The sequence below is a fragment of the Aureibaculum marinum genome, assembly GCF_003813905.1.
Classification (GTDB): domain Bacteria; phylum Bacteroidota; class Bacteroidia; order Flavobacteriales; family Flavobacteriaceae; genus Aureibaculum; species Aureibaculum marinum.
Map to the genome: position 1 here is coordinate 173015 of NZ_RPFJ01000011.1, position 57671 is coordinate 230685.

The 57671-nt window shown below is 30.1% G+C and carries 57 protein-coding genes and 1 tRNA gene (2 of these 58 running past the window's edge); 21 read left to right on the forward strand and 37 right to left on the reverse strand.

Features of this window, described 5'->3' with window-relative positions; translation table 11 throughout:
- Positions 1 to 408 carry the 5' end (the start) of a GTPase HflX gene (hflX, locus tag EGM88_RS09270; protein ID WP_123897799.1) on the reverse strand. The gene continues 795 nt to the left of window position 1, outside the view, so only the first 408 of its 1203 coding nucleotides appear in the window; it begins with the start codon at positions 406 to 408; its stop codon lies off the left edge, out of view.
- Between the two features lie 181 nt (positions 409 to 589).
- On the opposite strand from hflX, the gene EGM88_RS09275 reads away from it, so the two are divergent.
- On the forward strand, positions 590 to 1543 hold the full coding sequence (locus tag EGM88_RS09275; protein ID WP_123897801.1) for an endonuclease/exonuclease/phosphatase family protein: 954 nt from the start codon (positions 590 to 592) through the stop codon (positions 1541 to 1543).
- A 50-nt stretch (positions 1544 to 1593) separates the two neighbouring features.
- On the opposite strand, the gene EGM88_RS09280 is transcribed toward EGM88_RS09275, so the two are convergent.
- The 3 genes from EGM88_RS09280 to EGM88_RS09290 form a co-directional block, all read right to left on the reverse strand.
- Positions 1594 to 1929, reverse strand: a complete 336-nt coding sequence (locus tag EGM88_RS09280; protein ID WP_123897803.1) for a hypothetical protein — start codon at positions 1927 to 1929, stop codon at positions 1594 to 1596.
- Positions 1930 to 2155: 226 nt separating this feature from the next.
- Positions 2156 to 2794 (reverse strand): peroxiredoxin, encoded by a 639-nt coding sequence (locus tag EGM88_RS09285; RefSeq protein ID WP_123897805.1) that lies wholly within the window; start codon positions 2792 to 2794, stop codon positions 2156 to 2158.
- Between the two features lie 91 nt (positions 2795 to 2885).
- Complete coding sequence (locus EGM88_RS09290) at positions 2886 to 3380, reverse strand: GyrI-like domain-containing protein (protein WP_123897806.1); 495 nt, start codon at positions 3378 to 3380, stop codon at positions 2886 to 2888.
- A 174-nt stretch (positions 3381 to 3554) separates the two neighbouring features.
- On the opposite strand from EGM88_RS09290, the gene EGM88_RS09295 reads away from it, so the two are divergent.
- From EGM88_RS09295 to EGM88_RS09310, 4 genes are all read left to right on the forward strand, one after another.
- On the forward strand, positions 3555 to 3890 hold the full coding sequence (locus tag EGM88_RS09295; protein WP_123897809.1) for a hypothetical protein: 336 nt from the start codon (positions 3555 to 3557) through the stop codon (positions 3888 to 3890).
- Between the two features lie 10 nt (positions 3891 to 3900).
- Positions 3901 to 4389, forward strand: a complete 489-nt coding sequence (locus EGM88_RS09300; protein WP_123897811.1) for a hypothetical protein — start codon at positions 3901 to 3903, stop codon at positions 4387 to 4389.
- A gap of 296 nt (positions 4390 to 4685) precedes the next feature.
- Positions 4686 to 5732: an XRE family transcriptional regulator gene (locus EGM88_RS09305; protein WP_123897813.1), complete on the forward strand. Its 1047-nt coding sequence runs from the start codon at positions 4686 to 4688 to the stop codon at positions 5730 to 5732.
- A gap of 14 nt (positions 5733 to 5746) precedes the next feature.
- Complete coding sequence (locus EGM88_RS09310) at positions 5747 to 6262, forward strand: PIN domain-containing protein (protein WP_123897815.1); 516 nt, start codon at positions 5747 to 5749, stop codon at positions 6260 to 6262.
- 94 nt (positions 6263 to 6356) lie between these two features.
- Here the strand turns inward: EGM88_RS09310 and EGM88_RS09315 are convergent, their stop codons facing one another.
- A complete protein-coding gene (locus EGM88_RS09315) occupies positions 6357 to 6746 on the reverse strand; it encodes a transposase (protein WP_123897817.1) in 390 nt (129 codons plus the stop codon).
- A 764-nt stretch (positions 6747 to 7510) separates the two neighbouring features.
- Between EGM88_RS09315 and EGM88_RS09320 the strand changes: the two genes are divergently transcribed.
- On the forward strand, positions 7511 to 7984 hold the full coding sequence (locus tag EGM88_RS09320; protein ID WP_123897819.1) for an SRPBCC family protein: 474 nt from the start codon (positions 7511 to 7513) through the stop codon (positions 7982 to 7984).
- Between the two features lie 106 nt (positions 7985 to 8090).
- On the opposite strand, the gene EGM88_RS09325 is transcribed toward EGM88_RS09320, so the two are convergent.
- Together EGM88_RS09325 and EGM88_RS09330 are read right to left on the reverse strand one after the other, a co-directional pair.
- Positions 8091 to 10097 (reverse strand): DUF5689 domain-containing protein, encoded by a 2007-nt coding sequence (locus EGM88_RS09325; protein ID WP_123897821.1) that lies wholly within the window; start codon positions 10095 to 10097, stop codon positions 8091 to 8093.
- 23 nt (positions 10098 to 10120) lie between these two features.
- Positions 10121 to 12865, reverse strand: coding sequence for a carboxypeptidase-like regulatory domain-containing protein (locus EGM88_RS09330; RefSeq protein ID WP_123897823.1), 2745 nt, complete (start codon positions 12863 to 12865; stop codon positions 10121 to 10123).
- Between the two features lie 159 nt (positions 12866 to 13024).
- Here EGM88_RS09330 and EGM88_RS09335 point away from each other — a divergent pair, with 159 nt between their 5' ends.
- Both EGM88_RS09335 and EGM88_RS09340 read left to right on the forward strand, forming a co-directional pair.
- Positions 13025 to 13948, forward strand: a complete 924-nt coding sequence (locus EGM88_RS09335; RefSeq protein WP_123897825.1) for a DUF6845 domain-containing protein — start codon at positions 13025 to 13027, stop codon at positions 13946 to 13948.
- 112 nt (positions 13949 to 14060) lie between these two features.
- Positions 14061 to 14870, forward strand: a complete 810-nt coding sequence (locus EGM88_RS09340; RefSeq protein ID WP_123897827.1) for a ribonuclease E inhibitor RraB — start codon at positions 14061 to 14063, stop codon at positions 14868 to 14870.
- 119 nt (positions 14871 to 14989) lie between these two features.
- Here the strand turns inward: EGM88_RS09340 and radA are convergent, their stop codons facing one another.
- The 5 genes from radA to kbl form a co-directional block, all read right to left on the reverse strand.
- Positions 14990 to 16345, reverse strand: coding sequence for a DNA repair protein RadA (radA, locus tag EGM88_RS09345; RefSeq protein ID WP_123897829.1), 1356 nt, complete (start codon positions 16343 to 16345; stop codon positions 14990 to 14992).
- A gap of 2 nt (positions 16346 to 16347) precedes the next feature.
- The gene (locus tag EGM88_RS15925) at positions 16348 to 16935 is read right to left on the reverse strand and encodes a hypothetical protein (RefSeq protein ID WP_203229450.1); all 588 of its coding nucleotides are present in this window, start codon (positions 16933 to 16935) and stop codon (positions 16348 to 16350) included.
- The gene (locus EGM88_RS09355) at positions 16932 to 17711 is read right to left on the reverse strand and encodes a UDP-2,3-diacylglucosamine diphosphatase (protein ID WP_162497562.1); all 780 of its coding nucleotides are present in this window, start codon (positions 17709 to 17711) and stop codon (positions 16932 to 16934) included. The genes EGM88_RS15925 and EGM88_RS09355 overlap by 4 nt, the downstream gene beginning before the upstream one ends.
- Positions 17712 to 17770: 59 nt before the next feature.
- Complete coding sequence (locus EGM88_RS09360) at positions 17771 to 18223, reverse strand: 6-pyruvoyl trahydropterin synthase family protein (RefSeq protein WP_123897831.1); 453 nt, start codon at positions 18221 to 18223, stop codon at positions 17771 to 17773.
- Positions 18224 to 18293: 70 nt separating this feature from the next.
- Positions 18294 to 19490, reverse strand: coding sequence for a glycine C-acetyltransferase (gene kbl / locus EGM88_RS09365; protein WP_123897833.1), 1197 nt, complete (start codon positions 19488 to 19490; stop codon positions 18294 to 18296).
- A gap of 131 nt (positions 19491 to 19621) precedes the next feature.
- Between kbl and EGM88_RS09370 the strand changes: the two genes are divergently transcribed.
- From EGM88_RS09370 to EGM88_RS09390, 5 genes are all read left to right on the forward strand, one after another.
- Positions 19622 to 19909, forward strand: a complete 288-nt coding sequence (locus EGM88_RS09370; RefSeq protein WP_123897835.1) for a hypothetical protein — start codon at positions 19622 to 19624, stop codon at positions 19907 to 19909.
- A 99-nt stretch (positions 19910 to 20008) separates the two neighbouring features.
- Positions 20009 to 21601 (forward strand): SulP family inorganic anion transporter, encoded by a 1593-nt coding sequence (locus EGM88_RS09375; RefSeq protein WP_123897836.1) that lies wholly within the window; start codon positions 20009 to 20011, stop codon positions 21599 to 21601.
- 11 nt (positions 21602 to 21612) lie between these two features.
- Positions 21613 to 22404 (forward strand): universal stress protein, encoded by a 792-nt coding sequence (locus tag EGM88_RS09380; protein WP_123897837.1) that lies wholly within the window; start codon positions 21613 to 21615, stop codon positions 22402 to 22404.
- A 202-nt stretch (positions 22405 to 22606) separates the two neighbouring features.
- Positions 22607 to 23233 carry a carbonic anhydrase gene (locus EGM88_RS09385; RefSeq protein WP_123897839.1) on the forward strand — a complete coding sequence of 209 codons (627 nt, stop codon included), beginning with the start codon at positions 22607 to 22609 and terminating at the stop codon, positions 23231 to 23233.
- Between the two features lie 107 nt (positions 23234 to 23340).
- A complete protein-coding gene (locus EGM88_RS09390; RefSeq protein WP_123897841.1) occupies positions 23341 to 23694 on the forward strand; it encodes a hypothetical protein in 354 nt (117 codons plus the stop codon).
- A 22-nt stretch (positions 23695 to 23716) separates the two neighbouring features.
- Here EGM88_RS09390 and dprA read toward each other — a convergent pair whose 3' ends face one another.
- Positions 23717 to 24820 carry a DNA-processing protein DprA gene (dprA, locus tag EGM88_RS09395; protein ID WP_123897843.1) on the reverse strand — a complete coding sequence of 368 codons (1104 nt, stop codon included), beginning with the start codon at positions 24818 to 24820 and terminating at the stop codon, positions 23717 to 23719.
- Between the two features lie 156 nt (positions 24821 to 24976).
- Between dprA and EGM88_RS09400 the strand changes: the two genes are divergently transcribed.
- Positions 24977 to 25912 (forward strand): HU domain-containing protein, encoded by a 936-nt coding sequence (locus EGM88_RS09400; RefSeq protein WP_123897845.1) that lies wholly within the window; start codon positions 24977 to 24979, stop codon positions 25910 to 25912.
- A 240-nt stretch (positions 25913 to 26152) separates the two neighbouring features.
- Entirely contained in the window at positions 26153 to 26662 is a 510-nt protein-coding gene (locus EGM88_RS09405) for an acyl-CoA thioesterase (RefSeq protein WP_123897847.1), read from the forward strand.
- Here EGM88_RS09405 and EGM88_RS09410 read toward each other — a convergent pair.
- The 5 genes from EGM88_RS09410 to EGM88_RS09430 form a co-directional block, all read right to left on the reverse strand.
- Entirely contained in the window at positions 26659 to 27870 is a 1212-nt protein-coding gene (locus EGM88_RS09410; protein WP_123897849.1) for a murein hydrolase activator EnvC family protein, read from the reverse strand. The genes EGM88_RS09405 and EGM88_RS09410 overlap by 4 nt on opposite strands.
- Before the next feature lie 71 nt (positions 27871 to 27941).
- The gene (locus EGM88_RS09415) at positions 27942 to 28715 is read right to left on the reverse strand and encodes a DUF4292 domain-containing protein (RefSeq protein WP_162497563.1); all 774 of its coding nucleotides are present in this window, start codon (positions 28713 to 28715) and stop codon (positions 27942 to 27944) included.
- 1 nt (position 28716) lies between these two features.
- The gene (locus EGM88_RS09420; RefSeq protein WP_123897852.1) at positions 28717 to 29712 is read right to left on the reverse strand and encodes a tetratricopeptide repeat protein; all 996 of its coding nucleotides are present in this window, start codon (positions 29710 to 29712) and stop codon (positions 28717 to 28719) included.
- A gap of 5 nt (positions 29713 to 29717) precedes the next feature.
- Positions 29718 to 30725, reverse strand: a complete 1008-nt coding sequence (locus EGM88_RS09425; protein ID WP_123897854.1) for a sugar phosphate nucleotidyltransferase — start codon at positions 30723 to 30725, stop codon at positions 29718 to 29720.
- A 108-nt stretch (positions 30726 to 30833) separates the two neighbouring features.
- Positions 30834 to 32864, reverse strand: a complete 2031-nt coding sequence (locus tag EGM88_RS09430; protein ID WP_123897856.1) for a ComEC/Rec2 family competence protein — start codon at positions 32862 to 32864, stop codon at positions 30834 to 30836.
- Between the two features lie 428 nt (positions 32865 to 33292).
- Between EGM88_RS09430 and EGM88_RS09435 the strand changes: the two genes are divergently transcribed.
- Complete coding sequence (locus tag EGM88_RS09435) at positions 33293 to 34627, forward strand: MATE family efflux transporter (RefSeq protein ID WP_123897858.1); 1335 nt, start codon at positions 33293 to 33295, stop codon at positions 34625 to 34627.
- Between the two features lie 7 nt (positions 34628 to 34634).
- On the opposite strand, the gene lpxB is transcribed toward EGM88_RS09435, so the two are convergent.
- The 8 genes from lpxB to EGM88_RS09475 form a co-directional block, all read right to left on the reverse strand.
- On the reverse strand, positions 34635 to 35747 hold the full coding sequence (gene lpxB / locus EGM88_RS09440) for a lipid-A-disaccharide synthase (RefSeq protein ID WP_123897860.1): 1113 nt from the start codon (positions 35745 to 35747) through the stop codon (positions 34635 to 34637).
- 36 nt (positions 35748 to 35783) lie between these two features.
- Complete coding sequence (locus EGM88_RS09445) at positions 35784 to 36674, reverse strand: pseudouridine synthase (protein ID WP_123897862.1); 891 nt, start codon at positions 36672 to 36674, stop codon at positions 35784 to 35786.
- Positions 36675 to 36743: 69 nt separating this feature from the next.
- Positions 36744 to 37682 carry a geranylgeranylglycerol-phosphate geranylgeranyltransferase gene (locus EGM88_RS09450; RefSeq protein WP_123897864.1) on the reverse strand — a complete coding sequence of 313 codons (939 nt, stop codon included), beginning with the start codon at positions 37680 to 37682 and terminating at the stop codon, positions 36744 to 36746.
- Between the two features lie 9 nt (positions 37683 to 37691).
- On the reverse strand, positions 37692 to 38618 hold the full coding sequence (locus EGM88_RS09455) for a mevalonate kinase family protein (RefSeq protein ID WP_123897877.1): 927 nt from the start codon (positions 38616 to 38618) through the stop codon (positions 37692 to 37694).
- 165 nt (positions 38619 to 38783) lie between these two features.
- Positions 38784 to 39356 carry a toxin-antitoxin system YwqK family antitoxin gene (locus EGM88_RS09460; RefSeq protein ID WP_123897879.1) on the reverse strand — a complete coding sequence of 191 codons (573 nt, stop codon included), beginning with the start codon at positions 39354 to 39356 and terminating at the stop codon, positions 38784 to 38786.
- A 149-nt stretch (positions 39357 to 39505) separates the two neighbouring features.
- Positions 39506 to 40651 (reverse strand): diphosphomevalonate/mevalonate 3,5-bisphosphate decarboxylase family protein, encoded by a 1146-nt coding sequence (locus EGM88_RS09465; RefSeq protein ID WP_123897881.1) that lies wholly within the window; start codon positions 40649 to 40651, stop codon positions 39506 to 39508.
- A gap of 39 nt (positions 40652 to 40690) precedes the next feature.
- A complete protein-coding gene (locus EGM88_RS09470) occupies positions 40691 to 41602 on the reverse strand; it encodes a DMT family transporter (protein WP_123897883.1) in 912 nt (303 codons plus the stop codon).
- A 143-nt stretch (positions 41603 to 41745) separates the two neighbouring features.
- On the reverse strand, positions 41746 to 41949 hold the full coding sequence (locus tag EGM88_RS09475; RefSeq protein ID WP_123897885.1) for a LytR/AlgR family response regulator transcription factor: 204 nt from the start codon (positions 41947 to 41949) through the stop codon (positions 41746 to 41748).
- A 135-nt stretch (positions 41950 to 42084) separates the two neighbouring features.
- On the opposite strand from EGM88_RS09475, the gene EGM88_RS09480 reads away from it, so the two are divergent.
- On the forward strand, positions 42085 to 42321 hold the full coding sequence (locus tag EGM88_RS09480; protein ID WP_123897887.1) for a hypothetical protein: 237 nt from the start codon (positions 42085 to 42087) through the stop codon (positions 42319 to 42321).
- Positions 42322 to 42515: 194 nt separating this feature from the next.
- Positions 42516 to 44138, forward strand: coding sequence for a M1 family metallopeptidase (locus tag EGM88_RS09485; RefSeq protein ID WP_123897889.1), 1623 nt, complete (start codon positions 42516 to 42518; stop codon positions 44136 to 44138).
- Positions 44139 to 44156: 18 nt separating this feature from the next.
- On the opposite strand, the gene EGM88_RS09490 is transcribed toward EGM88_RS09485, so the two are convergent.
- The 5 genes from EGM88_RS09490 to panC form a co-directional block, all read right to left on the reverse strand.
- The gene (locus EGM88_RS09490; RefSeq protein ID WP_123897891.1) at positions 44157 to 45371 is read right to left on the reverse strand and encodes a BaiN/RdsA family NAD(P)/FAD-dependent oxidoreductase; all 1215 of its coding nucleotides are present in this window, start codon (positions 45369 to 45371) and stop codon (positions 44157 to 44159) included.
- Entirely contained in the window at positions 45368 to 46309 is a 942-nt protein-coding gene (locus EGM88_RS09495) for a GYDIA family GHMP kinase (protein ID WP_123897893.1), read from the reverse strand. The genes EGM88_RS09490 and EGM88_RS09495 overlap by 4 nt, the downstream gene beginning before the upstream one ends.
- Positions 46309 to 47286 carry a lysylphosphatidylglycerol synthase transmembrane domain-containing protein gene (locus tag EGM88_RS09500; protein ID WP_123897895.1) on the reverse strand — a complete coding sequence of 326 codons (978 nt, stop codon included), beginning with the start codon at positions 47284 to 47286 and terminating at the stop codon, positions 46309 to 46311. Before EGM88_RS09500 ends, EGM88_RS09495 begins: the two co-directional genes overlap by 1 nt.
- Positions 47283 to 47636 (reverse strand): aspartate 1-decarboxylase, encoded by a 354-nt coding sequence (panD, locus tag EGM88_RS09505; RefSeq protein WP_123897897.1) that lies wholly within the window; start codon positions 47634 to 47636, stop codon positions 47283 to 47285. The genes EGM88_RS09500 and panD overlap by 4 nt, the downstream gene beginning before the upstream one ends.
- 78 nt (positions 47637 to 47714) lie before the next feature.
- Complete coding sequence (gene panC / locus EGM88_RS09510; RefSeq protein WP_123897899.1) at positions 47715 to 48557, reverse strand: pantoate--beta-alanine ligase; 843 nt, start codon at positions 48555 to 48557, stop codon at positions 47715 to 47717.
- A 198-nt stretch (positions 48558 to 48755) separates the two neighbouring features.
- Between panC and EGM88_RS09515 the strand changes: the two genes are divergently transcribed.
- From EGM88_RS09515 to glmS, 3 genes are read left to right on the forward strand one after another with little or no spacing between them, the layout of a single operon-like run.
- On the forward strand, positions 48756 to 49562 hold the full coding sequence (locus EGM88_RS09515) for a glycogen/starch synthase (protein ID WP_123897901.1): 807 nt from the start codon (positions 48756 to 48758) through the stop codon (positions 49560 to 49562).
- A gap of 26 nt (positions 49563 to 49588) precedes the next feature.
- Positions 49589 to 51169, forward strand: a complete 1581-nt coding sequence (locus EGM88_RS09520) for a DUF4270 domain-containing protein (RefSeq protein ID WP_123897903.1) — start codon at positions 49589 to 49591, stop codon at positions 51167 to 51169.
- A gap of 21 nt (positions 51170 to 51190) precedes the next feature.
- Entirely contained in the window at positions 51191 to 53035 is a 1845-nt protein-coding gene (glmS, locus tag EGM88_RS09525) for a glutamine--fructose-6-phosphate transaminase (isomerizing) (RefSeq protein WP_123897905.1), read from the forward strand.
- A gap of 58 nt (positions 53036 to 53093) precedes the next feature.
- On the opposite strand, the gene pth is transcribed toward glmS, so the two are convergent.
- The 6 genes from pth to EGM88_RS09555 form a co-directional block, all read right to left on the reverse strand.
- Complete coding sequence (gene pth, locus EGM88_RS09530) at positions 53094 to 53720, reverse strand: aminoacyl-tRNA hydrolase (protein ID WP_238988416.1); 627 nt, start codon at positions 53718 to 53720, stop codon at positions 53094 to 53096.
- A gap of 79 nt (positions 53721 to 53799) precedes the next feature.
- Positions 53800 to 54441 carry a 50S ribosomal protein L25/general stress protein Ctc gene (locus EGM88_RS09535; protein ID WP_123897909.1) on the reverse strand — a complete coding sequence of 214 codons (642 nt, stop codon included), beginning with the start codon at positions 54439 to 54441 and terminating at the stop codon, positions 53800 to 53802.
- Between the two features lie 34 nt (positions 54442 to 54475).
- A complete protein-coding gene (locus tag EGM88_RS09540; RefSeq protein ID WP_123897911.1) occupies positions 54476 to 55417 on the reverse strand; it encodes a ribose-phosphate pyrophosphokinase in 942 nt (313 codons plus the stop codon).
- A gap of 75 nt (positions 55418 to 55492) precedes the next feature.
- Positions 55493 to 55574 (reverse strand) — tRNA-Leu (locus EGM88_RS09545).
- Between the two features lie 235 nt (positions 55575 to 55809).
- Positions 55810 to 56121 (reverse strand): hypothetical protein, encoded by a 312-nt coding sequence (locus EGM88_RS09550; protein WP_123897913.1) that lies wholly within the window; start codon positions 56119 to 56121, stop codon positions 55810 to 55812.
- A 165-nt stretch (positions 56122 to 56286) separates the two neighbouring features.
- A protein-coding gene (locus EGM88_RS09555; protein WP_123897915.1) for a glycoside hydrolase family 9 protein crosses the window boundary here: on the reverse strand, positions 56287 to 57671 show its 3' portion. 1111 nt of this gene lie beyond the right edge of the window; the window shows 1385 of its 2496 coding nt (coding positions 1112–2496); the start codon falls outside the window, past its right edge; it ends in the stop codon at positions 56287 to 56289.

Sequence of the window (57671 nt, forward strand, 5' to 3'; positions counted from 1 at the left end):
TAAATATTCATATTGAGCCAATTCTACTTGTGTTCTGGCATAACTAGTTTGAGCACGTTGTGCGAAAATATCGAGAATTAATCCTGTTCTATCAAGAATTTTACATTTCAATATTTTTTCAATATTTCGCTGCTGAGCGGCAGATAGTTCATCATCAAATATGACTGCCCCAACGTCATTAGTTTCAACATAATTTTTGACTTCATCCATTTTACCCGAGCCAATAAAAGTTTTCGGATTTGGAATATCAATTTTTTGCGTAAAACGTTTTACAACTTCGCCACCAGCAGTGAATGTCAAAAAAGCCAATTCATCTAAATATTCTTCAGACTTTTCTGCATTCTGCTCCTTATTTATAATACCTATAAGTACCGCTTTTTCAAGCTCTAAACTCTTTTCTTCTATCATATTACAAATGTATAAAGAATACTGAACTTAATGATGAACCAATTTTAACTTTTTTCGACAATAATGGGGTATAATTATAATTTTTTCAAATGATAAAAAATTATTTATTTTCGCAAAAATTGAAACGTTAAAACAAGTTCAATTTTAATTTTTGTACTTTCGATATTTTTAATTTTATACTTTGATTAATAGTTTACCTGATTATAATTTATACACCATTGCCTTTTACAATTTAGAAAACTTATTTGATATTTATAATACAGATAATGTTTTAGATAGAGATTATACTCCTACAGGCAAAAATAAGTGGAATAAGAAAAGATACCATAGAAAATTAAGATTATTAAGTAGAGCTATTTCTTTAATAGGTCATAATGAAACAGGTTTTTCACCAGCTGTAATTGGTATAGCAGAGGTTGAAAATAAACGGGTAATTAATGATTTATTAGGTAAAAATGATTTGAAAGAAAAAGGGTATGAAATTGTTCATTTTGATTCTCCAGATGAGCGAGGTGTAGATGTTGCTTTTTTATATAGAAAATCCGTTTTTGAGTTACTACATGCAGAATCTATTACACTTTTGGTAGATAATTTTGATGGAGTTAGGGATCAAACTCGTGATATTTTATTGGTAAAAGGAAAACTGCAGGGAAAACTAATGTATTTTTTTGTAAACCATTGGCCATCAAGAAGAGAAGATGGTGATACTCAATATAAAAGAATTCAAGCGGCAAATCTAATTCATAATACTATTGAAAAAATTAAACTTGAAACACCAAATCCGAATATCGTTATCATGGGCGACTTTAATGATGACCCAACAAATACAAGTATTAAACAGCACCTAGTAACAGAAGAGTTTTATAACCCTTACGAGTCTATGTTTGATAAAGGTTTAGGAAGTTTAACTTATAGAAGAAAATGGCACTTATTTGATCAAATTATTTTAACTAAAAACCTTTTAAATGCGGATGATTTCACATTTAAAGATGCATATGTTTTTAATCCAGAGTTTTTAAAAGAATGGAAAGGAAAGCATAAAGGGCGACCATTTAGAACCTATATAGGTCCTTGGTTTCAAGGAGGTTATAGTGATCATTTCCCTGTGTATATTACTTTAAAAAATAAGCCTTAATCCATTTTTATAGAATAAGGCTTGACTACTAACTCAGAATAAATATTCTTCTATTTTTGTGCTATAATTTTTAAAGGCATTTTAAATATTTTGCCTTGAATGGAAGTGTGGCTTTTTACTTTTTTATAATTAAGTCTACTTTTAACAAAATTTTCAACTTGTTCTTCTTCACTATCCACTTGAATAATTACAATTTCATTATTACTGTTTAGTGTTAGAAAAACAGTTGCATTTAGTTCTTCTTTAGAATTAATAAAGTCTGGAGACTTAAGCATTTCTCTGATTTGAATGGTTAAATCAGGGTTAAGGTCATTTTTTACATTTGTTGGAAAAACCATAAGGGTTCCCAAAAATAGCATTACAATAAATACACTTAGTTTTTTCATAATAAATAGTTTTTGTTTAACACGTATTAAAAGTACTATTTGACACAAAAAAATAAGTTTACTTATAGTTACGAAAAGTTTGTTTTTATATCATAAACAGCAGTTCTTAACAACGAATTAATATAAACTTTTCAAAATGATAATAGTTGAATAATTTATCTTCTAGAAGTATGTATTTCTTATTAAAAAACCTCTTAGAAATAAGAGGTTTTTTAATTAGTATAACCTATAAATTAGGTTGTGGTGTCATTCTTAAATATGGTTTTATTTCCTTTACACCTTTTGTGAATATTTTTTTAGCATCTTCTGTTGCAATTGCAGGACTTACAACTACATCTTCACCTTGTTCCCAGTTTGCTGGTGTGGCTACTTTATGATATTCTGTAAGCTGTAAAGAATCAATAACACGTAACAATTCTTTAAAGTTTCTACCTGTTGATGCTGGATAAGTTAATATTAATTTGATTGTTTTGTCAGGTGCTATAATAAATACAGAACGTACTGTAAGATTATTATCAGCTTTTGGATGAATCATATCATACAAATCTGATACTTTTCTATCTTCATCTGCAATTATAGGAAAATTAACTTCTGTTTGTTGTGTTTCATTAATGTCTTTAATCCATTCTTTATGAGAATCAACACCGTCTACACTCAATGCAATCATTTTTACATTTCGTTTATCAAATTCGGGTTTATACTTAGCTGTTGTACCTAATTCTGTAGTACAAACAGGGGTAAAATCTGCAGGGTGCGAAAATAAAATTCCCCAGCTATCTCCTAAGTATTCGTGCAAATTAAGTTCTCCTATTGAACTTTGAGCGGTAAAATTTGGAGCAGTATCTCCTAATCGTAATGTTGCCATAGTTATAATTTTTTTTATGTTATTTTAATTCCTACAAAGTTAGTAGATTAAATATGAATATGGATTTTTTGAATCTAAAAAATTGTTAAAGTTACTTTGACACTTTTAATTTTATAGGTATCCAAACTTCTTCTTTGGCATTAGGGTCATTTGGTTTGTTGTGTTCAGGTATATATTCAAAATGTGGGCGATTATCTAATTCATAATCAGAATTTGGCAACCATTCTCCGTAGATATACTCAGCTGTTTTTGGAAATTGTTGAGGTCTACCTTTATGAATAAAAATAGCGTAGTATCCACCAGGTAATGTAAAAGGTTGTAAACCTTTGGGTGTAGTATCAAAATCAGAAACTTCAGTTGCTGCCCACTTTTTAAAATAGGTATTGGGTGTAAATTGTCTTATGTCAAAATTATTTTCATAAACTTGAATAGAGTAAAAACCCTTGTTTATTCTGTTATTAATTTCCTTTACGCGGGGCTTAAATGTGCTCCATAATTCAAAAGTTTTATTTTCTGCTAAAGAGGTATGTATCGATAAACCTATTAAGTTTTTGTCTTTAATGTTTATAATTTTAGGTTGTTGCATGGTTTTAGTTAAGAATATTTGAGTAAAAATAAGGGTTTTGATATAAACCTCCGATGATACCAAGTTTTTTAGGTAACCTTAAAATGTAATTAATTTTGCCTATCAACGTTTTAATTAGTCGTAAATAACTTATAGTGTTATAAATATAATATTGGCTCAAAGAACTGTAAAGAAATGCAAGACTATAATACCATTGTAAATTTTAAGTTAGAAGAAGAGCTCGTATTTGAAGATTTTTCTTTAAAATTTGTAAAATACAGAACAGTTCCTGGCCCTAATAATGCAAAATGGACCATGAAGTTTTGGGACTTTGAAGTTTATGGGGAGTTGGGCGTTAAACAACTTCATTGGAGTTCTGGAACAGGACGTATTACGCCACTTTCATTTACATACAACAATGTTGAATTTCGGCTCATACTTAAAATTCTCAAAACAAATAAACCCAATACTCCATTTACTTTTGTTGAACTTGAAAAAGATCAACTTGTAATTCAAAAGCTGAATAAATAAAACTAAGATTATGACTTTTAAACATATTGTATTAATTGCTGTTGTACTGATCCTATTAATACTGTCACTATTTTATTACGTACTTAGAGATAAGATGTTAGATGTTTCAAAAGAAGAACCTTTCGTAGAATTAATTAATAAACAATTAACTACCAAAAAAAGATGTGTTCTGGCTAAAAATCCAGGTTTACCAATTAAAGATTCTCATCCATATATAATAGAAGATGGTTCTAGTTATAGGATAGAAGATATTGAAATAATAAAGGAAATACCCTTAGCCTCTAATTTTACAATTCAGTCTGTTGAGTTACATAAAGGAGCAGTGAGTGGTGCCACCATTTGCTATGTTTTTGGTAGTATAACACTTGAAAATGAAACATACCCTTTTTGTGTTTCATGGGGGCGTAAAAATGCTATTGAAAATAGTAATTGGGTGTTTCCACAATCTTTTTGGCAAGAAAAAGAATATGATCAAGAATTTTCCCTTCCAGAATTATAAAAGTTAAAACTTTTTTATGAGTTTGCTATTTCTGTTCACTACAATTTTTGAATATTGAATAGTTTAATTAATAGGCCTCATATCTTTTTGTTTACTAATAATTTTTTTAGATAATTATTGGCTTATAGGCATAGACGCTTTTAGTTAAATAAAAAAATAATAACTTGCAGAGATATATGATATAACCGCAATGTGGTTAAACAGATGTTACCCAACATATAAAACTTAGTTAATAATTTTGAAATCAGTTGACAATTGATTAATTTTATGTAGATTTGACAACCAATAAAATCAAAATGAAAAACTTAGTTGCTAATCGCATTAAAAATGCAAGAGTACTTAATTGTTTGTCCCAACAAAACGTTGCGGACGAATTGGGTGTGTCTAAACAAATGGTAAGTAAGTATGAAAATGGAGATGCAATTCCAACTAGCTCAAAATTTCTTAAACTTTCAAAACTATTTGGTTTAAAAATGGACTATTTCTTTAATTCTTTTCAAGTAGAATTAGGCGAGATAAACTTTAGAAAAAAATCAAGTTTTTCTTTAAAAAAACAAAGTTCATTAAAAGAACAAATAAAAATCAATTTAGAAAATTACATTTGGTTAGAGGATACCTTATCAATTGATTATAGTTTTAAAAACACCATTAAAAATATCAAGATTAACAAAATTGAAGATGTAGAAAAAGCAGTTTTAAAACTTAGAACTGATTGGGAAATTGGAATTGACCCAATTCATAATATAATTCAACTTTTAGAAGATAAAGAAATAAAAGTAATTGAATTGTACGATGTAGATGATAAATTTGACGGATTAGCAACTTATGTTAATGGTAAATTTCCCGTAATTGTCGTTAATGGTAATTTTCCAGTAGAACGTAAAAGATTTACTTTACTTCACGAGTTAGGACACTTATTATTAAATCTTCCTGATTGCGAGACTAAACAAGAAGAACAATTTTGTAATAAATTTGCTGCTGAATTCCTATTTCCTAAAGAAATTGTTATAAGAGAATTTGGAGGTAAAAGAAACCACATAACTCTTGCTGAATTAATTTCAACTCAAAAAAAATATGGAATTAGTATTCCTGCAATAGTTTACAGACTTGTTGACTCTGGAATTTTAAGTAAACAACGTCATACTGATTTTTACAAAAGGACTAGATTTAACCCATCTTTAAATAGAGAAGTAAATGCTTCGAGATTTGAAACCCCAGAAAAATCTAACAGGTTTGAACAATTAGTTTATAGAGCTCTTTCTCAAGAAAACATCTCGATAAGTAAAGCTTCATCATTATTAAACAAGAATATAGAATCCGTTAAAGAGAGTTCTTTGATATAGATTAAATGCACATTATGAAAATAGTAATTAATGATGCTAATATCTTAATAGACTTAGTTAAACTCGAACTTCTTGAAGCTTTTTCAAAACTAAATTTTGATTTACATACTACCGATTTTGTCATTGAAGAATTAAATGACAAACAAAGAGGACCAATAACCGAACTAAGTGAATCAAACAAACTTGGAATCATCGAAACGATAAAAATTGAAGATTTTCAAGGAATCAATTCAATTTTAGACAATAGTAGTGGATTAAGTTTTGAAGATTGTTCCGTTTGGTATTACAGTAAAAAACTTTCAGGCGTATTATTAACAGGCGATGGAAAACTAAGAAAACAAGCTAGTAAAGATAATTTAGAGGTCAGAGGAATAATTTATCTTTTTGATGAATTTCTAAGACAGGGAATAATCACTTTTCAAGAAGCTGTTGAGAAAATTAAGCAACTTAGTCTACTAAACAATAGACTACCAAAAAAAGAGATTGAGAAAAGGATTGACTTCTGGAATGAAAACAAATACGTTGGGTAACACCGGTAATCGTTGCACAAGCAGTAAAAAACACTCTTTTAATCAATAATTGACTTGATTTCAACCATTTTAAGAACGGCTGTGATTTTATCTTTTACCTCATTTCAATATTATTAAAGAGGTTATACCAGCTTATTTCACCCCATATATTGTTAATCTTTTGAGTTAAATAAGTTGTAAGTGAGTTGGCTTCACTTCTTACAACTTTACTGATAAATTTTAGGTATTTCTTTAAATTATAGGCGATCACTGATAGGTGCGTTACCTTATTAGCTTGTTGTATGCCAATGGTATTTATTTTTCTGAGTCCCATAAATTGGGTAAGTGTACCAAAGACGGGTTCAACTGTACTCTGCCTTTTAGATTTCATATACCGTCCTCGTTTGCTGTTTACCCGTTGGTTATTGCGTTCATATTCTTCTCTATAATACGTTACCGAAAACTTCTTTTCTTGTGCCGTTTTACCTAAACATTGCCTTTTCATTGGACACAGGCCCTACATATTTTAGATGATATCCTATATTCCTTCTTCTTGGTGTGGGTTCTGTAATCTTTAAATACTTTTTTAAAGGGAACAATCTTGCCGTGTGGACAAAACATAAAAATATCAATGATTTAAGTAAAAAAGCGGTGCCAATTTCTGAGATATGGGCATTACAGCAAGATGTTGTCAAACAATGGAATAATCGGGAATAAGCCAGTTTACAACACAACCTATAAACAACACAACCTATAAACAATACAGGCTTTTAACTTAATCGCTGGGTTTGTGTATTTTTATGAAGCCGCCAAATCTTATAATTTGGCTTTAAAACAAATAAGATAAAACTAAATAAATACCGAAGCGTTGAGATGGCTAAATGCATAAACCGAAATTTAGTGTATTTTTATATGCTACGTTTCAAACACAAACCGTTGTGTGTAATTCCTCGAGTACATATAAAAATCCTTATTATTGGCTGAAAAATTAAAAAAAATGACTATCTTAAGAGAAATATGAATTTTAAATAATTAAATATGTTAGAACAAATTGGTTTTGAGTTAATATCAAGAATAATTATATTGGGTTTCATGTTCGGTGTAGTATATCTCATTGTTCTCGGTTTATCGGAAAAAAATAAATTTGAAAAGGAAGAGTAATCTTGACAGAAATACTATATATACTACTGAAAATAACTAAATTCCTATCACTTAAATGGGAATTACTGAAATGACATAAATATTTAATTTCTCTTTAGGAAATACAAAATGCCGAGAATCGAATTGCAAACTAAAATTAAAGCAAGTAAAGAAATTGTATTCGACCTATCACGAAGTATAAATCTTCACAAAATTTCTACTGAGCAAACTAACGAAGAAGCAATAGCCGGAAAAACGAGCGGATTAATTGAGCTTGGTGAGTCCGTTACTTGGAGAGCAAAACATTTTGGTTTTTATCAAATATTGACTTCAAATATTACGAAATTTGAGCGAGCAGATTTGTTTGTAGATGAAATGGTAAAAGGTGCATTTAAAGCTTTTAAGCACGAACATCATTTTATTGACACCAATGGTGAGACGTTAATGATTGACTATTTTGACTATGAATCGCCTTTCGGTTTTCTCGGAAAATTAGCATACAAACTATTCTTACTAAAATATATGACAGACTTATTAACTGAACGCAATAGAATAGTAAAGGACTTTGCAGAATCAGATAAGTGGAAACAACTACTTGTGTAAAAACACAACCCATACGCTTAATTCGATACTTAAGGCAAACAAGTTGTCTTAGTATATATACAGAAAAACATTTTACGTTTATAATACATGCTTTTGTACTTTACTATTACCTCACTCCAGGCGTAAAATCTTCGGGTGCATTTTGTGGTAATTTGGTTGTGCCTGCTGCTCCTGTATCATTCCAGATTTGCCATTCAGAAATTGTGTAAACAGGATTTCCTTCTGTAACTGAAGTATTACGTAAGGCCCTACCATCTTCAAACTCATGGTCAGTACCTGAACCATCAAAACCGATAACTCCGAAAATATCGATGACAGTTCCGTTAGGGTCAACCAATGTAATGTTGTCATCACCATTTGAGCCTGCTGGGCCAGTGCTGGTACCATCCATATCAGGAGCAAAACCATACGTGGCTTCAAACTCTACATCATTTACCGCTATTACAAATGCTTGTCCAACAGCAAGTGTAATTCCAGTTAAATCCATAGAAGAAGATACGGTTTCGCTATCGTTAGTATATCTGTTAAGCGTCCATGCTGTAAGATCAATAGGTTTAGAATCTGCATTATAAATTTCTATAAAACGAGCATTGGCATTATTATCAGGGTCTGCTATTTCAGAAATAAAAACCTTATTGGTAATATCTCCTGTTGGTACACATCTAGTAGTCGTCATATCAATGGTTCCTTCCAAGTTTTTAAGTAGTAAAACTGGGTCTGTATATGTTGAGGCTATACCTATAATTTTTCCATTACCAGTAGGGTATTCTTCATTAGCAAACGTAGCTGTTGAAACGGTTAAAACCTCTACGGTTTTTTTACAATCGGTTATGGGAATACTGCCTTTGTATGTGCCTTCTTCTTCTTCAAACTGTACATTGTCTATGCTTATCAATTGAGCTTCGTAATTACCTGTATTAAGGTCTTCAATGTTAATGGGGGTTGGTGTTGGTAAAGTAACATTATCCGCTACAAAAAGTACGTGTTTGTATTGGGTAATATTTGCTTGTAACAAGCCTCTTAAACTACCCAAAACAACATCTTTTAAATTGATTTTTACTTGATAGCCACTTCGTAATGAACCTGTGGAAGAGAATCGCAATGCGATAGCTCCTGATTCATCTTGAATAAATGCATTGCGATCTGACATATTGTTTTGATCAATTCCTGACATGGTAATAACACCCTCAATATAAATATCATCGGTAATTTTAGAATCTGTACCCGTAAATAATGCCCTTACATCTGCAATAGTTACTTTTGTGCCACTAATACTTTCTGCAAAGCCAATTCTTTTTCTGTCATTGTTTAATTGTACATCTTCAATACTTCTTATTAAAATTTGATAGGTGTTGCTAAATTTGGTTAAAACACCTCTAATGGTACCATTTCCGCTTGGAACTTCTGTAGTTCCAAAATTAGCAAAAGCACTGGTTCTAAATGAAATGGATGCTGTTGAAATGTCTTCAATTAAATAATTTGTACCTCCACCAGAATCTGTATTGGTATCGTATAATGTTTTGCCTAATGCGGCATCTTCAAATTGAACATCTTTTAGTTCTATTAACGTGTTAAGATGGGCATCCGTAATTTCACTCAATGTTATTTTATTTACAAGTTGTTCTTCATCAACAACATCGCAAGTTTTTACCAACACATTTTTAAAGTTTGTAGCCGTAATTTTACCGATAGATTCTTCTTTGGTCCGTTCATCAACATATAAATTACCAATTTCTAAGCTCTCAAAATTTAATTGAGTAAAGGTGTTTTTTAGGTTTATAGATACTTTTCTGCCAGGATTAAAAATGGTGTATAAATCGGGTACATCAACAGGAATACTAAAACCACGACTACCGTCTAGTGTCTGAAAATGCAATTCGTTATAGAAATTACCCGATTGGTCGTTAGAAGTTACATAAGCCTCAATAACATCAGCTTCTGTGTATTGTGTGGTACTACTTGTTGTTAAATTATATATTTCTTCAACAGTTTTTGTGGGTGTTAAAACAGATTCAACACAATCGATGGTATTTGGGATATTATAGTCATCATCTTGTACACATGAAACAAGTGCGAGGAAGATGAAAAAAACATATTTATGGATGGTTTTCATTTTTAATAGTTTTAACTGTGGTGTTATTCATCAATTTTTACTAAATGATTATTCTTAGTTTTTTTAAAACTTAAAGCAAGATTTATAAAATAGGTTCGTCCGAAACCATACCAATATTTTGGACCAAAGTTTCTTTGTGCAGAACCATTGGCTGTATCTGCTACTAAAGAAGCATAATTTGCGGTTCGTGATTGTTCATAGCCACCAGAGATATAGTTTACATCAAATAAATTATGAATACTAGCTACTAATTTTAGATTGATATTTTTGTACTGCCATAACTTTCCGCCAGATAAATTAATGATTGAATAGCTACTAAATATTTCTTGTTTTAATAAGGTTCTTGCAAGGTCAAAATCAATATCCTGATAAGGCTGACCAAAGTCATTAGGGTTATTAAAAAAGGCATCTGTTCGTGTTATTGCAGAGATATCTAAGTACCCATTTGAAAAATAATTTGCTGAAGCATTAAGCCACCAATTATGTGTATTCTTATAAAACAAACCAATAGAAAAGGCCTGTTGCGGACCATTAGCTACTTTATAATTTTTTAGATAGGTTTCACCTAAATCTATAAAACCTGTATTGTTTATTTGATCTTCACTAAGTCCGGCGGTATCAAAATTAACACCTACATTGGCATTGTTTGTATAGGTGTGTTGTCCTAATGCCGCTACTACGGAACTGCTAAAATTGGAGTTGATTTCATACTCCAATCCTAATTCTAAACCCAAGTGACGTTTGTCAATGCCTGAAATTACTTCTTGAAAAAAATCGGCTCCTGTACCTATTTCAGCAAAAAAGGAGTTAACCGTGGTTCCATCTTTAAAATCGGTAAAATAACCTGTTAGTCGAGATTGTAATTTTGGACTTTTAATAAGATACGATACATCTGCGGAGGTAACTTTCTCTGATATCAAATCAGGAACAAGAGCATTGTTTTCTCTAATATTTATAAATGAATTTTGAATGGTTGGTGCTTTGGTTAAGTAAGCCGTGTTAATTTCAAAATAATGGTTTGAAATAAATTGATAGTTAAGGCCAGCTTTAAAAGCATAGTCATTAAAAGTTAAGGTTTTACTTTTACCTAATGAATTATTTTCGTATGCTTGGTTTAAAAACAAGCCTTTTCGCTGAAACTCATTTTTGGAGTAGTTGGCGGCAATAAAAAATTCGGTTTTCTCAGTTTTGTATTGCAATTGCGTAAATGCAGTAACTTGATATGCCTGTAAATCAAAATTGTATTTGATTTTATCATTTAAACCCTTGTTTTCTTTACCTAACATGTCATTTTTGGAAGGATTACCCTCAATAAGGGTAAATGGATTTACATCGACATAAAATTGTCCTCCTAAAAGATCTTTTGGTAGGGCATAATTATTAGAATTGCTGTTTTTAAATGAAAGTCCCACATCTAAATTTAGTTTGTCATTTAATTTCTTATTTAATATAGTGTTTACCGTAAAAACAGCATCTTTTTTTACATTGTCGTATATCAAATATCGAGCAGATCCTCCATCTGAAATATTAGCTGTGTTTAAATTGGTTTCGTATAAATTTAACCAATCAATTTGCGGATTTTCACTAATTTCAGGTAAATATTTCCAATAATTTGGATACGGATTAGGAGCATCTGTATAATCTAATCGACTATTTTTTTGATCAATATATTGATAGGAAATATTTGTAGAAAATACAGATTTGTCATTCTTAAACTGGTAGCCAAGCATAAAAATGGGAGCTTTAAATGTTGAAATACTAGAATTTCGTTTTTCATCTTCTTGCCACCCCCAATACGGATTGTATTTGCTACCAAATTCATTAAAAGTACGTTCGGTTATGGCCGTATTTTGTCCTTTTCTGCTTGGAGCGTAAATTGCAGTAGCATTAATACTATGAGTCTTATTTATAATATATGATAATGTACCAAAAAGACTAAAAGCATCGTATAAAGTTGCGTTGACATAACCTTCACTCCCCCAACGTCTCGATGCTGATATACTGTATGCCAATCCGTTTTTTTGTAGACCAGAGTTGTAGGTTGCCATGGTGTTACCAACATAATTTTTATTAGAAAAGGAACTTGAAATGCGTAGGCCTTCTCTCATTTTAGTAGCGTCAGTTGTTATTAATGTTATGCCAGATAACTCTCCAAAGTTTTGTGAAGAATAGGTAAGCCCAATGGTAGATTCTCTATTTCTAGTAATATCATTTAATCCACTAAATGTATTCCAAAGTGGTCTATTATTATATAGGTTGGTTATGTCTAAGCCATTTAATAGTATTTTTGATTGACTAGCATCATAACCTCTGAAGCTGAAAAACGTGGGACTAAAATCAAAACCAACCCGTTGTAAAAAAATATCCTTTGCTGCTGTGTAATACGTTTGGTTATTTTCATAACTATTTTCATCAAGCCAAATTAGTTGGTCCGAATTGTCAAATACAATATCGTTAGGATAGAGGTAAATGGTACCTAAATCAAGTATTTCACCTTCTTTTATTGAAATAGGATAATTTTGTAAGTCATAATTTTCTTTAAAAAGTTCAATAATATAATCTCCACTAGGAACTTTTAGTAATGTAAATTGGCCATTAATATCAGTAAGAGTAATGTTGTTTAACTCTTTCATTGTAACAGAAACATTTAGTAATGGTTTTTGATTTTCGTAATCAAAAATTACTCCTTTTATTGAGCCTGTTTCTTGAGAAAAAACGCAAATAGAGGTAAATAGATAAAGAGTAAGTGTTAGCAAAAATCTAGTCATATCCCGTATTAAAAGATTTATAAGTTACACTTTTTTTAACAAATGTTCTTAAATTGTTGTTTTGTTGTTTGTATTTATGTTAAAATATTTTCAATTTTTTACCTAAAATGTTTTTTTAAAAAATTAAATTGTCCACTTTTAATCTTTAAAAACATATTTATGAAATTTAAAATTGTATTTGTAATGGCAGCACTAATAGTAGTAAGCTGTGGAAAATTAGGTGATAAAGCCAGTAGTGCGTTAGATGCTGTAAGTGATTTGGGTTCAGGTGGAGCCAACAATGTTATAGCTTATAACAATGCCTTGGTCGATTATATGAATGATGCAGGTGATAAAATTACAAGAGCGAGTGATGATTATGAAGAAATGAGCAATATGGTAACTCAAAAGAAAAAACCGAATCTATTTTTGGCACATGCCTTTATTGGTTCAGTTCCTGATATTAACAAAGAGAGAGATGGTATTTATTTATTAGAACCTGGTAATAATTTACCTTCTGAGGTGAAAGAAGAGCTAACAAATAGTGTAAAAGCGACTTCAGAAGCATTTGAAAACACACATGATGCATATAAGAAGTTTAAAGCATATTACGATAGTGAAGATTTTAAGGATGATGATTGGGCAAAGGGAGCAGAGTATCTGGAGGTTATAAAAACTAACATTATGGCCTTTTATGAAAAACGTTCAGAAGCATATTCAATCTTAAAACCTATTGCTAATGAAGCAGAAATTGAATTATTAAAAGACCATCCTCTTAGTGAGAGTATAATTGCATCAAAAACAGATTTAGCTGTTGCCGAGGCAATTAGAGATATTGTTTATGCTGAAGAAATTAACATGGAGATGTTGAAATTAAAATATGATCAATTAGAAGCTAATTATGCTAAACATAAAGATTTAACTCCTGAATTATTAGAAGAGCATAATAAATCAATTTTTTACAAAAACTATTACCAAGAAGTTGAAGAGTTTTTAGGCGACGTTAGAAAGAGTAAAAGAGATGGAAAAATAACAGATAATGAAGCAGAAACTATTGGTAGAGCTTATCAAAGTTTAATTACTTATTACAACAGGTTTGTATAATTATTATAATATCGTTTCTATTAATCCTGCATCGTATTTTATACTTTGCAGGATTTTTATTTTAATGAGGCATTATTTTTGATAATTAAAATGTTTTATAGACCTTTATTTTATGATTAAGACTTTTTTACTTCCTATTGTATTTAGTTTAAGTTTTTTTGTAACTAATGCCCAAGATGATTGGGGGAGTTATGTAATAGAGAAAGAAAAGGGAATTATGGCAATTACCCTTAATTATAGATATGCATTAACTAAACCCAACTATAAGAATTTAGTTTTAGTTGGAAAAAGAACAAACAAGTGTTATAAAAATGGAGCACCTAACGCTCAAGGGTTGGAAGAAATTTATAATTTTTCAGATGCTGTAGCTAATGAACTTAATAAGTTATCTAAAAAGAATAGATTGGTAGGTATTGTTACTTATTTATGCTCTGGTTTTGATGCTTATTATATAAAAGATACTACAAATGTTAGACAGAAAATAGACTCTCTATACCAAAAAAAATTTTCTAATTCGAAAAACTATCTAGTTATAAAAAGAGATAAACGATGGGATTATTTTAAAGAGGTATTGTATCCAAAAGATGATTCTGAAAACTTTTTTATGAGTCAAGATTTATTAAATCAGATGTATTTTGAAGGTGCAGATCTTTCCATAAAGAGAAAAATTAAACATTACTTTTATTTTAAAAAAGACAAAAACAGGCAATCATTTTTAGATAAAATTAAAACTGTTGATTTTAAGGTAGATTCTTTAAACTTTAAAAAGGAAAATAATTTTCCTTATGAGTTGCAAATACATCGTGAAAATGAATTGTATCCTACTTTTATGGCAGAGTTAACAAAAGTACTGAGCACATTTGCATTAATTAATAAAGGGTATTACGATGGTTGGGGAATAGAACCTGAAAGTATTGAATAGTTTATTTGTAATAGACTTTTTATTTTTTTATATATTGAAAAACAGTTGTTTAGAGTTTGTAAAATACCGTGCAGTATTTTTTTTGAAATATAAATAGTTAAAAATTTCGTTTGTTTTTATTAAAATAGTTGCTTATAAACATCTTCAATTTTAGAAACTAATACAATTTCAATAGTATATTTTTTTTGTGGAATTTTATTAAACTTAGAAACCATAATTTTTTGAAATCCTAGCTTTTCTGCTTCCAAAATTCTTTGATCAACTCGGTTTACTGGTCTAATTTCTCCTGCTAAGCCAACTTCAGCAGCAAAACAATAATCTTGTGGAATGGGTTCGTCTTCGTTGGAAGATAGAATAGATGCAACAACAGCCAAATCAATAGCAGGATCATCTACTGAAATACCACCTGCTATGTTTAAAAATACATCTTTTGCTCCAAGACGAAAACCTGCTCTTTTTTCTAATACTGCCAAAATCATATTTAACCTTTTGGTATTATACCCCGTTGTAGATCGTTGAGGTGTTCCATAAACAGCAGTGCTTACTAAGGCTTGAACTTCTATCATTAATGGTCGCATGCCTTCTAGAGTAGCTCCTATAGCTGTTCCGCTTAAAGTTTCATCCTTTTCTGAAATTAATATTTCTGAAGGGTTTTCAACTTCTCGTAATCCTGAGCCAAGCATTTCGTAAATACCGAGTTCCGCAGTAGAACCAAAACGATTTTTTTGAGCTCTTAAAATTCTGTAAGTATGATTTCTATCACCTTCAAATTGTAAAACTACATCAACCATGTGTTCTAAAATTTTAGGTCCTGCAATAGTCCCTTCTTTGGTAATATGCCCAATTAAAATAACTGGTGTTGCCGTTTCTTTGGCAAATTTTATAAGTTCTGCCGTAGTTTCACGTATTTGAGAAATACTACCAGGAGATGCTTCTATAGAATCAGTGTGTAAGGTTTGTATGGAATCAATAACAACCAAATCTGGTAGGGTTTCTTCTATGCTTTTAAAAATATTTTGGGTTTTGGTTTCTGTTAAAATTAAACAGTCTGTGTTTATATTTTCAAGTCTTTCAGCACGCATTTTAATCTGTGATTGACTTTCTTCTCCAGAAACATAAAGTACTTTTTTATGAATACTTAAAGATACTTGTAAAATTAAAGTAGATTTTCCTATACCAGGTTCACCACCTAAAAGAGTCATGGAACCTCTTACAAGACCACCACCTAAAACCCTATTTAGTTCATTGTTTTGAGTATCAATTCTATCTTCTTCATTAATAGCAATTTCATTAATTTTTAAAGGCTTGGTTACCTTTTTAACTGATGATGATTGTTTCCAAGCTCTTTTCTCTTCTTTTTGAATTACTTCTTCAACAATGGTGTTCCATTCATTACAAGCATTACATTTACCTACCCATTTAGCATATTGTGTACCGCAGTTTTGACAGAAATATGTTGTTTTTGTTTTAGCCATTGTTAATTTGTGTTGACTGAAGATAATTCTATTTCTTTTACCATAGAACTTATTGGAATTACTTTTACTTTATCACCTATAAGTAAAAAGAGTGTTTCTTTAGTTTTACCTATAAAAAGTCCTTTTAGAATTTCATTATCAGAAAATTTTACACTTATTAGATGTTGATTTTTTATTTTTCCTTTCGAATAATATCCGTAATAAACAGCTGATAAAAATAAATATCCAATAAATAAAATAGCAAAAGAAGTAATCCTAAAATTGGTGAACCATTTCTTTTTATCCATACCAAAATTCGATTTTGTGTAAAATTTGGGAAATTTGTTTTTCATCCAAATATCAATTTTATAAATAATAAAAGGAATTATAGTTGATATTACCGCAAAAAATAAAATTTGAGGATCCGCAAAAGGTGCAATTATAAAGTCAAAAACATCAGCATAATCAAAAATATTTATACCGAACTCTTTATATTTATGATAGTTAAACAGCATACCGATGCCAACAGCAAGAATATAGGCAATGGTAATTACGGTTTGTATTTCCCTTATCACTGCTTCATAAACATCCTTTATTAATCCTTCTTTCATTTAGGTTCTATTTTAATTTCATTTTTCTTCAATTCAACATCCTTTCCATCAAAAACACCATAGGTAAAATGACTAATCCAATCACCTAAATTAATGTATGTACTATTTTTTCCAACTTCAATTTCCATAGGTAAATGACGATGTCCAAATATAAAATAATCGTAGTGTTTTGTTTCTAATTTTCGTTTACAATATTGAGCCAACCATTCATTTTCTTCTCCTAAGAATTTAGCATCTTCATCTCCAGAAATCATTTTATTTTTTGTAGATAAATATACGCCTAAACGCATGCCAATATCTGGATGTAGCCAACGGTATAACCATTTTGAAATAGGGTTGGTAAATACTTTTTTCATTCGTTTATAGCCTTTGTCACCTGGTCCTAAGCCATCTCCATGACCAATTAAAAATATTTTTTTATTGATGGTAAATTCTTTAGGACTGTGATATACTGGAATGTCTAATTCTTTTTCAAAATAATCATCCATCCATAAATCATGATTGCCTACAAAAAAATAAATAGGTATGCCACTGTCTTTAATTTCGGCTAGTTTACCTAGTACACGCACAAATCCTTTGGGAACTACTTTTTTATATTCAAACCAAAAATCGAATAAATCACCCAATAAAAAGATCGCTTCTGCATCTTTTTTGACTGTGTTTAACCATTTTATAAAATTTTTTTCACGTACTAAACTATCCTTGTGGTTAGGCAAACCCAAATGTTGATCTGAGGCGAAGTATATTTTTTTATTTTTAGAAAGGGTGATGTTCATTAAAGTAATTTGACTTCAAAATTAAGGAAATTTTTACCACGGTGGTTATTGAGGTAATTCTAAGACTGATCTGAAGCAAACCATTCTGCATATGAATTATTTGTTTCGTGTAATTTTATTGAATGTAACTTAACTGAAGTTGGAAGTTTTTTACTGATTTTATTCGCAAAATCAATAATCATATTTTCACTTGTAGGCTGGTAATCAACTAAAATGACTTTAGAAGAATGACTTTCAATTTTAGAAGCTAATTCTTTATGAGGTGAACTTGCATTTAATACAGTGGCATGGTCAAAAATATCGATTATTTCTGACTTTACAATTTTTTTTAAATCACCAAAGTCAAGAACCATTCCGTTTTTTACATGTGATGCATCATTAATTGGAGTTCCAATAATGGTAACATACAATTGATAACTATGTCCGTGAATATTTTTGCATTTGCCGTCATAGCCATAGAGGGCATGTGCGGTTTCAAAATCGAAATGCTTGGTAATTCTAATCAAACTCATGAGGCAAAGTTATTCAATTCTATTATCATTTCTGCATAAGTGCTCTTATGCAGAAATGATAATCAATTTATTATTTAATTACATTTAACGCTTTACCTACTTTGGTAAATGCAGTAATTGCTTTATCTAAATGTTCTTTATTATGTGCGGCAGAAAGTTGAACTCTAATTCTAGCTTTTCCTTTAGGTACTACAGGGTAAAAGAAACCGATAACATAAATACCTTCTTCTAGTAAAGCGTTTGCCATGTCTTGAGATAGCTTGGCATCGTATAACATAACGGGTACAATAGCGGCATCAGCACCAACAAGGTCAAAACCTGCGGCTTCCATTCCTTTACGGAAATAATTAGTATTCCACTCTAATTTATCACGTAAAGAAGTATCATTTTCTAATAAATCAAAAACTTTTAAAGAGGCTCCAACAATTGCAGGAGCTAAAGAGTTTGAAAATAAATAAGGTCTAGAGCGTTGTCTTAATATTTCAATAATTTCTTTTTTAGCAGTTGTATATCCTCCCATTGCTCCACCCAATGCTTTTCCTAAGGTTCCTGTAACAATATCAACACGTTTTAATACATCTTTAAGTTCTAAAGTGCCTCTTCCTGTTTTACCTATAAATCCGACAGCATGACATTCGTCTACCATAACCATAGCATCATATTTGTCTGCTAAATCACATATTTTATCAAGACTGGCAACAATTCCGTCCATAGAAAATACACCATCTGTTACAATAATTTTAAAACGAGATCCAGCTTCGTTAGCTTCTTTTAATCTTGCTTCTAATTCTTCCATATTGTTGTTTTCATAACGGTAACGAGCCGCTTTACATAAACGAACGCCATCAATAATTGAAGCATGATTTAATGAGTCTGAAATAATAGCATCTTCTTTGGTCAATAAGGGTTCAAAAATACCACCATTTGCGTCAAAAGCAGCAGCGTATAAAATTGTATCTTCAAAACCATAAAATTTAGCAATACGTTGCTCTAACTCCTTATGAATATCTTGTGTACCACAAATAAAGCGAACAGAAGACATTCCGTAGCCATGCGTATCCATGGTATCTTTAGCAGCTTGAATGACTTCAGGATGATTTGAAAGACCTAAATAATTATTGGCACAAAAATTAATTACCTCTTGACCTGTTGATATTTTAATCACAGCATCTTGGGCAGAAGTTATTATTCTTTCTGATTTATAAAGGCCAGCTTCTTTTATTTCTTGAAGTTCTTTTTCTAAATGTTGTTTAATATTACCGTACATAGCGATGAAATTTTAATGTCAATAATACAAAGGTAATTTAATTCTAAGTAATTTTTTTGTAAATGGTCTAAAAACAGGTTGACGCATTATTCAAAAGTATTATATTTGTACTCCACAAACTTGGAATGTTGATGTCAAAAAACATTTTTTCAATTTTTTTGCTCGTAGTATTTGTTAATTTTATAGTTGCACCTACTATAATATCACTTGTAGATAGTGCAACTGATGTGTCTTCTGTTTTTAGTGTAAATGAAGAAGAAAAAAAAGAGAATAAAGAAGATGACACTAAAAATAAAGTATTCCATAGCGAAGAGAATGAAGGATCTGTCTTAAAATTCTCAAAATTACAAAAGCATCTTTATAGGATTTTAATTTCTAAATATTTTCCAAAGCTTCTATTGCAACCTCCACAACTTTAATAATTTTTTTAATAGAGAATTAGGACATTACTAGTCCGATGAAAAAATTATTAAATAATAGGTTTCAAATTTTAGTTGAAACCAAAATAATTCATTTTTATGTTTAAAACGATTAAAAGCGACTTGCCAGCAAGTGTCGTTGTTTTTTTTGTGGCATTACCATTATGTTTAGGTATTGCTTTAGCCAGTGGAGCCCCTCTCTTCTCTGGATTAATTGCTGGAATTGTAGGAGGAATTGTAGTAGGTGGTTTAAGTGGTTCTAAAGTGGGTGTTAGTGGTCCGGCAGCGGGTTTAGCAGCAATTGTATTGACTGCAATAGGTACTTTAGGAGGTTACGAAAATTTCTTAGTTGCAGTTGTTTTAGGAGGTCTTATTCAATTAATTTTTGGCGTTTTAAAAGCTGGGATTATTGGATATTATTTCCCTTCATCTGTGATAAAAGGAATGCTTACGGGTATTGGTATTATAATTATTTTAAAACAAATTCCTAATTTTTTTGGTTATGATGAAGAATCTGCATGGGATTTAGAATTTTTTGAGTTAGATGGAGGCAATACCTTCTCGGAGTTAATTAATGTAATAAGTAATATACAACCTGGAGCAGCATTAATAGGTTTTATTAGTTTGGTATTATTAATTCTTTGGGATAAGGTGTTGACTAAGAAATCTAAAGTATTTGAGATTATTCAAGGACCATTTGTAGTAGTTGTGTTAGGAATAGTGTTTTTTACTTTAACAAAAGAAAGTGAAGTATTTGCTATTGGAAGTACTCACATGGTAAGTGTTCCAATTCCTGAGGATATTAATTCATTTCTTGGTCAATTTAGTTTTCCAAACTTTTCTGCAATTACTAATCCAGAAGTTTGGGTAGTCGCATTTACTATTGCGTTAGTAGCAAGTTTAGAAACTTTATTGTGTGTTGAAGCTTCTGATAAGATTGACCCTGATAAAAATGTAACTCCTACAAATAGAGAATTATTAGCTCAAGGTACTGGTAATATTGTTTCTGGACTTATTGGAGGTTTACCTATTACTCAAGTAATTGTAAGAAGCTCCGCCAATATTCAATCTGGAGGTAAAAGTAAAATGTCAGCTATTTTACACGGATTTTTACTTTTAATATCTGTTATTCTTATTCCTAAATTACTCAATAAAATTCCTTTGTCAGTATTAGCAGCAATTTTATTAATTGTTGGTTATAAGTTGGCAAAACCTTCTTTATTTAAAAAAATGTATCAATTAGGTTGGAAACAGTCTGTACCATTTTTTGTTACAGTTCTAGGAATTGTTTTTACAGATTTATTGGTTGGTATTGGATTAGGTTTATTGGTTGGAATTATTGTTATACTATTAAAAAATTATCAAAACTCACATTTCCTTCATATTGAAGACAATAGTAATGGAAAGCATAGAATTAAGATGACCCTTGCAGAAGAAGTTACCTTTTTTAATAAAGGAGCTATTTTAAAAGAGTTAGATAGTTTACCAAGAGACACTTATTTTGAGTTTGATGTAACAAAAACCAGATATCTTGATTATGATATTATAGAAATTTTAGAAGATTTTGCATTTAAAGCTAAGGAACGGAATATTGATATTAAGCTAATCTCTAAACGTGGTGTGGTTGAAAATCCACCAAGTTTTATTGAGTTCTTTAAATTAAGACCTAAATCAAGTATAAGTTTAAGTTAAATTTGAAAATTATGAAAACTGATAAATATAAAATATTGGTACTTTCAGATTTAAAAAAAACTGCAAGTACAACTTTAGAAAGTAGTGTTAGTTTAGCAAATATGATTAATGCCGAGATAGAATTATTTTATGTAAAAAAACAGATAGAGATCGTAAAAGGAAGTAAGTCTTCTAAAAATAAAGCTATAAAAGAAGAGGATGAATCTATAAAAAAGAAAATTGAAACGTTAATTGATCCTATTTCAAGAGCTTATAATATTGCTATTAATTATAAATATTCCCAAGGTAAATTAAAAGTTGAAATACTTAAACGTATTAATGATTATAAACCAGATGTAATAGTTTTAGGACAACGAGATTCTAGCCCTCTTCAATTGATTGGAGATAGTGTAACACAGTTTGTTTTGAAAAAATTTAATGGTAATGTTTTAATTGCAGCAAATGAAAATGCATTAGTGCCTAATGAAAAAGTATCTTTAGGAGTTTTGGATGGGTCTTGTAAAATTTTTAAAACTAAATTTCATAAAGGTTTAATGGCTCATACAAAAACACCCTTAAAATCTTTTAAAGTTATTAAAACTCAAAATGAAGAACAAAGTGTACCTGTATCAAAAGAGGTGAAAACAGTAGAATATGTGTTTGAGAAAAACCCAAATACAATAACCACGCTTTCTTCATACCTGTTGAAAAGTAATATTAATTTACTGTGTGTAGATAGAGCTGAAAATAATTCAAAAAAGTTTGGTGAAATTTCATTAAGAGAAGTTGTAAACAAGTTAAAAGTATCACTATTGGTTTCGTAATAGAGATATAAAATAATTTTAATGTAATAGAAAAAATAAAAAAGGATTAGTTTCAAGGTAGTTTAATATTGTTTATAAAAAAGAAGAGAGCATTTATTCTGATTATAAGATTTATAAATTCAATAGAAATAATACCTTGAGAACACAATTTTAGTAAATTTGGTATGGCAACAGCTTACCATAAAACATTTAAAACAAAATTATGGATTTAAAAAATGTATTTAAAAATAATGAACAATGGATAAAAAATAAACTTGCTGTCGATGCAGATTATTTTGAAAAACTGGGAAAAGGACAGAACCCAGAATTATTATATATTGGCTGTTCTGATAGTAGGGTAACTGCCGAAGATTTAATGGGAGTAGGTCCTGGAGATGTTTTTGTACACAGAAACATTGCTAATATGGTTATTAGTATAGATTTAAATGTTATGTCGGTGGTTAATTATGCTGTTGACCATTTAAAAGTGAATCACGTTGTAGTTTGTGGGCATTATGCCTGTGGTGGTGTAAAAGCCGCTATGCAATCGGCTGATTTAGGTATTTTAAACCCATGGTTACGTAATATTCGTGATGTTTATCGTCTTCATAAAACAGAACTGAATGCTATTGAAAATGAAGAAAAAAAATATGATAGATTGGTTGAATTAAACGTACAAGAACAATGTATAAATTTAATTAAAACGGCAGCTGTACAAAAGGCATACAGAGATAGAGGATTAAAAGTACATGGTTGGGTATTTGATATTCATACAGGAAAGCTGATTGATTTAAAAATTGATTTCGATGCTATTTTGCATAACATTATGGAAATTTATCATTTGGATTAGATGTATTGTTAAATATATCTAAGATGATGGTAAAGAAAAAATAAAGTAGATAACACTAAAAATATTCCCGCGAAAGCGGGAATATTTAATAAATTAAAAATAAAAAAGTGTCAAGAGATATAGAATTAAAAGAAAAGTGGGAAATTTTAAGAACTAAAATTTCAAAGCAATTCGCAGATGGTGAAACTGTAGATTTAGATGCCATTATTTATTTAATAGGAGTTCAAGAATTAGGTCAAGGTTATCGTAAATTTAAAAAAGATGATAAAATAAATTTGATGCATATTGCTATTTGTAAGTTGTTAGAACCATTAGGCTACTATGAATTTGATTATTTCGATGATGATGGTTGGCCACATTATAAAGTTGTTGAGCAATTGCCCCATTTAAAACCTGGAGAACAATCAATATTAATGAAAGAAGCTGTGGTACAGTATTTTATTGAAAAAGGGGTGATTTAAATTTTACACGTTTTTATTAATTTTAAATGGCTTCAAAAATTTTTCCTGGTAGTGGCTTTATAACACCTTTAAGTTCTAAAGTCAATAGCAATGTTGCAATTTTAAATATTGGCAAATTACAATGTAAAGCAATAATATCCAATTGTTGCTTCCCTTCTTTGAGAAGGTAATTATATACTAGTTTTTCTGTATCGTTTAATTCAATAAATAACTGTTGTTGAATGGCTTTTTTCTTTTCGTTATCCTTTTCCCATCCTAAAATATAAGCAATATCTTTGGCAGATGTTAAAGAGGCAGCTTTATTAATTTTAATAAGTTGATTACACCCTTTGCTGTAAGTATCAGTAATTCTACCTGGTACAGCAAAAACATCTCTATTATAAGAGTTGGCAATATCTGCTGTAATTAACGAACCTCCTTTTTCTGCAGATTCAATTACAACTGTAGCTTGAGATAAACCCGCCACGATTCTATTCCGTTTTACAAAATTTTCTCTGTCAGGATTTGTACCTGACCAAAAATCAGTGAGTAATCCACCATTGGTTAGCATTTTATCTGCATATTTTTTGTGTAACGAAGGATAAATTCTGTCTAAACCATGAGCCAATACTCCAATTGTTTGCAAGTTGTACTCTAATGCTAATTTATGGGCATGAATGTCTACACCATATGCTAACCCACTTATTATAATAGGATTGTATTCTTTTAAGCTAAGCATTAAATCTTCTAATACAGATTTTCCGTAACTAGTCATTTGTCTGGTACCAACAATACTAATTGTTTTGTAGTTGTTTATGTCCATATTTCCTTTTTTAAAAAAAAGGATTGGAGCATCAAAACAATGTTTTAAATAATGAGGATAATCATCATCTTGAAAATAGGAAACCTGAATATTGTTTTTATCCATATATTCAATTTCTTCAGCTGCTTTTTCAAAGTAAGTTTTATCTCTTAAAGCATAAGTAATTGAAGTGCCAACTCCAGGAATTTTGACTAAAGTTTGTTTTTTTTCAGAGAAAACCCCAAGTGCACTTCCACAGTGAGCTATCAATTTTTTTGCCATGACATCACCTATACCATCAACACGGATTAAAGCAAGTAAATTTAATAGTTCTTCATTTTTCATGTATATCCTATCCTATTATTTAAGCAATATGCTTAGAGTAAAATTATAGTTTTCAAGATATAAACTTTTTTAATAAAAAGCGGTGTTAAACTTTATTAAGAATAAAGTTTTTTTTATTTTTGCGAAAGTAGTACTTAACCCCTAAATTTTATTCAACTGAAACTTAGTAATTACATAAGTGATTTATTATATCGTTACGAATGTGTAATTGTACCTGGATTTGGAGGCTTCGTAACCAATACAAAATCTGCTATTATTAGCCCTTATTCAAAAACTTTTTATCCACCACATAAACTTATTACGTTTAATAGTCATTTAAAAAATAATGATGGGTTATTGGCTAACTATATTGCTGCTGTAGATCAAGTGCCTTATGAGCATGCTCTTAATTTTATAAAATTTGAAGTTGGGCAATGGTATGATATTATTAAGCAAACAGATTTAACTTTAGATTCTATAGGTAAGTTTTCTTTAGATAGTAATAATACCATACTTTTTGAGCCACAAACAGAAATTAATTATTTAACAGAAGCTTTTGGTTTGTCTTCTTTTGTTTTGCCAGAGGTAAAAAGGGAAGTTTTACTTAAAGAAAGTGCTGCTGTAATAGAAAGGCCTGTTCAATTAAATACTAAAAGAAATAAGGAATCTAATGCCTTTTTAAAGTACGCAGCCATTTTTGTGATTGGGCTTTCTTTGTTAGGAGTTGGAGCTAATTCTATATATCAAAAGTATTTAACTGAACAACAAATTATTGCTACTAAAGAGGAGCAAAAGCAGATACAAACAAAAATTGAAAAGGCTACTTTTATTGTTTCTGAAGCGTTACCTTCAATTGGTGTTGAAGTTAGTTTAGATAAAAAACCTTATCATATTGTTGCGGGTGCATTTCGCTATCCAGAAAATGCACAACGTCTAGTAAATCAACTGATGGCTAACGGATATAAAGCTAAAATTTTAGGTGTTAATAAATGGGGATTAACCCAAGTGGCTTATGAGAGTTATACCGAAAAAAATGATGCCATAAATAGCCTTTATAGAATAAGAGAAACAGAATCTGATCAAGATGCTTGGTTGTTGATACAAGATTTGTAAAAAAAATTCCTTAATTGAATAAAACAGAATCAATCAATTCTTTTATTTGCAAATAAAATTATAGATAGTTTGTTTTCGCTTATAACTTTGTCTTCTTTAAGTGTTTTAAAATTAACTAAATCCCAAAATTATAGTATAATAAATTAGACTTTTCATTTTACTTATCTTTACCAACCAAAATAAATAGTACAAGTCTCCGTTAAACTACGGATGAGTAACTAATAAAGAAATTATCTTAAGATGGAAGCGAAAACCCCTAAGGAATCATTAACAATATTAACAGATATGGTTTTGCCAGGAGAAACCAATTCTTTACACAATTTGTTTGGTGGCGAATTATTGGCAAGGATGGATAGGGCATGTAGTATTGCAGCTCAAAGGCATTCAAAAAAAATAGTAGTTACTGCATCTGTAAATCATGTTGCTTTCAATAAAGCAGTGCCAGTAGGTAGTGTTGTTATTGTAGAAGCAAAGGTGTCAAGGGCTTTTAACTCTTCAATGGAAGTTTATGCCGATGTATGGACAGAAGATCAGGAAACTGGTGAAAAAACAAAAGTAAATGAAGGAATATATACTTTTGTTGCCGTAGATTTAACAGGTTCTCCGGTAAAAGTTCCAATGATTAAGCCCGAAACAGATTTAGAAATAGAGCGTTATAATGGTGCCTTACGCAGAAAACAATTAAGTTTAATATTATCTGGCAGAATGAAACCTGAAGAAGCGGATGAATTAAAAGCTCTTTTTAGTTAAATTAGCTTGCCAATCCAAGGTTCAGGATTAAGTTTTCGAGTTTCTTTAAATAGACTAAATATTAAAACTGTTTTGCCACTAACTGCGTCCGTATGAATTGTGCCTATTTCGTCTCCTGTATTAACGGTGTCGCCAAGTTTAAACATCACATCGTCTAAATTTGTATAAGCACTTATATAATTTCCATGTTGGATTAAAACCAATTTTTTTCTACCAGACTGCAACTGTATAGACATTACTTTTCCTTTAAAAATAGCTCTTGCCTTAGCTCCTTTTTCTGTAGCAATGTGTATGCCACTACTTTGAATAGTAATACCGGCCAATGTAGGGTGCGGCTGTGTACCATATTTTCTAATAACCAATCCTTTTTTTACGGGCCATGGTAATTTTCCTTTATTATCAACAAAATCACCGCTTAAGTTTTTTTCTTCTGGGGTTAAATGAAACCCTGAAGAAGCTTTTTTATTTGTACCTTTTTTAGATTTTGCTATGGCAGCAGCAATAAGCTTGTCTATTTGTTGTTCAATTTTACGTTCTTCCGCTTGTTTGCTTTTAATTTGAGCAATGTACTTTTTCTCTTTTGCTTTTACTTTACTCACTAGTTTTACTTGTGAATTTTTTTCGCGATCTATACTATCTTTTTGTTTTGTATGTAATGCTATTAGTTGTCTCTTTTCCTCTTCTTTAGTACGCAAAGAATCAGTTAACACGCTTAATTTATTAGCAGAAATTTTTATTTGTTCTCCTTGCTCTTTTTTATAATTTGCATATTGTTTTATATACTGTAAACGCTTGTAGGCTTGTAAAAAGCTTTCAGAAGAAAGTAAAAACATTAAACGGCTTTGTTTATTTTTACTCTTATAAGAATTAACTACCATGTTGGCATAATCCTTTTTTAACACCTCTAGTTTTTTCTCTAAGATGGCTATCTCTTTTTCATTTTTTGCAATAGCTTTTGAAAGAACTTTAGCTTCTTCATCAATAGTTCTAATTAATCGAGAACGAATACTTATTATTTTTGTTAAATCGTCAAGTTCTGACAATAAGGTCTCAGCCTCTTTTTTAGACTTAAATAAAAGGGTTTGTGTTTCTTTTATTTCCTTTTGTATTTCTTTCCTCTTTTTCTCTAATTGAGATTTAGTTTGACCAAAAGAGGTATACGTAAAGAAAATGGAGATAGCAATAAAAAAGACAACTCTTAAGTTCATGTTACAAAACTATCCTTTTTTAAGTAAATAACATTTCAGAATTAAAAAATATTTCAACAAAAATTATATGATTATTCTAATTCTATTTTTTCGTAATTTTTAGGTATTTCAAAAGGGAAACTAACAGCTTTATCAAATTCAACAGACTTGTAATCAACATCAATAGTTGAAGTATTCTTTAAATCTTTTGCTGTGATATGAATTTTTCTTGGAAAAAATTCGTTATCAATGGTTTCATAATCAGTGTAATTTATTACCAATGTATTGTTTTCTCCTTTTTGTTTGAGTTGTTGACTATTTAGTTTAAAGTTAATAGGGTTTATTAAAAAAAGAACATCAAATAAAGGATTATTTACTTTTGGTTTTAGTAAATAATTTTGATCAGTAGAAGTAATTTCAAAAGCTTCTTTTTTTAAATCTAATATACTTTGTCCAAGCAATAAATCTTGTACTTTTTGAAAGTTCAATTCTGTACCTAAAAAATTACTTAATAACGTAAAATCACCATCAAAATAGGTGCGGTTAATTTTTTCGTAAAAACTAACTCTTTCTGGAGTAATTAAAACTTTACCCACTGGAAAACCCAATTTGGTTAAACTAATCCAAATAGCTTTGTCTTTTTGTAGTCTTAAAGAGCCAGTTACACTTGGTAGGCTACTTTTCCCTTTATATTTTATTTTTAGTTTTGCATTAATAGATTTTTTATCGAATGAATTGATATAATGGTTTTTTATCACTTTTTTAGATGATAAGCCTAAGTTTCCATCTTCATTTATCACTTTTGTAGTTTTACATGCCGAAAAAGATATAATAACAAGTGTGATTATGGCTATTTTTTTTAACATTTTATGATTTATTTTCGCGTAAAGCAGAGGCTTTGTTATAATTTTTTGAAGCTTCAACATTATTTTTTAACCCTTTATAACTCAGTGCTATTTGATCATAAAAATCGGCTTTGAGTAAAGTGTCATCAACAATGTATTCAAGACCCATTTCTAATTGAGTTAAGGCTTGATTGTACTGTTTGGTAAAGTTTAAAGCTGTACCATGCATTAAGTATACAAAGGGTTGAGCCGGAAAAAATTCAATACCTTCAGCACTTTGTTTTTCTAACTCTAAATATTTCTTCTTTTGGTTTAGTTTAATAAGCAATTGCTTTAAAACACGAAACGATTTATCTGTTTGGTAAGTCTGTTGTAATTCAGATAGTGTTTGATTTTCAATAGGTTTTTTTTCAGTATTGTTGGGTGTTGATACTTCTCCTGTTAAAATAGATTCCTTAAAAGGAAGAAAAGTTTCATCTAATGTTCCTTTTTTTTCTAAATCAATTAAAATTTCTTTAGCAGTATCAATCTGATTGTTTTTGATATAAAGAATCACTAAATCTAATTTAGAATCATCATACTTATCTGCAATTTTTTCTTGAACTTCTAGGGCTGCTTTAAAATTATTTTGTTTGTTATAAATATCCCTTAACAATAGTTGCATGTAAAGATTGTTAGCATCTTTTTCCAATGCTTTTTTTGTAAACACCTCTGCTTCAGCATATTGTTTAAGTTCATGGTAATTTTTACCAAATTCAAAATTTATGGCCTTGTCGTCATTTTTTATATCCTGACATTTTTCTAAGGCTGTAATGGCTTTGTCAAAATTACCTATTGCTTTCTGTTGTAAAGCTTCAAAAAAATATTTTTCAAAATCTAGATTTTTTTGTTCTAATTTGAGTTCTTCTACATTTTTTTTTGCTAAAAAAGCAAGAGCCAATGAATCGTTTTGAGTAAATCCTATAAAAGAAGAACTCATCATAATTAAAGCTATGATATGTTTGATCCAAGTAGTCATAAAACCTATTTCAATTCAGAATAGTCTCCAATACTAATAGAGGTAAAATTACCATTGTATTTCACATTATTACCTATCATAGCATTAGTTAAAGTTGCATTTTCTATTGTTGTATTGGTTTGAATTAATGAATTGCTTATTGTAGAATCTTTTACTACACTATTTGTGCCAAGAGATACATTTGGTCCAATTTTAGTATTAATTAACGTAACATTGTCACCGATGTAACAAGGCTGTATAATTTCAGCATTCTCTAAAATTACAGATTTAGACACCAAGTCTTGTCCTGCTTGTTGTGCAAATTGTAATACTCTTCCATTTGTTTCAACTGTAATTTCTTTATTACCGCAATCCATCCATTCATCCACTTGACCAGGCACAAACTGCATACCTTTTTTCTTCATGTTTTCTAGTGCATCTGTCAATTGATATTCACCTTTATCTTTGATGTCATTATCAAGTAAATACTGAATCTCTTCTCTTAAAATTTCGCCTTTTTTAAAGTAATAGATTCCAATTATGGCTAAATCCGAAATAAAAGTTTCTGGTTTCTCAACGAAATCAGTAATTATACCATCTTGCATTTTTATAACGCCATAGGCACTTGGGTTTTTAACTTGTTTTACCCAAATAGCACCATCTGCATTTTTATCAAGTGTAAAGTCGGCTTTAAAAAGGGTATCAGCAAAGGCAACAACACAAGGGCCATGTAAAGATTCTTTTGCACATTGTATGGCATGAGCCGTACCTAAAGCCGTTTTTTGAACAGTTACTACCCCTTTTGCTCCCAAATCTTTAGCAATAGATAATAATTTACTTTCGGTATCAGCAGGAAAGGTTGGACCTATTATAAAAGCTATTTCTTCTACATCTTGCTTTAAAACCGCTGCTATATCTTCAACCAATCGCTGTACAATGGGTTTTCCTGCTATTAGTGTTAACGGTTTTGGTATAGTTAAAGTGTGTGGTCTTAGGCGTGAACCTATACCTGCCATAGGGACTATTATTTTCATGTGTTTTATTAATTTTTTAAGTATAAATGGTATCTCACAATCATCAATTTGGTTGTGGTATTTTTCATAACAATTTTAGGTGTGCAAATATAACTAATTATTGAGAGCCTATATTTTTTCTCTATAAGCTCCATCTTTAACGGTGTAATGGAAGTGAATATTGTTGTTTTTGCACGTTTTTTGCCATTGTTTAGCATGGCTTTTATAATTTGAACCGTCAACAATAATTTTTTTTGGTTGTATTTGGTTTATTAGTCGTTGAAGGTTAATGTTTGGTGAGTTTCTTAACCATATTATTGTAGGCTTAAAATCTATTCCCGTATAAACCCCCATACTATCTACTACCAAAATTTTTTCAGATTTTAAGAGGTATACATTTTTAATTTCATTATCTATTCTTTTAACTATAGAATTTGTTCCGATACAGTAATCATTAATAATATTAGTATTGGTAATACTGTCTAATGTATGTTGTATGTGTGTGTTTTTTCCTATCCTTTTTGCTAAGATTGAGTGTTGTGATTTGTTAAAAATTGTGATTTCTGAAGAGGTTCTAGTACGATACTTTTCTAAAATTAAATTTGACTGAAATAAAGCAATTGCCATTAATACATATGGTATTAGAGATTTGTTTTTGGTTTCAAACCATTTAAAAAATAGAATAATAAAAAAATAGCTTAATATAGCAGAGCTAATTGTAAAGGAAATATTTTGAAATAAGAACGATTCTTGTTTTCCTATCCAGCCAACTGTTGAGTTTAAGAGAAAAATAACTTTTTCATAAGTATAGGCAATAACATTGGGTAAAATATCGAATAAAGCGAGTATAATAACCACTATTCCAAAACCTAAAATAAAGCCCAAAAAAGGAATTATTAGTAGATTGGCGATAAAGAATAATCCAGGAAATTGATGAAAATAATATAAACTTAAAGGAAGAACACCTAATTGAGCAGCAATTGAAACTGTTAATAGTTTCCAAGGATAATCTATAATTAAGAACTTTGGTTTCCATAAATTATATAGTTTCGGTTGTACCCAAACAATAAAAAACACGGCCAAATAACTAAGTTGAAATCCAACTTCAAAAAGGTAATAAGGGTTAAATAGTAGTAGAATAAAAACAGAAATAATTAATATGTTATAAGTGTTTTTTTTACTGTTGGTTACTAATGCAACGGCAACGGCTGTAAACATTGTAACTGCTCTAATTACAGAGGCTGACAATCCGGCAATAAAAGCGAATGACCATAAAAGCAAGACGATAAAAAGTAGTTTTATAAACTTACCATTTTTAAGTCTATCTAATGGTTTGAATAGTAGGTAAAGTATCCATAATATAATTCCAACGTGCAGGCCTGAAACAGCTAGGATATGGATGGCTCCAGCATTTTGATAATTTTCTATGATTTCTTTTGATATTTCCTGTCGTTGTCCAAGTAATAATGCATTAATTATTGCCAACTCATTACCTTTAAAACCTTGTTTTTGGAGAGATGTATTTATTTTTTGCCTAAAGAAATGGGCTATTCCTTTTAATGTGGTATTGTTGTTTTTTAATTGAAAATAAGAATTGTTATAAATAGTAATTTGATGATGAACTTGTTGTTTTGCTAAATAATTTTTATAGTTAAATTGATAAGGATTTAAAGGGTTGTCAATAACATTAAACTTTTCAAAGACTACTATTTTATCATCAATAGAAAGTGTTTTTTTTGTGGAGTTTTTCGAAATATTTAATTTGACTTTACCTTGAGTTTTATTTTTATCAACTGTTATAACTCTCGCAATGTAGCTGTTATAATACAAGTTTGGCTTTAAAATATCATCTATTATTAAAACAATTTCATTACTGTTATCAGACAAAAATGTTGTATAATTATTTTTTTTGTACGTCGCATTTTTTAATGTAATTGAAGAGATTCCTAACAATATAAATATGGCATAACCACCAAATGTAAAGTAATAATTTTGAGTATTTTTTTTATTTGAAATAAAATAAGTTACTGATAAATAAAGTGTTGAAATTGAAAAAAGAAAAAATAGCAGCCATAAACTTATGTTTATATTATGTCCAACAACAATACCAATAATTAATAAAATGGTAAGTTGTGCAGGTACGTATTTTAAAATTTTCAATTATTTGTTTTTTAATTAGAATCCAATTTACCATTTATTGTTAAAACTATACCATTTGTTAAGAAAAATGATGCTTATGTATAAATTGTATTTATATGTGTCTTTTCTATACTATATTTGAAGTAAATAATTACCCAATACCACAAAAAAATTGCTTCATAGTCAATTAGACTATTTAAAGAAATTAAATTTAGAGTTATTTAATTAAAAGCCTCAGTTGCATCTCATGTCTCTTGGGGCTTTTCCCATTTTAAAAACTATATATTATTCCTTTTTATGTTTCTTTAATTGAGCATTATTTTCCGAACTTCGCATTTTAAAATTTGGAATTAATCTAAAACATTAAAAAGTTTTAGAGAACGATATCTCAGTAAGATACTAGATTAAAATTCCTTAGCATCTTCATGTAGGGAATAAAGTTAACTAAAATGCACTCAAAACCAAAAGTAACCTTTAAATATATTAATAAACTAGCAATACCCGCTTTAATAGCAGGTATTGCAGAGCCACTACTTTCTATTACAGATACTGCTATTGTAGGTAATATTAAAGTTAATCCTACAGAAGCTTTAGCAGCTGTTGGCATTGCTGGTTCTTTTTTATCAGCTATAATTTGGATTTTGGCACAAACGCGATCAGCTATTTCTGCAATTATAGCTCAGTATTTTGGAGCCAAAAGATTAGAAGAAATACAATCATTACCAGCTCAAATTATTACTATTAATGTAGGGTTAAGTACGATACTTTATGTTGTAACTATTGTGTTTGTGGAATTTATCTTTAAAAAGTATAATGCAGAAGGACTTATTTTAAATTATAGTGTTTCGTATTATAAAATTAGGGCTTTAGGATTGCCCTTAACATTATTTATTTTTTCTGTTTTTGGTGTTTTTAGAGGCTTGCAAAATACGTTTTGGCCAATGGTTATCAGCATTACTGGAATGCTATTAAATATTGCTTTAGATTTTTTGTTAGTTTTTGGTATTGAGGGATATATACCTGCAATGCATATTGAAGGAGCAGCCTATGCCAGTGTAATTTCACAAGCTGTTATGGCTATAATGGCATTATACTTGTTTTTTAAAAAAACGCCATTTCGTTTAAAATTTCAACTTCCTTTTAATAGAGAAATTAAACGTTTATTGGTAGTGAGTTTAAATTTGTTTATCCGAGCTTTGTCTTTAAATATAGCTATTTATTTTGCTAATTCTTATGCTACAGCTTACGGAAATAATTATATTGCTGCTCATACCATAGCTTTTCAAATATGGCTCTTTTTTGCTTTTTTTATAGATGGATATTCAAGTGTTGGAAATATTGTTTCTGGAAGACTTTTAGGGGAAAAGGATTATAAAAATTTATGGAATTTGAGTATAGATTTAAGTAAGTATGCGGTGGTAATTGCTTTTATACTAGCTCTATTGTGTTTTGTTTTTTATGTGCCTATTGGAAATGCTTTTTCTCAGGAAGTAGAAGTTTTAGATTCTTTCTATTCTATTTTTTGGATTGTTTTATTGATGCAGCCTTTAAATGCTCTTGCTTTTGTGTTTGATGGATTGTTTAAAGGATTGGCAGAGGCAGTAACTCTAAGAAATACATTATTAGTTGCTACTTTTTTGGGGTTTGTACCCGTGTTGATAATTGGTGATTATTATGGTTTAAAACTTTATGCTATATGGATAGCCTTTACAGTTTGGATGTTTTTAAGAACAATTATTTTAGTAATTGTTTTTAGAAAAAAGTATTTGGTAGATAAATTATAGTATCAACTTATTTTAATCCGTTATTATAAATCAGTTCAGCCGCTTTTTCATTAGCACCTTTACCACCTAGTAATTTTTCCAACTCATTGTAGTCTAAAAAAAGTTGCTCTCTGTGTTTAGGGTCTAAAATTTTATTCAATTCTTTCTCTAAGTTTTTGGTATTAAAATCGTGCTGGATAAGTTCTGTAACTACTTCTCGATCCATAATTAAATTTACTAACGAAATAAATTTTAACGTAATAATTCGTTTCGCAATTTGATAGGAAATATTGTTAGCCTTATAACACACCACTTGCGGTACTTTAAACAGAGCAGTTTCTAATGTTGCTGTACCAGATGTCACTAATGCGGCATACGAAACGGATAATAAATCGTACGTTTTATTGTCTATAAACTTAACGTTTGTTTGTTTGATAAATGGTTGGTAAAACTCAAAATCTTGACTTGGTGCACCTGCAATAACAAATTGATAATCGGTAAACTTATCAACCATGTTGAGCATTACCGAAAGCATTTTGGTAATTTCTTGTTTTCTACTTCCTGGTAATAAAGCTATAATTGGTTTTTCACTTAACTTGTGCTTGTTTCTAAATTCTTTTTCGCTTATATTCTTTCGGTCTGCAATAGCATCAATTAACGGATGTCCAACAAAATTGACGTTGTAATTGTATTTTTTATAAAAAGCTTCTTCAAAAGGTAAAATTACATACATAGCATCAATATCTCGTTTGATAGCTTTTACTCGACTGGCTCGTGAAGCCCAAACTTGAGGTGAGATGTAGTAGTTGGTTTTAAACCCTTCTTTTTTAGCCCATTTTGCAATTCTTAAATTAAAGCCAGAATTATCTACAAAAATAAGTTGATCGGGTTTGTATTGAGCAATGTCTTTTTTACAGAAAGAAATAAATCCTAAAATTTTACGAAGATTAAATATTACTTCCGCAAACCCCATGAAAGCTCTATCTCTATAGTGAGTTACTAGAGTACCACCAACAGCTTTCATTAAGTCTCCACCCCAAAACCTAAACTCAGCATTTACATCTATTTTTTGTAAGGCTTTCATTAGGTTTGAAGCATGTAAATCGCCAGAGGCTTCTCCTGCTATGATGTAATATTTCACTTGATAAACTTTTTAACCTTGTTAGAAATTTATTAATTATATCATCTTCAGGTTATTCACTTCTTGTTGCGTTAAGTGTCGCCAATGACCTCTAGGTAAGTTTTTTTTAGTCATACCAGCAAAAATAACACGGTCTAATTTTATTACTTTATAACCAAAGTGTTCAAATATTTTTCTAACAATTCGGTTTCTTCCTGAGTGAATTTCTATACCAACTTCTGTTTTCGGTTCATTTTCTATATATGAAATGGCATCTACATAAACCATTTTACCATCTAAGACAAAATTTTCTGAAATCTTTTGTAAATCGCTTAAAGTTAGTTTTTTATCTAATGATGCGTGGTATAATTTCTTAACATTATGTTTTGGGTGTGTCAATTTTTTAGCCATTTCACCATCATTGGTAAACAATAGTAATCCTGTGGTATTTCTATCTAGTCTCCCTACAGGGTATATTCGTTCTTTTGTAGCTTTTCCTACCAATTCCATTACTGTATGCCTTCCTCGTTCATCTTCAGTGGTAGTAATATAATTTTTAGGTTTATTAAGTAAAACGTACCTTTTAGGTTCTGGGTTGATAAGTACATCATCAAAACGAACGGTATCTGTAGGTTTTACTTTATAGCCCATTTCGGTAATTACCTTACCATTAACAGTTGCACTACCTGCCTTTATAAATACGTCTGCCTCTCTACGTGAGCAAATACCTGAGTTTGCAATGTATTTGTTCAGTCTTATTTCTGTAGGCTCTTCTAGGCGTTGTTTAGGAGTATCTTTTCGAATATCTTTTCTATAAGGATTGGGTTTGCTTTTGACACCAAATTTCTTACTTTTATCGAAAGATTTTTTAATTGTTGTAGATTTTTTTTTGGAATTTGAAGAAGACGTTTTGGCTTGTCGTCCTCTCGACGAGTTTTGTTTTGCCATTTTTATTTAAAATTTTTTGCAAAGATACCTTTATTTGTAATATTTATTTCATTTCAATGCAAATAATATCTACAATAAGCGTTTTAAAATAACTGAAGTGTCTAATAGAGCCAAGCTAAATACACCTGCTATAATTAACAATTTTAATATGGTATGCAACAGCATGTAATCTTTTTTAGTGTTAGATTTCCATAATAGAATTAGAAAAATTAATAATACCAATACAGAAAAATAAAAGTAATATTTCATTAAGCCAATTTCAGGATATCGTAGTAAAAATAAGATAGGGGGAATAGTTAAAAAAACAATAAGTGTAATTAACATTTTTGTAAACCTTTCGTTATATTTTATAGGTATAGTTATATAATCTGACACTATATCTCCTTGTAATGTTTCTAAATCTTTTATTAGTTCTTTTATTAATAAAATAAAAAACAAAAATGAGGCATGTGTAAAAATTATTTTAGAAAAGTTTCCGTAGTAAACAAAAATTACAAAAAATGGAAGGAGAGCTAAAGTGGCTGCTGAAAATAATTTTACTAAAGGATAGAGTCTTAATTTATGTGAATACAGCCATATTAAGAAAATATAAACAGCAAAAAATAATGCAGCTTTCCATGATACAAAAAAGGCAAAAACAAAACCTAAAAAGTTTAATGTAAAATAGATGTAAAGTTTTGTTTTTTGAGTTACAATACTATCTAATTTTGTTTTTTGAGGTTTATTTATTTTGTCTTTATTTACATCGTAAAAGTTATTAATAATATAGCCAGAGGCTACAACACAAATTGTGGCTAATACAATTAAATATAAATCTAAATCGAGTAGAATACTTCTTAACGATTTTTCTGGAGCAAAAATAAAAATTGAAGCTAAATATTGTGCAATTACAATAATTACAATGTTATAACCTCTGACTACTGATAGTAGACTAAAAAATTTATAATAAAATGGATATTTTTTTGGTTTTTTAGGAGTGTTTTGTTCTGCGGCTTTTAGTAAGTCCATAAGCCATGGTTAAAATCTGTAAACTAGTTCTAACTTATAATTTTTTAAAATATCTTGAGCTTTAACATAATCAGGTGTAAAGCCAAGAATATAACCACCTCCACCAGATCCACAAAGTTTTAAATAGTATGCGTTGGTGTCAATACCTTGTTGCCAAAGGCTGTGAAAAGCCTTAGGAATCATAGGTTTAAAATTTGCTAATACTACCTTAGAAAGTTGTTTTACATTTCTTAAAAGTGATTTTGCATTACCGTGTAAAAAATCGTCAATGCAAGCATCAGTATATTTAGCAAAATCATTACTAATCATTTTTCTAAACCCCTCATTTTTCATCTTATTCATAAAAAGATTTACCATAGGTTCTGTTTCGCCAATTTGTTCAGAATCTAATAAAAATACAGCTCCTTTACCTTCTTTTTGAGAAGGAATACCTGTAGGTTCTAAATTGTCTTTAGAGTTAATTAAAATAGGTAAACTTAAATAGCTGTTTAAAGGGTCTAATCCAGAACTATTACCATGAAAAAAAGACTCCATTAAAGAAAAAATCTCTTTTAATTTTAATAATTTATCTCTGGTTAAATTTTCTAAAACAGTAATTTTGTTATCAGCATATTTGTCATAAACTGCAGCAACTAAAGCTCCAGAACTACCAACACCATATCCTTGCGGAATGCTAGAATCGAAATACATTCCATTGTCAATGTCTTTTTTCAATTCTTCTAACCTAAAGTGAACTTTTTCTTTATCTATAGTAGACAAATAGGTATAGAATTTCTTCAAATTAGCATTAGATTTTTTAGCAACATCAGTTAAATTATTGGACGTTTTCAGGGCTCCTTGAAAAAAATTATACGGAATGGCTAATCCTTTAGAATCTTTTATAATTCCGTATTCTCCAAAGAGTAATATTTTAGCATAAAATAAAGGTCCTTTCATCAGCTAATTTTTTTACTTAATAATCAAATAAATAATTTTATTGATTATTTTTTTCTAAGTGTTTAATTTTTATGTGTTTCATTAAAATTGCTGCAAATATAATATAATCTAATGATACCATTTATATACTTAGAGATTAAAACGTTACCATTAGATGTTTAGTATTTAATTTTCTGTCATTCCATCGTAATAATAAACTTGCCAAGTACCTGTTTTAGTATCGTTGGTGTAAGTGCCTTCAGCTTTTAGTTTACCATTTTGATAATACTCTTTCCAATTGCCTACCCTATTTCCATTACTATATTTACCAGATTCTGACAGTTGAGCATTTTCGTAATAAGCTACATAGTCTCCGTTAATTTTACCATTAACATAAGTATATTCACTTTTTAAAGATCCTTTTTCAAAATAATTTTTTCGTAAACCATGAGGGATATTTTCTATATAATGAACTGTTTGCATTACTTTTCCATTAGGATGAAACCAAGTTACTTTTCCATGAAAAACCTCTTCATTTTCTTTTAACGACAAGGCTTCCATTTGTTTTACTCCACCTATGTAATAATCCTCCCACCAATATCCATTGTCTTTTTTTTCGGGTGCTGGTCTAAAATAAGAGGCTTGGGTTCGTTCTGTTTCTCCCCAATTGGCATCGTACCATAGGGTGTCTTTTTGAGCGAATAAAGAGCCTGTAACAATAGTTGTAACAAGGCAATAAAGTAAAGTTAAGTTTTTCATGACTAAAGATTTTAATTAATATAAAACAACAAGAACCTATATTCAAATCATATATGACCGAAAATATATTTAGTTCTGTTTCTTTAGTCTTAGTTTATTATGTCAATACTTTATCATGCTGTCAATAGGGATGACATAAAAGGTTGAATTTATTGGGGTTTAATTTGGTTTGCACCAAAACCGACCTTATCACAAATATAATGATTATTTTGACAAAATTGAATTAATTCGTTCATAATAAATAGATTGCAGGTTTCCTTTTCTTCATCAGGAAATAAAACATGAACATTGGCACCTGCATCTAATGTAAAACAAATGTTTGTATTTGTCTCTTCTCTAAAAGCCCAAATTCTATTTATAATTTCTAGTGTGTTGGGCTTCATTAATATAAAATAAGGGTGGCTCGTCATCATCATAGAGTGTAGAGTTAAAGCTTCACTTTCAACAATACTGATAAATGTTTTTAAGTTGCCTGTTTTTAATGCTTCAGAAATTTTAATTATATTTTCATTGGCTTGCTCAAATCGTTGTTGAGCAAAGGGGTGATTATTCATTAAGTTATGACCAACAGTACTTGATACTTGTTTTTCACCTTTATCTACCAATAAAATAGTATCGTGGTAATTCTTAAATTTATCATGTAGGTCTCCAGTAAACTTTACTCCAAATAAATCAGAACTATTTTTTATAGCATTATGTTTTCCCCAAACAACAAGTGGACCTTCTATACTTCGTGCCGCACTACCAGAGCCTAACCTAGCAAGAAAAGATGCTTTTTTATAAAACATTTCATCTGAAATATCAGGATTTAAAGCTTTTTCCATACTCATAATACATAAAGCCAAAGCAGACATGCCACTTGCTGACGAAGCAATGCCACTACTATGAGGAAACGAATTATGGGTTCTGATTACAAAATCATAATCTGAAATGAAAGGAACAAGTTTTCCAATTCTCATTAGAAAAACAACTATTTTTTTTCTAAATTCAGGTTTGTTTTCTCCATCTAAAAAGATGTCAATTTTAAATTCTTTTTGGGTAAGAGATTGTGCAAAAGTTGCATCACTTTCAAGTTTAGAAATTTCAGCTGATTTCTCTCTTTTTTTAAATTCTAGAGTGGTTTCAGTATGACAAGCATCTAAGGTAAAACTAATAGAGGGGTTTTCTGGAAGTTGTGGTTCACGTTTCCCCCAATATTTTACAAGAGCAATATTACTTGGAGCTTTCCAGGTAAAGGATCCGTTATCTAAAATTGTTTTTTGTGTGGGGTTGTAAATAAAATTGTCGAGTTCCAAAATTGTAAGTTTTTGCAAAGATAAGTTCTAAAAGTTATGCTACAAGTTTTTTAAGTTTTTAGATGTATTCCAAGAAACTAATGTAATACCAATTATAACGATTATTGCACCTAACAATTGCATAAAGGTTAAGCGTTCGTCTAAAAAAATATAGGCTAATAGAATTGTTGAGACAGGTCCGATACTACCAATGATTGAAAAATTAGAAGCTCCTATTTTTTTTATAGCCAACGATACCAAAAACGAAGGGATTAAAGTTGATAAAACTGCCATCAACAATCCAAGCAAATACACTTGATAGGGATATTGAAAAATACTTGACCGGTCTACAATTAAATAATGAATTATTACGCATATTGATGATACAATCATGGCATAAGATGTAAAACGTAGAACTCCAAATTTTGGAATTAACCATCCACTACCAACAAGATATGAAGCATAAGTTAGAGCACTTAAAAAAATGAGAAATCCACCCAATAAAATGTGTTCGCCATTGTACTGTAATTCTCCGCTAAAAGTGACAATAACACCAAAATAGGTTATTAAAATGGCGATAATTTGTTTAGAAGATATTTTTTCTCTTAAAAATACTCTACCAATTATAAGTACTAAAGTTGGGTAAGCAAACAAAATAATTCTTTCTAAACCTGCTTTGATGTATTGTAAACCTAAAAAATCAAAATAACTTGCTAAATAATAACCTATAAAACCAAAAAATATAAGCCATAAATAATCAACTCTGTTAATATTATGGGTTAATTTAGGCGTGAAGAAGTATAAAATTATCAAATAAAAAGGCAATGAAAAAAGCATCCTGAACATGAGTAAATGCAAAGAACTTACATTATATTGATAGGCTAATTTAACCATAATGGCCTTAGCTGAAAACAAAACAATGCCGACAATGGCAATAAATACAGCAGAATGTTTAATTTTTGATAATTGCATACGCAAATGTATTGCAATGCTGTTTTGTGAAGGTTCTAGATGTATTTAAATTACAATGGTCAAGGTTATTTTAAAGACCTTTAACTTTTTTAGCACATCGATTTTGTAAGCTCTACTAATTGGGATAGCTTTATTTCCAAGTTCTACAAACTCATTGGAAAAAATTCAATTTTATTTATAGATATAATAAAAGAGTGGTGTACTCTCAAAAATTGATGCTGTGGTAGTTTGGCTTCTATATTGCTGACGGTTTCACGAGAAGTAATGGTTTTATTAGTTAAATGGGTTTGAATATAATCACTTAAACTTTCAACATATAGTATTTCAGAAAAATTAATTTTTACCATTTTTCTGTCGGCACGTACAAAGACAAAAACAATTTTTTGTGAGTTTCGGTTGTTTTTTTATAGGTAGATTTTAACATGGATAAAAAAGATAGTTCTAAAAAAGGTTAAATAGATACCTTTGCAAAAAGGAATATTTTGAGCAGAAAAATAAAACTCATTTGGGATTTTAGAGGTCCAGAGGCATTGCCAACCGCAAAGCATCATGCAATTCATTTACAAGAATTTGCAGTAAAAGAATCGTTAACATATCACGAAGTTGATGTTGCAGAACTTTCTGACTATTTTGCAACTGCATTTATTGTAGTAGATGAAAAAGATATGCTTACCTATCGCGATGCCTTGAAGCCTCATAGGGGAGAAGTGGCGAACTAATTGAAGTTTAGCACAAAACCAAAACACTAAATACCAAAACAAATTATTGGAAGAGTTCTTAAAATTGGTTTTTTGAGGCTTTTAAAGTCAATTTTATTAATGTTATATTGTAATGTAAAAACCTCGTATAAATTTTTACGTCTGTTAACATTCTTAAAATATTTACTAGATTTGTTAAAATCTGTACCTATACCATGAAAAAAGTATCCTTTATTTTATTTTTATTTGGAATTGTATTTTGTGCAAAAGCTCAAAACTTTACGAGTCAAGATACTCTAAGAGGTAGTATAACTCCAGAAAGAGTTTGGTGGGATTTAAATTATTATGATTTAAATGTTGAGGTAAATCCTGATAAAAAAGAAATTTCTGGAACTAATCTTATTCGATATAAGGTATTGTCTGAAAATAATATACTTCAAGTAGATTTACAACCGCCTTTAAAGATTGAGAAAGTTACACAAGATGGAGAGCATCTAAAAGTTGTATCTGATGGAAATGCCCATTTTGTTCATTTAAAAAAAGATCAGAAAATTGGAGCATTCAATGAAATTGTAGTTCATTATTCTGGTAAACCTAAAGAAGCTGTAAAAGCTCCATGGGATGGCGGTTTTTCTTGGAAAAAAGACAAAGATGGAAATCCGTTTATAGCTACTTCTTGTCAAGGATTAGGTGCAAGTGTATGGTGGCCAAATAAAGATCATATGTATGATGAAGTGGACAGTATGGCAATTAGTATTACTACACCAAAAGGGTTGATGGACGTGTCTAATGGAAAACTAAGAAAGGTTGTAAAAAACAAGAATTCTAATACCTATCATTGGTTTGTGAGTAACCCAATAAATAATTATGGAGTGAATATTAATATTGGTAATTATGTCCATTTTGATAGTATATATAAAGGAGAAAAAGGAGACTTAAGTATGGATTTTTTTGTGCTTCCAGAAAATTTAGAAAAAGCGAAAATTCAATTTAAAGACGCTTTTAGAATGATGGAGGCTTTTGAACATTGGTTTGGTCCGTATCCATTTTATGAAGATGGATTTAAACTTGTTGAAGTGCCATATTTAGGAATGGAACATCAAAGTAGTGTTACCTATGGAAATAAGTATAAAAATGGCTATTTAGGAAGAGATTTATCAGGTACTGGTTGGGGATTAAAATTTGATTTTATAATTATTCATGAATCGGGGCATGAGTGGTTTGCCAATAATATTACAAATATAGACATTGCAGATATGTGGATTCATGAAGGATTTACAGCCTATTCCGAAAATTTATTTTTAGACTATTTTTATGGTAAGGAAGCTTCTGCTGAATATGTAATTGGCACACGAAATATTATACAAAACGACAAGCCTATTATTGGAAAATACAATGTAAATAATGAAGGTTCGTCAGATATGTATTATAAGGGAGCAAATATGTTGCATACCTTGAGACAATTAATCAATGATGATGAAAAATGGAGAACAATTTTAAGAGGTTTAAATAATGATTTTTATCACCAAACAGTAACAACTGAACAAATTGAGAACTATTTAATTAAAAAATCAGGAATAGATTTAAGCTCATTTTTTAATCAATATTTGCGAACTGCAAAAATTCCAATGTTTGAGTATAAGATTTTACCAAAAGTTATAAAGTATAGATATACTAACGTGGTAAAGGGTTTTGAAATGCCTTTAAAAACTATAATTAATGGAAATGAAGTGTGGATTAATCCAAAGGAAAACTGGCAAACATTTGCTACAAAAAAGGAAATAAAATCTTTTGAAGTAGATAAAAACTTTTATCTAACATCAAAAAAATATAATTGAGCATTAAACATTTGTATGTCAATTTTCGGCCATGCTATTGCCAACAATATAACCACCGGTCCATGCATTTTGAAAATTAAAGCCGCCTGTAACGGCGTCAATATTTAATACTTCTCCAGCAAAAAAAAGATTTTTATGGATTTTACTTTCAAATTTTTTGAAGTTAATTTCTTTTAAATCTACACCTCCTGCTGTAACAAACTCTTCTTTAAAAGTAGCTTTTCCATTAGCATTAAAAATCCCTTTGGTAAGTTGGATACTAAGTTTTTCTAGTTGTTTATTGGAAACATCGGCCCATCTAGATTCACTTTTTATTTCTGAAGCTAACACTAGATTTTCCCAAAGGCGTTTGGGTATTTCTTTAAACGGAGATCTTAATATTATTTGTTTTTTTTGTTCTTCTTGTCTAGTCTTCTTTAGTTCGTTAAAAACTGTTTGAGTAGGCTTAGATAACCAGTTTATCAAAATGTTATATTGGTAATTTTTTTCAGCTAAAAATTGTGCCCCAAAAGCAGAAAGTTTGAGAATTGCAGGACCACTCATTCCCCAATGGGTAATTAATAAAGGTCCATTCGTTTTAAACTCTGAATTTGTAATTGACACAGTTGCATTTACTACTGAAACCCCTGGAATTTTTTTAATTCGATTGTCGTTTATTTTAAAGGTAAATAAGGAAGGTACAGGAGAAACAATTGTATGTCCTAGTTTTTCTAATAAATTCCATATTTTAGTATTGCTTCCTGTAGCAATCATTAATTTATCAGCATCAAAATCACCTTGATTTGTACTAATTTTCCATTGATTTCCCTTTTTTTCAAAACTTTCAACTCGATGGTTCAGTTTAATTTTTATTCCCAATTTTTCAGTAGAATTTACCAATACATCAATAATGGTCTGTGAGGAATTTGATATAGGAAAAACGCGGTTATCAGTTTCAATTTTTAAGGCAACACCTCTTTCTTCAAACCATTGCATGGTATCTCCAGTCATAAATTGATGAAAAGGACCTAATAATTCTTTTTTTCCTCTTGGATAAAATTCACAAAGGTCTTTAGGATCAAAACAAGCATGGGTTACATTGCACCTTCCTCCACCAGATATTTTTACTTTTTGAAGTACCTCATTACCACGTTCTAAAATAATAATTTCGGCATCAGGATTGCTTTCTGCACAAGTAATTGCTGCAAAAAAACCAGCTGCTCCACCACCTATAATTATTATTTTTTGTTTCATAAGATTATTTCTTCGTATGAAATTACTGTTTCAAATCCTTTTTGTTTAAAGTATTTAGGTGTGTTATTATTTCCTGTAGCTAAAATAAAATCGCCTCCCCAAGCTCCTAAACTTTTTGTTTGTCCAAAATAATCTGAAAAAAGTTGCTCTTGAACAGGTTTTTGATCTATTACTTTTGAAATTAACCTTTCATGTTCTTTAATAAGTTTTTCAAAATCTGTTAAAGAATTACATTTTATAATGTGATTGGTAAGGTTAGAAACTTCGTCTTTCAAAGTACTTATTTGGCCTTTAAAATTTCTATAAGAGGCAATTCCTTCTCTACTATTTTGTTTTTTATTAAGATGTACAAAGTAGAGTTGGTTTTTAAAATGAGGATTAAAATTTATTATTTCAACTATTGGTTTTTTTTCTAATAGCTGATAAATTATTGGAGTATTATTTTGAGCACATGCAATATCATATCCGCTGCCTCCAAAACTTGAAAATTGTAATTTAAAAGCATTAATACCAGCCCATTGAGCAATATTATTAATTAACGTAGAGGATGTTCCTAACCCCCAAATTCTTGGAAAATCAAGTTTAGATTTTACATAAAAACCTTGTTTTTTAATAAGAAAATTTTTACCATTAAATTGTGATTGTAATTTTGCCGTTAATAATATTTCTTGAAGTTTTTCGGCTAGTAAATCACCACCACCATCTTTTGACGAATTAAAGGTTGCTGAAATTATTCGTAATTTGGGTAAATCAAATATTACTTGTAACCACAATTCATCTTGATGAGTATAGCTTTCCCAAATCAACTCATCTTCATTAATTTTTTGAATACTAAGGTTTTGACCAAATTTAGTAGGTACTGCTAAGGCTTTGCATCCGTCAAGTACAACATATTCACTTGTAAGCAGTAATTTTCCGTTACTGTAAAAGGTTTCCATTAGTTTTGGTTTCTATTGTAAATAGGCAAAATTAAGAAAGATAATGCACCAAATAATAATATCATTAGCGTTTGTGCAGTCCACATTATCCATGCAAAAGCTCTGGCCGGATTGTCAGGAATATGATATAAAATTAATACACTAGCTACGGCAATTGGGTAGGTGCCCAACCCTCCATTGGTTACAGCCATACTAATGCCGCCCACAACAAAACCAACAATTATGGCTTCAAAAGGTAAATTGGAAGTTTCTGGTAAAGCAAAACTTACTACATAAAACATCAAAACATACATTAACCATATAAATAGTGTATGAAAAATGAATGACCACTTGTTATCCATTTTAAAGATGCTTATCCCTCCTTCTATTAATCCATTAATAAAACGTTTTATCTTAATAAAAAAAGGATTTTTTGATTTTAAGATGATAAAGTAAAAACTAATAGCTAATATAGCAAGTACTGCCATTATAACATATTTTTGTATGCCATTATCTCCATCTTTAAACAAATATTCAGAAAGTAAATCTGCTTGAAGAAAAAAAGCTAATCCTATTATGCCAAGTAAAACTATTGCGTCAGCTATACGTTCTGCTACTATAGTACCAAAGGCTTTTTCAAATGGAATGTTTTCATATTTTGAAATTCCTGTGGCACGGGCAATTTCACCAGCACGAGGCACACCAAGATTTACTAAATATGAGATAAAAACCGTCATTATACTATTGGCGAATTTTGGTTTATAACCCATTGGTTTTAGCATAAATTGCCATCGATAAGCTCGAGATAAATGACTTAGAGCTCCTAATACTAAAGACAATAGTACCCACCAATAATTTGCCGATTTAAAAGAACTAACAATTGCCGATTTGTCTTCAGGAGTTAATTTTGATAAAAAATACCAAACTAAAAAAACTCCCAGGGTAATTGGGAGTATTATTAATAATGTTTTACGTATTTTCTTGTTCGAAGAACTCAAGTTAGCAAAGTATTTGTTCTTTCATCTGGAAATATAACAGTAGGTTCAAAAGTTTTAGCTTCTTCAAAATCCATGATTCCATAAGAAATAATAATAACGATATCGCCTTTAGCAACACGTCTTGCTGCCGGACCATTTAATACTATTTCTCCTTTACCTCTTTCACCTTTAATAACATAAGTTTCTAATCGTTCACCGTTATTAACGTTAACAATTTGCACTTTTTCACCTTGAATTATATTAGCAGCATCCATTAAATCTTCATCAATGGTAATACTTCCAATATAATTTAAGTCAGCACCTGTTACAGTAACTCTATGTATTTTTGATTTTAATGCTTCTATCTTCAAAACGCTATAAATTAATTCAACTTACTCTAACAAAAATAACGCCAAAGTAATTGTGCAATTTTTGGTTTGCAAAGGTAATTAATTTAGTGCTATATTATCAATTAATCTTACATTGTCAGCTAATACTGCAATAAAAGCTCTATAACGTGTGTTTTCTTTTTTATGTTTGGTGGGTTTTAATGTAGTTTCATCAGCAATTTCAAAGTATTCTAGGTCAAGAATTTCATTTTTGCTAAATTCTTTTTCTACCCAACTAATAATCTCATTTATGGGTTCTTTTTCAAATTTTTCTTTTGCTTTTTGTAATGTTTTGTAAATAAAGGGAGCTTCTTCTCTACTTTTTCCTATTAATCTTACATTTCTAGAGCTCATTGCAAGACCATCGTTTTCACGATATATATCGCATGGAACTATCTTAATAGGAAGTTCAAATTTTTCTACTACCTTTTTTATTATTTGTAATTGCTGAAAATCTTTTTCGCCAAAATAAGCTTTATCAGGAGATGTAATTTCAAAAAGTTTTTTCACAATAGTTCCAACGCCATCAAAATGTCCTTTTCTGTGCTTACCTTCCATTTCGTCTTCCAACCCATCAAAGACAAAAGATTCTGCTTTAATACGGTTGTCATAAATTTCATTAGCTTCTGGAGCAAATACCACATCGCAATTTACTTTTTCTAGAAGTTTTAAATCTTTAGTTAAATCTTTAGGATACTTTATTAAATCTTCTTGTTTATCAAACTGAGTAGGATTTACAAAGATGCTAACTATAACAATGTTGTTCTCTTTTTTTGCTCTTTTAATTAAGGATAAATGCCCATCATGTAATGCACCCATAGTGGGTACAAAGCCCACAGAATCTTGCTTATTTAATTTGTTTAAATATGCTTTTAGTGTTTCTTTTTTATAAAAAACTTCCATCAGTTTTATTGTTAATTATTGTTAAAAGGGTGTAAACTTAACATTTTCAGTATAAATCTAATCAAAAATTCGTAATTTTGCTTATTCTTAATTACAGACGGATTTTATGAAAGCCTATAATTAGGTGTTTAATAAAAAATGACCAATACCAACCTAAATGATATTTATAATTGAACAGGTCGGTGAAAATTTATTTAGATGAAAGATAAGAGAATATTGTATGTATCGTCTGAGGTGATACCTTATTTACCAGAAACTGATACAGCAAGCACTTCCTTTGAGTTGGCAAGACAAATGCACGGTAAAGGTGCTCAAATTAGAATTTTCATGCCAAGATTTGGTGTTATAAATGAAAGAAGACATCAATTGCATGAAGTAATACGATTATCAGGTATGAACCTTATCATTAATGATATGGACATGCCATTGATTATCAAAGTAGCTTCAATTCCAAAAGAAAGAATGCAGGTTTACTTTATTGATAATGATGAGTATTTTAAACGCAAAGCTGTGTATTCTGATGAAGACGGAAAGTTGTTTGAAGATAACGATGAAAGAGCAATCTTTTTTGCAAAAGGAGTAATAGAAACTGTAAAAAAGTTAAATTGGACTCCAGATATTATCCATGTACATGGTTGGATGGCGTCGTTATTGCCATTATATTTAAGAGAATACTATAAAAACGATCCTTTATATATCAATAGTAAAATAGTTACCTCTATTTATGATGGAGGTTTTAAAGGCACTATTGGAGATAAACTGGTTGACAAAATTAAATTTGATGGTATAAATGATGAAAAATTAACATCGCTTTCCTCTTCTAGCTATAATAATCTTCTAAAAATAGCCATTGAAAATTCTGATGGTGTTATTAAAGGTAGTGAAACTATTCCAGATGAACTATTAGAATTTGTTAATCAAAAAAATATACCACTACTAGAGCATCCATTAGAAGAAGGATTAACAGATATTTATTCCAACTTTTACCTTACCGAAGTTTTATAAAATAATATAAAAATAATTTTTTGTTTATGACTACAAAAATTGTGAACAGTATTAAATATATAATTATATTTTCTATTGTATTAATGAGTGTAATAGCTTGTGAAAAGGATTTTGAAAATATTGGAGTTGGTTTAGTCGATAATGATTTATTTGTACCAAAACAAGCTACTTTTGAGGTCGTTTCATATAACAAAAATGTTGATTCTTCTAGAATTTTTAGTAATAATCCTCATTTGTTAGGAGTTACAAAAGATAAAAATTTTGGACTTTTAAAGGCTTCTATAGTTGCTCAAGTAAATTTAGCTACTATTAATTTTACCGAAAATATGTCTATAGATGCCGTAATTTTAGACATTCCTTATTATTCTACTGCGTTAGAAAGTAATTCTGATGGAACACCAAATTTTCAACTCGATTCAATTATAGGTAATCAAGATTTAGAATTTGACTTAAAAGTATATAGAAATAACACGTATTTAAATTCATTAGATCCAGAAAATCCAGAGTTGAGTAAAAAATATTATTCAGATGAGACCTATAGTAAAGGAGAATTACTTTTTACTACAAGTGAATTTAAGCCAAATAAAAATGATACGGTTTATATTGTAGAAAGAAAGTTTTTAGATGGAGACCCTAGTACTGTTGATGATAGAGATACTATTAAACCTGCTACTGTAGCTCCATCTATAAAAATACCTTTGGATACTACTTTTTTTAGAACACATTTTATAGATCAACAAAATTCAGGTGCATTTGACTCTAACGATAATTTTATAAATTATTTTAGAGGTCTTATTATAGAAGCTGATGGTACTGATGGTTCTTTAATGACGCTTGCAATGTCTAATGCTACTATGACTTTTTATTATAGTAATATTGTTTTGACGAATGAATCTGAGTCTACTGGCGATTTAAATGGGGATGGAGATACTGACGATACTGATGTGCCTGTAAAAACCAAACAGACTGCAATTTTTTCTTTAAGTGGATTAAAAACAGGAATTTATACAAGAGATTATACTTTAGCAGAAGATAGTAATATTAATACTTATTTAAGTAATCCTGATACTATAAATGGTGAAGATAAATTATTTGTACAAGGAGCTGCTGGATCTGTAGCGGTAGTGGATTTATTGAAAGGAATTGGAGAAGAGCAGTTAGAAGAAATTAGAAGTGAAAACTGGCTTATAAATGATGCTAGTTTAACATTCTATGTAGAAAGTGATGTGGATACCATAATTCCTTACAAATTGTATTTGTATAATTATGATGAGCATACTCAAATTCTTGATGCTATGACAGAATTTCAATTAAATCAATTTAATGGAGTGTTGGAAAAGACCGAAGACAATAAACCTTTAAAATATAAGTTTACTATTACGGATTATATTTCAGAAGTTTTAAAATCGGACGATCCTTTAAGTTTTAATAAATTAGCAATAAAGGTTTATCATACTGGAGATGACCCTACTGCAGAGTCGGATACCAATATTAAAGATTACAGTTGGAATCCTAAAGGAGTTATTCTTAAAGGGAATAAATTAGCTAGTCCTACCGATGAAAAAAGGCTAAAACTTGAAATATTTTACACAGTTAATAACGAATAAGTTCATAAAAAAATAACGAAAATGTGTGGAATTACAGGTTATATAGGTTATAGGGATGCATACCCCATTATTATTAACGGTTTACAACGTTTAGAATATAGAGGTTACGATAGTGCTGGCCTAGTACTTTATGATGGCACTCAAATTAATTTAGCTAAAACTAAAGGTAAAGTAAGTGACCTTGTAGAAAAAGTTTCTAAAAAAGAAGGGAATTTAGGTATTGGACATACACGATGGGCAACACATGGTATACCTAATGATGTAAATTCACATCCTCATACTTCACAGTCAGGAAATTTGGTTATTGTACATAATGGTATTATTGAAAATTATGATACTATAAAAAAAGAATTAATCAATAGAGGATATACTTTTCAAAGTGATACCGATACTGAAGTGTTGGTTAATTTAATTGAAGAAGTACAGAAAAACAACGATGTAAAGCTTGGTAAAGCAGTTCAAATTGCTTTAAATGAGGTGGTTGGTGCATACGCTATAGCTGTATTTGATAAAAGAAAACCAAATGAAATTGTTGTGGCTCGTTTAGGAAGTCCTATAGCAATTGGTGTGGGTAAAGACAAAAAAGAGTTTTTTATCGCTTCCGATGCTTCACCATTTATTGAATACACCAAAGATGCTATTTATTTGGATGATGAAGAAATGGCTATCATAAGAGTAGGAAAAGATGTTAAAATTAGAAAAATAAATGACGATTCTTTAGTTGATGCCAATATTCAAGAGTTACAAATGAATCTTGAACAGATTGAAAAAGGAGGCTATGAGCATTTTATGCTAAAGGAGATTTATGAGCAACCTAGAGCTATTCAGGATACTTATAGAGGGCGTTTGTTAAGAGATGAGGCTATTATTAAGATGGCTGGTGTTGAAGATAATATGAAAAAGTTTTTAAATGCTGATCGTATTATTATTGTAGCTTGTGGTACTTCATGGCATGCCGGTTTAGTAGCAGAATATATTTTTGAAGAATTTTCTAGAATTCCTGTTGAGGTAGAATACGCCTCTGAATTTAGATATAGAAATCCTATAATAACAGAAAAAGACATTGTTATTGCAATTTCTCAATCTGGTGAAACGGCAGATACTTTAGCGGCAGTAAAATTAGCTAAAGAAAAAGGAGCCTTTGTATTTGGTGTTTGTAATGTAGTAGGGTCTTCTATTGCTAGAGAAACACATGCAGGTGCTTATACACATGCAGGTCCTGAAATTGGAGTTGCTTCTACAAAGGCATTTACTACTCAAATTACAGTGTTGTCTTTAATGGCTTTACGATTAGCAAGAGCAAAAGGTACAATGTCAAGTTCTGTTTTTAGAATGTATTTGCAAGAATTAGAACTTATTCCTCAAAAAGTTGAGCAGTTATTGAGTGTAAATGAACATGTAAAAGAAATTTCAAAAAAATATTTGCTTTCTACAAACTGTTTATATTTAGGCAGAGGATATAATTTCCCAGTGGCTTTAGAAGGAGCTTTAAAGCTAAAAGAAATCTCATATATACATGCAGAAGGTTATCCTGCAGCAGAAATGAAACACGGACCTATTGCATTAATCGATGATAGAATGCCTGTAATTGTTATTGCTACAAGCAAAGGGCATTATGAAAAAGTTGTAAGTAACATTCAGGAAATAAAATCGCGAAAAGGGAAAATTATTGCTATCGTTACGGAAGGAGATACTACGGTAAAAGAAATTGCGGATCATGTTATTGAAATTCCAGATTCTGAAGAAGCATTTTCACCATTATTAACTACTATTCCGTTACAACTTTTATCATATCATATTGCAGTAATGCGTAATTGTAATGTTGATCAGCCAAGAAACTTGGCAAAGTCGGTTACCGTGGAGTAATTAGATAAAATAACAGTAATATATAAACTCCAAGGAAATACCTATTTCTTTGGAGTTTTTATTTGCCATTAAATTCGCTCATGGTATTGTTTAGACCTGCTGTACCAAAAGATTTAATAAGGTCACATGATTTTTCTAATCTTTCTCCGAGTTTACTTTCTTCATCAGGGTTCCATTTGCCTAAAACATAATCTATTAATTTGCCTTTGCTAAACTGATCTCCAACACCAAATCTAAAGCGAGCGTAGTTTTGAGTATTTAATTGTAAGTTAATGTCTTTAAGTCCATTATGTCCACCAGCACTTCCTTTACCTTTTAGTCGAATGGTTCCGAATGAAATATTGATATCATCACAAACAATCAGTACATTTTCCAGAGCAATCTTTTCTTTCGTCATCCAGTATTTTACGGCTTTACCGCTCAAATTCATATAAGTTGACGGTTTTAATAGTATAAAAGTTCTTCCTTTAAATCTAAATTGGCTGATGGCTCCTAATTTTTTATTTTCGAAAGTGATATTTTCATTTGTGGCAAGTCTATCTAAAATTTTAAATCCGATGTTGTGTCGGGTATTATCATATTCTGAACCAATATTTCCTAGTCCTACAATTAAAAATTTTTTCATCTCAGGTATGGTGTTATTTTTTGTAGTAAAAAATGATTTTAAAAAGGATAGCAATCCCATTTTATTTGTTTTAGGCTGTAAAAATAAAAAAAGCCTCGCTATTGCGAGGCCTTTTTAACTTTATAGAAGTTTTTTGATATTAAGCTTCTCCTTCTGCAGTGGCTTCACCAGCTTCTGCAGTTGAACCTTCTTCACCTTCTTCACCTTCTTCATCATCAGCATCATCAACAATAGCAGCACGTGCATTTCTTACTTGCACTACAACCATATCTTCTGGGTGTAAAATGTCATATTCGTCACATAAAAGCGATTCAACAAATACTTTATCACCAATTTTAAGTTTTGAAATATCAATATTGATAAAATCAGGTAAATTAGCAGGAATTGCTTTAATTCTTAATCTACGATTTGGAAAACGCAATACACCACCATTTATTACACCTGGTGCATTACCTATTAATTTTACAGGAATATTTAACGATACAGGTTTGTCATCAAATAATTGATAAAAGTCGATATGTAAAATTCTATCAGTAACTGGGTGAAATTGAATGTCTTGTACGATTGCATTCAATTTTTCTCCACTTTCTAATTCAATCGTTGCAGTATATACGTTTGGAGTATATATTAAATGTCTGAACGCTAATTCATCTGCTGAAAAGTGAACAGGCTTTTCTCCTCCGTATAATACGCAAGGTACCTTTCCAGCATTACGTAAGGCTTTGGTAGCTACCTTGCCCACGATTTCTCTTTTGGATCCTTTGATTGTAATAGATTTCATTTTATTTATTTATGTTTAATTGTTTCAAATTTTTTTACATTAAAAATTGCCCACTAATCGATTTGTTGTTATGCACTTTGTGCATAATATCGGCAAATAAAGGGGCACAAGATACTACTTTTATCTTATCGATTTGTTTTTTTAATGGAATAGTGTTTGTAATTAAAAGTTCATCTAATTTTGAATTTTCAATACGTTCATAAGCCTCGCCCGATAATACTGGGTGAGTACAAATGGCACGAACACTTTTAGCTCCTCTTTCCATCATTAAATCTGCTGCTTTAGTAAGTGTTCCAGCTGTATCAATCATATCATCAACAAGAATTACATTTCTTCCTTCAACATTTCCAATTAATTCCATGTGAGATACAACATTGGCTTTTTTACGTTGTTTATAGCAGATAACTACTTCGCTCTTTAAATATTTAGAATAGGCGTAGGCTCTTTTAGAACCACCCATATCTGGAGAAGCTACGGTAATATCATCTAAATTCAGAGCTTTTATTGCAGGTAAAAATATAGTAGATGCAAACAAATGATCTACAGGTTTTTCAAAGAACCCTTGAATTTGATCTGCATGTAGGTCCATTGTAATAATACGAGTAGCTCCAGCTGTTTCTAATAATTTAGCAACTAATTTGGCAGCAATAGGGACTCTTGGTTTATCTTTTCTGTCTTGCCTTGCCCAACCAAAATAAGGCATAACAGCAGTTATATGTCTGGCAGACGCTCGCTTAGCTGCGTCTATCATCAATAACATTTCCATTAAGTTATCAGAATTGGGAAAAGTAGATCCAATAATAAATATTCTTCGTCCTCTTATTGATTCTTCAAATGAAACTTGAAACTCACCATCACTAAAAACATTTTTTTTAGATTTGCCTAGCTCACAACCATAAGACTCTGCAATTTCTTTAGCCAAATCAATAGATTGCGAACATGCAAAAAATTTAGGCTTAGGTATTCTTTGTTTCATTTTGAAATAGATATTAGACTTGAGATATTAGAAAATAATTCCTCATTGATAACTTCTCCCTCATAACTAAAAAAGTACCTTGGGTGGGAATCGAACCCACACTCCCGAAAGAACTGGATTTTGAATCCAGCGTGTCTACCAGTTCCACCACCAAGGCATTACTTACATATCTTCTTGGATACGAGGGTGCAAAATTAAAAAATATTTTGATTTTAAAGGCATTAAAAGATATATTTATTTTTTGAAAGAAATGGACGCTATTTTCAATGATTTTTAAGTGTGATTTAATACATGAAAATATATCTTTTTAAAAGTAAAACGTTGTATTACGTTTTTATAGGAATAAAATAAATAGGCTATAATAGGTGTAACGTATAAAATTTGAATATTTCTTAATTTAATGAAGTAATTTCAAATTTTTGTGGTTGTAATTCAGGAGAAATTTCAGGTGTAGGTATTGGTTGTTGTTGAGATTGTAATTCTTCCAATAAATTAGTAGCAAATGCATAATCAACTTTTCTAAATCTATTTGCAGCAAATGCGTTGTAGCCGCTTCTTGGACTTTTAACTTCTTTTAAAATTAAGCCTCCATCGTAAGGGTTAAATCCTGTAACAGTGTACATCTCATTTTCTTTTAAACCTCCCAGTCTGTACCATCTTCTTTTAGCATTTACACAAACTACAATTTCTCCTACTTTAAACATAATTTTCTGTTTTTTTAATTGGTTGCTTTCGTATTTAAAACAACTACTGAAACAAAAAACCTACCTTGATGCTTGTTAATTTTTCTTAATGAGCTGTAAGTGGTTAATTATCAGTGTAAAAAATGTGTCTTATTGTTTGAGATTTTAGTAAAGTTGTTTTATTTATTAATTATCAAGTAGGGTTTTCATGGAAATAAATTTGTATCCTCTGTTATTTAATTCGTTAATTAGATTATCTAATTTTAAATAAAACTTATCAGTTCTGTTTTTATCAGTTCCAATATGACTTAACAACATAAATCCATTTAGGTTTTTATTAGCTTCATAATTTAGAATAGAATTGTAAATGGTTTCAGAATCTTTATAATTTTTATCTTTTGGCAAGGTGTAGTCCGCATGTGAAAGGGTTCCAGGCGTATAATTAATTAGTGTTAATTTAAGTCTATTTGCCCATTGGGTAATGTATTCATCATTCCATTCGTATGGAGGTAAAAAGTATTTAGAGTCTTCTTTTTTTAAGCCAAATTTTTCCATTTCATGGTAGTTTGCATCCAAATCATTCTTGAACTCTTGAAAAGATACTAAGCGTTTTTTGTTTTTTGACCAATCGTTATACAGTAAATGTTTATCAGAGTGGGCTCCTAAGTAATGTCCATCAGCAATTGCTCGTTCAATAAAATTTTTAAACTTAGGGTTTCTATAAAAATCTCCAGTTAAGAAAAACGAAGCTTTTATATTGTGTTGATTTAAGGTGTTTAAAATAATTTCGGCACCATCAGCAAATTCATGCCCAGTAAATACTAAGCTTATGTATTTCTGTTTAGTGTCACCACGAATAATTGCTCCTGTTTTATCATAAGTTAATTGCCTTTTTTTGTGTCCATTTTTTCTGCTTTCATTTTCTAAACTTGATAGGTAATAGATTAGACTTGCAGTACCGTCCATAGTAGGTTCATTGGTAGAATAATCGCCAACATCATCATGATATACAACGTAATCAGATTGAAAATTAGCATGGGCATCTTTTTTATGCAATTCTAATCCAATAAGGTTGTTAAAAATAGATCCATAAACAGGGCCGTCTACTAATCCGCCATCCGTTTGATAGTTGTAAAGAAGGTTTAGTGAAGAATGTGGATCTTCTGGTGTATCTCCATAAGATGGTAACCCCACAATCATACTTGTACCCCATGGGTTGCAACCAAAAAGCCAATCGCGTAAAGCGGTTTCCATTTCTAAAAATTGATTGTCGTTAGTTAATTCTCTATACAATTTACATTGTGTAACGGCAGCAGTTACAAAATTATTAGAACACCAAACAAAAGGAATGCTTATTAAAAATGGATTATTATTACCTTTTTCTTGAAGTAACTCCAATCCTTTTTTGTAATAGTTAATTACTTCTTGTTTTTTGTGGTTTTTTATTGTTGAAGCTAATTCAAAATGTCCAACATTTAAAAAGGGGTAATATTGATAATGCCTAGCAGTATCTTTACCCATCCAAGGTGATATTTTTTCTTTTGCAGCATAATTAAGAGCTTGTTGTTTAT

Excerpts from the sequence above, each read along its gene's own strand:
- EGM88_RS09280 (WP_123897803.1), bottom strand. The coding sequence starts at position 1,929 with ATGAAAAAACTAAGTGTATTTATTGTAATGCTATTTTTGGGAACCCTT.
- EGM88_RS09285 (WP_123897805.1), bottom strand. The coding sequence starts at position 2,794 with ATGGCAACATTACGATTAGGAGATACTGCTCCAAATTTTACCGCTCAA.
- EGM88_RS09290 (WP_123897806.1), bottom strand. The coding sequence starts at position 3,380 with ATGCAACAACCTAAAATTATAAACATTAAAGACAAAAACTTAATAGGT.
- EGM88_RS09295 (WP_123897809.1), top strand. The coding sequence starts at position 3,555 with ATGCAAGACTATAATACCATTGTAAATTTTAAGTTAGAAGAAGAGCTC.
- EGM88_RS09300 (WP_123897811.1), top strand. The coding sequence starts at position 3,901 with ATGACTTTTAAACATATTGTATTAATTGCTGTTGTACTGATCCTATTA.
- EGM88_RS09305 (WP_123897813.1), top strand. The coding sequence starts at position 4,686 with ATGAAAAACTTAGTTGCTAATCGCATTAAAAATGCAAGAGTACTTAAT.
- EGM88_RS09310 (WP_123897815.1), top strand. The coding sequence starts at position 5,747 with ATGAAAATAGTAATTAATGATGCTAATATCTTAATAGACTTAGTTAAA.
- EGM88_RS09315 (WP_123897817.1), bottom strand. The coding sequence starts at position 6,746 with ATGAAAAGGCAATGTTTAGGTAAAACGGCACAAGAAAAGAAGTTTTCG.
- EGM88_RS09320 (WP_123897819.1), top strand. The coding sequence starts at position 7,511 with ATGCCGAGAATCGAATTGCAAACTAAAATTAAAGCAAGTAAAGAAATT.
- EGM88_RS09325 (WP_123897821.1), bottom strand. The coding sequence starts at position 10,097 with ATGAAAACCATCCATAAATATGTTTTTTTCATCTTCCTCGCACTTGTT.
- EGM88_RS09330 (WP_123897823.1), bottom strand. The coding sequence starts at position 12,865 with ATGACTAGATTTTTGCTAACACTTACTCTTTATCTATTTACCTCTATT.
- EGM88_RS09335 (WP_123897825.1), top strand. The coding sequence starts at position 13,025 with ATGAAATTTAAAATTGTATTTGTAATGGCAGCACTAATAGTAGTAAGC.
- EGM88_RS09340 (WP_123897827.1), top strand. The coding sequence starts at position 14,061 with ATGATTAAGACTTTTTTACTTCCTATTGTATTTAGTTTAAGTTTTTTT.
- radA (WP_123897829.1), bottom strand. The coding sequence starts at position 16,345 with ATGGCTAAAACAAAAACAACATATTTCTGTCAAAACTGCGGTACACAA.
- EGM88_RS15925 (WP_203229450.1), bottom strand. The coding sequence starts at position 16,935 with ATGAAAGAAGGATTAATAAAGGATGTTTATGAAGCAGTGATAAGGGAA.
- EGM88_RS09355 (WP_162497562.1), bottom strand. The coding sequence starts at position 17,711 with ATGAACATCACCCTTTCTAAAAATAAAAAAATATACTTCGCCTCAGAT.
- EGM88_RS09360 (WP_123897831.1), bottom strand. The coding sequence starts at position 18,223 with ATGAGTTTGATTAGAATTACCAAGCATTTCGATTTTGAAACCGCACAT.
- kbl (WP_123897833.1), bottom strand. The coding sequence starts at position 19,490 with ATGTACGGTAATATTAAACAACATTTAGAAAAAGAACTTCAAGAAATA.
- EGM88_RS09370 (WP_123897835.1), top strand. The coding sequence starts at position 19,622 with ATGTCAAAAAACATTTTTTCAATTTTTTTGCTCGTAGTATTTGTTAAT.
- EGM88_RS09375 (WP_123897836.1), top strand. The coding sequence starts at position 20,009 with ATGTTTAAAACGATTAAAAGCGACTTGCCAGCAAGTGTCGTTGTTTTT.
- EGM88_RS09380 (WP_123897837.1), top strand. The coding sequence starts at position 21,613 with ATGAAAACTGATAAATATAAAATATTGGTACTTTCAGATTTAAAAAAA.
- EGM88_RS09385 (WP_123897839.1), top strand. The coding sequence starts at position 22,607 with ATGGATTTAAAAAATGTATTTAAAAATAATGAACAATGGATAAAAAAT.
- dprA (WP_123897843.1), bottom strand. The coding sequence starts at position 24,820 with ATGAAAAATGAAGAACTATTAAATTTACTTGCTTTAATCCGTGTTGAT.
- EGM88_RS09405 (WP_123897847.1), top strand. The coding sequence starts at position 26,153 with ATGGAAGCGAAAACCCCTAAGGAATCATTAACAATATTAACAGATATG.
- EGM88_RS09410 (WP_123897849.1), bottom strand. The coding sequence starts at position 27,870 with ATGAACTTAAGAGTTGTCTTTTTTATTGCTATCTCCATTTTCTTTACG.
- EGM88_RS09415 (WP_162497563.1), bottom strand. The coding sequence starts at position 28,715 with ATGTTAAAAAAAATAGCCATAATCACACTTGTTATTATATCTTTTTCG.
- EGM88_RS09420 (WP_123897852.1), bottom strand. The coding sequence starts at position 29,712 with ATGACTACTTGGATCAAACATATCATAGCTTTAATTATGATGAGTTCT.
- EGM88_RS09425 (WP_123897854.1), bottom strand. The coding sequence starts at position 30,725 with ATGAAAATAATAGTCCCTATGGCAGGTATAGGTTCACGCCTAAGACCA.
- EGM88_RS09435 (WP_123897858.1), top strand. The coding sequence starts at position 33,293 with ATGCACTCAAAACCAAAAGTAACCTTTAAATATATTAATAAACTAGCA.
- EGM88_RS09445 (WP_123897862.1), bottom strand. The coding sequence starts at position 36,674 with ATGGCAAAACAAAACTCGTCGAGAGGACGACAAGCCAAAACGTCTTCT.
- EGM88_RS09450 (WP_123897864.1), bottom strand. The coding sequence starts at position 37,682 with ATGGACTTACTAAAAGCCGCAGAACAAAACACTCCTAAAAAACCAAAA.
- EGM88_RS09455 (WP_123897877.1), bottom strand. The coding sequence starts at position 38,618 with ATGAAAGGACCTTTATTTTATGCTAAAATATTACTCTTTGGAGAATAC.
- EGM88_RS09460 (WP_123897879.1), bottom strand. The coding sequence starts at position 39,356 with ATGAAAAACTTAACTTTACTTTATTGCCTTGTTACAACTATTGTTACA.
- EGM88_RS09470 (WP_123897883.1), bottom strand. The coding sequence starts at position 41,602 with ATGCAATTATCAAAAATTAAACATTCTGCTGTATTTATTGCCATTGTC.
- EGM88_RS09475 (WP_123897885.1), bottom strand. The coding sequence starts at position 41,949 with ATGGTAAAAATTAATTTTTCTGAAATACTATATGTTGAAAGTTTAAGT.
- EGM88_RS09485 (WP_123897889.1), top strand. The coding sequence starts at position 42,516 with ATGAAAAAAGTATCCTTTATTTTATTTTTATTTGGAATTGTATTTTGT.
- EGM88_RS09490 (WP_123897891.1), bottom strand. The coding sequence starts at position 45,371 with ATGAAACAAAAAATAATAATTATAGGTGGTGGAGCAGCTGGTTTTTTT.
- EGM88_RS09495 (WP_123897893.1), bottom strand. The coding sequence starts at position 46,309 with ATGGAAACCTTTTACAGTAACGGAAAATTACTGCTTACAAGTGAATAT.
- panC (WP_123897899.1), bottom strand. The coding sequence starts at position 48,557 with ATGGAAGTTTTTTATAAAAAAGAAACACTAAAAGCATATTTAAACAAA.
- EGM88_RS09515 (WP_123897901.1), top strand. The coding sequence starts at position 48,756 with ATGAAAGATAAGAGAATATTGTATGTATCGTCTGAGGTGATACCTTAT.
- EGM88_RS09520 (WP_123897903.1), top strand. The coding sequence starts at position 49,589 with ATGACTACAAAAATTGTGAACAGTATTAAATATATAATTATATTTTCT.
- glmS (WP_123897905.1), top strand. The coding sequence starts at position 51,191 with ATGTGTGGAATTACAGGTTATATAGGTTATAGGGATGCATACCCCATT.
- pth (WP_238988416.1), bottom strand. The coding sequence starts at position 53,720 with ATGGGATTGCTATCCTTTTTAAAATCATTTTTTACTACAAAAAATAAC.
- EGM88_RS09535 (WP_123897909.1), bottom strand. The coding sequence starts at position 54,441 with ATGAAATCTATTACAATCAAAGGATCCAAAAGAGAAATCGTGGGCAAG.
- EGM88_RS09540 (WP_123897911.1), bottom strand. The coding sequence starts at position 55,417 with ATGAAACAAAGAATACCTAAGCCTAAATTTTTTGCATGTTCGCAATCT.
- EGM88_RS09550 (WP_123897913.1), bottom strand. The coding sequence starts at position 56,121 with ATGTTTAAAGTAGGAGAAATTGTAGTTTGTGTAAATGCTAAAAGAAGA.